Here is a 57671-nt window from a genome sequence, read left to right on the forward strand (position 1 = left end):
GCGAGTTCTCCTGTTGGTCTCAACGATCACGATGAGACGGACCTCTCCCGACGCCGTCTGCACCAGACGGCAAGGTGCGTGTCTGTACACCTGTGATGATCCCTCCTGTGACGAAGCACCGAAAGAGACCCGTCAACGAAGACGCGGAATCCCGAACGCGAGACAGAGTCCTCACGTACGACGCGTATCCGTTACCATCACAGGTACAGCGAGCAACTGTGCTGCGATGGCCCTTTCAGTGCGGGTGATGACCCCCTGATGGGGCCATCGTGCTTCGTGGGTCACATTCTAGGTCGTTCCACCCGCGAACCAAGTCATCCGATGACCACATCGAGAGGGCGGCAGGGAGCCTCACGCTTGGGTGTGGCACCTCGCGGCTCCTACATCGTCCCAGGTCAACGCCGTGTCAACGAGTGAGGCTGTGAGCCTCGTCACACTGTCCACACAAGTTTCACGGTTGTAGTTATCAACAGGTTCCTGCACAGTCGCGCGACTGGGGCTTGATGTAGAAGTCTGCGTCCTGCTTGTAGCATCCCGGACTCGCGCGCCCTGCCGTTGCGGCCGCGCGGGCCACCATGACAAGCGGCCATGTGGCCGAGGTTGCGGATGGCTAATCCGAGGGCCCTCGGCGCCGAACTATGGATGTGGACTTCGACCACCACCTCTGTCGCCGCGTGATCGCCGTGGACGACGTCAGGGCAGACCTGAGTCGCTGGCGAGAGTGTGATCGACGCAACCGCGGCAGCATCGGAGCGTGGAAGAGATGACCGCGCTGCTCGAGGAGCAGGAATACCGGGAGACCGTGGGCGACCAGTGAACCCGGACGACCGACATGCCGGGGACGTCCCCGCCCCGGCTGGTACACCTGCACCCACGGCACAGCCCGCCACCGACGAAGCCCACACGCCTGGCGTGTGGGAAGCCGCCGCGGCCCTGGCATGGGCCGAGGTCGAGCGCCTGGGTGTGCCCGACAACGGGTCGTTGCACGCGGACTTCCTCGCGGGCCTAAACCGGATCGAGCCGCAGGGCCCTGGCGAACGGCTGATGGCCAACCGGGCCGCGCTGGTCCTGTCCCGCCTACCGGATGGGCCCCTGACAGCGTTCTTGACGGTCGAGGATTTCGACACCGCTATCCGAGCCCCGGGGGCTGACCCGGCCGAGATCGCCGCACGGTTCCACGTGCGCGAGGACATTGCGCGCGCCGCGATCCAGGACCCGCCCCGAGCCTCCTACCCGGACTCGGTGAGCGTGTTCAACGACGGGCGCGTGGTCGCCGCGGTGTACTCCTTCGACCCGGACCGCCTGATCCCTGACCGCGCTCTGGACGCGGCCGCAGAACTCACGGGGCATGTGAACACGTTCGTGGTCGCCCCGTTCACAGACCCTCCCGAGGACTACGCCCCGACCCTGACCGGCCCGGAGGTATGGCCCGTGCTGGTCGGGGTCGACTTCGGCGCCGACACGCACGCGGCGCTGCGCGACGTGCTCGTGCGGGTGTGCGTGCGTCAGGCGCTGAGCCGGGTGCTGCCGCCCGACCAGTACGTCTACGACTCGGAGCAGCAGCGCTACAACCCCCGGTGAGACGACCGCTCGCCTGACCTGGTGAGAAGCGGCCCCACGCCCCCGCCTGGCTGGCGATGTCGATGGCGCGGGTCGCGTTCTGCGCGATGTCCTTGATCGAGGCGCTGATCTGTTCGGTGCCCGCGACCAGGGTCTGCACGTCGCTGGAGTACCCCGAGACGGCAACACGGCATGCTGGGACTGCTCCGCGGGTGGTGTTCGCACAAGTCCGGCGCCGGCGGGCAGGATCGGCGGCAGCGACGTAGGGGACTGGCCGACACGTCGGTCCGGGCGGCGAAGTTAGTATTGTCCGTCGGAGGCTGCCAATGCTGACATCGAGACCTCGAGATGGACCTGCAACTGGAGCCCTGGCCGACCTGGCGGCGTCCCACGGCATCGTCGCCGGCGTCTCGCCCAAGCCAGGAGCGGACCTCACCCTCACCGGTCCAGGCCTGCCTGCCATGGCCGTCCAGGTCAAGGCAGCGACGCGGCCGGTTCGCCCGAGCACGCTGCGCCGCATGGCACGCGACCTGTGCGAACGGTGCCCAGGCACGGAGGTTCGACTCCTGGTGGTCACCCCCGCGGCGTCCCCGGCCGTGCTTGCCGTCGCCGCTGACCTCGAGGTGTCGATCCTGGTCGCCGACTCGGGCGGGGTTACCGGGGTCCTGCGCCCACCGGGCGCCGCCTCGGTGTTCCTGGACCGCCAGCAACCCGCCCTTGCCCGGCCGCGCCCGCCCGGCCGGGTCCCGTGGGGCACCTACGCCCTGGCCTTCGCCCTGCTGGACGCACCGGCGCCTGACCAGGCGATCCTCGCCGCCCGGGCTGGCGTCACCCGCTCACGCGCCACACAGGTCCTGGCCACGCTTGGGGACCTGGTCGCCCACACCAAGCAAGGGTGGGCCCCGGCAGATCACCTCGCCCTGGCCGGCTGGCTCGCCGACCACTACCCGACCACGACACCGCTGAGCACCACGTGGGCCTCCCTGGACCCCCCGGTGCACACGGCCGAGACAGTCAGCGCCTACCTGGGAGCCGCCGACGTCGCCCACGCCGTGTCCGGTCCGGTGGCCGCCGACCTGCTCGCTCCGTGGGCCAGGCCTTCCGACGCCCTCCTGTGGTCGGCCTCCCTGGTCGACCTGCAACCACTCGGCCTGACCCCCGCACCACACACCGAGGCCACCCTGACCCTCGCGGTCAGCCCCGACCCCCACCTCCTGCCAACCGCCCGCACCGCACGCGACCTCCCGGTGCTGCCCGGCTGGCGTCTCTGGGTAGACCTGGTCCACCACGGCCACCGCGATGCCGCCGACAGCCTCGCTACGGCGATCATCCAGGGGCAGGCGACCTGAGAGAGCGACCCGCCCCGCGATGAGGCAGCGGAAGTACGCGGACCGTGGCAGGCAACCTCGCTGGCGACCAGCGCTTCCCCTCCTGGACGACCTGCCGGACTGCTGAGTTACACCCGAAGGCCCGACCAGGGCAGGGCTCGGCAGGCTCGCGGCATTCCGATCGGCGCGTTCGGCTCGACCGACCTCGGGCGGTTCCCCGCGAGGAAGCCAGAGCCCGGAGGGCTCAGAACTCGGGGTCATCGACGGTGGCGACATACCCGCCGTTAGGGTGAGCCGCATGAGACTGACGTCAGGTGCCCAGGCAATCGGGGCCCAGATCAATCGGGACGTTCGTCATCGCCTCGCGGTCGTCGTGCACGCCGGCCCTCCCGGATGGGCGATCGCGGTGATCCGTTGCGACACCGGGGAGATCATCGCTTGGGACGGGTGGTACACCGAGCAACTCTCGGCAGAGCAGAGGCGACCGCTGTCGAACCTGGACTTCGCGCGGTGGGACGACATGCCTAGCAAGTTGCTGGTCGAGGCCAACGGCCCATGGCTGGCAGACCAACTGGCTTCCTGGCTGATGCCCACCTACTCCGTCGCGTACAACGCGGCTGAACTTGTCGGTACCCACTTCGGGTCCACAGACATCAACGCCCGGAGGAACTTCGCTGCCGCGCCCGCGGTCGCCTATCTGCCGGTGACCGACCATGCGGTCTTCCTCGCGCGCCTGTCCGAGATGGGCGAGCGGTACCCCGCGCTCGCCCAGGACGCTCTGGAAGAGATGCGAACACTGTTCGAAGGCGCCTGATTCGACCGGGGCGCGGCCTCCCGGCCCAGGGTCACCACGGCCTTGTCCGCGCGCCGGACTCGGAGCGGCAGTCGCCGGCATCATCGAAGTGCCGGATGCTCAAGGGCCGCCACCGCCGCTCAATGCCGAACACGTCGAGGTTGAGCCACGGACAGAGTCTGTGGTGCGACCGGCGATTCTTCCTGCCATCTCCGCCGCTGTCGCCGGCTGAGCCCTGCGGCCGACGAGCGAGCGCTAGGCCTCGTTGATGACCCAGTCGTGCATGGCGGCGGTGATGTGCTCGCATTCGTACACCGGTCCGCGCTGCGGCTGGCCGCAGGTGCAGGTCAAGTTGGCCGTGGTGCGCTGAAGGCGCCCGTCGGTGTCGCCCCACAGGAACAGGGGCCCGCGGACTGCTGGGCTAGGTCCGGCGGACCAGAGGTTGATGGCCAGCGGGCCCTCGGTGAGGGCGTACTGGATGAGGTCGAAGGGCTGGGCCACCTCGGTGTGGGCGCCGAGCGTCCACCCTTCTCGGCCCCCCGGTGTGGTCGTGACGTGGGGCGAGGACGACCCCCAGAGCAGGGACCCCGCGGCGCCGGGGCACAGGTGGGGGTATCGGGCTGGCTGGTGGCATGTGGCGCACCTGGCGGGGTGGGCCACGGGCGGCGGTGGGGGTGGGGGCCCGTAGGCCGTTGGTGAGACCGCCGAGGCCAGGGCCGGCAGGGCGCCGTGTGCCTCGTGGGCCCAGGGCGCGGACTCATCGACGGGTTCGATCAGCAGTCCGGTGCCCTGGGCTGCGAGGGCTACGCGCCGCGCGGGGTACCCGTGCTCGGCGATGACGACCTCGGCGATCCCGGTGCGCGGGTCGAACCCGAGCCCGACCACGACGGTGGGGTAGTCGGCCGGTGGGGGCAGGACGGCGCGCATGCGGGCGCTGCCGGCGCCGGGGCCACCCAGGGCGGCCATGGTGTCGCGCAGGTCGTCGGCGTCGGAGTGGCGGGCGCGTTCACGTTCCAGCGCACCGGCCAGGGCCGGGTCGCCGGGCACCCACAGCGCCCGGGCCGCGGCCAGGCTTCCCGCGTCGCCGTCCGGACCGGACGCCGCGTCACGGGTGACGCGGTCGGCGATCTCGTTGACGGGTTCTTGGGTGATGGTCGACAGGTCGCAGAACACCCCGATGAGCCAGGTGGCCTGCGCGCGCAGCAGCGGTGCCAGCCGCGCTGCCGTCACCGCGGCCAGCAGCCGCTCGCCGCGGGCCCATTCCACGGTCTTGGCCGCCTGCGCCGCCCACGCCGCGCCCTGGGGGTGCTCGCTTGCGGCCTTGGGCAGTGCGAACGCCCACGAGGCGCGGATCTGCTCGGCGAACCGCCGGGCGGCCGGGGCCTTGGTGCGGGCGTACCGCAGCCGGCGGTCATAGGCGCGCTGCAGGTCCTCGTGGGCCGCGAGCACGGCACGCTCGCTCAGGCCCGGCCCGAGCATCCCGTCCAGGGCCCACTGCGTGGTCAGGTCCACCAACGCCTGTTCGGTACCCCTGGTCACCTCGCACCTCCCACCGAGCCGCCACACCCTTGGGCGCTTGGCAGCGTCCCACCGGGCACCCACACGACCACGGCTGGTCCGGCGGGCCGCGCCCGTGGCCCGGACGGCCACCACCGCGGCCCTTGCCCCCGCCCAGAGGCGGTCATGTGGCGGCGGTCCGGTGGGCGCGGAGGGTCGGTGTCGTGTGCGGGGTGGTCGCCTGGCGCACACTGGTGCTTGTGGCACCTGGCCCCGACCCCGATGCGCACCGACGTCCGCCCGACGACGCCGTGGCTTTCTGGCGTGCGGTGCGCGAGGACCACGCGGCCTTGTCCGACCAGGAGCGGGCCGCCGCCGTTCACGACCCCCTGGTCGGTGAGGACCTGGACGTCGACGACGTGCCGCCCTACGCCGAGGGCGGCGATGGGCAGCCGCCGGCTGCGGGGGTCGCAGCGGTGGTCCCTGGGGACTTGTCGGCTGATCAGATCGAGGCGTTGCGCCGGGTCGGGATCGAGCCGTACCGGCCGAGCACCGGGGCAGCCGAATCTGCGACGAGCCAACGGTATGCGGACCTGGTGGCGCAATCGCTGAGCGTGACCGAGGCCGCGCGGCTGCTCGACGTCGATGAAGGCCAGGTTCGCGCGATGCTGGCAGGCCGCGCCCTGTACGGGTTCACCGACCCGGCCGGGGCGTACCGGCTGCCTCCCTGGCAGTTCCGCGACAGCCACGTCGTGCCCGGCCTCGCCGAGGTCCTGGCCGCGTTTCCCACCAACTGGCCACCCCTCGGGGTCGAGAACCTGTTGACCGATCCCAGCCCCGTCCTGGCCACCGACCGTGGACCCACCTCGCCCCTGGACTGGCTGGTCGACGGCGGAGACCCGGACAGCGTCGTTGCGCTGGTGCGCCGACTCGACGTCCGCGCCTGACGCCCGCCGCACCGTCGCACACGGGAGAGAGACGCCGGACACGTGGAGGGGTCAGGGCTGTCAGTGCGAGCAGGGCCCTCGGGCGCGGTCATCAACCAGACCACGCGCCCCGAACGTAACCACCATCACGACCACGTCCCAAGGCGTGCCCCGCCCCCGCGGCGGCCGGTGGTGAACTCGTTCGTCGTCCTCCCCAGTACCGGCACCCGGCCCCCACGTCAGTGCCGTCAGCCCGAGCCCACGCCAGCCATGAGACACCCCGCCCGCGTCAACCGCAGGCCAGCATCCACTCCCCACACACCAAGTGCGCACAAGGACCGGCTCGCGACGGCGAGGCCCGTGAGAAGCCACCCGCGCGAGGTGCGCACCGGGCCTACGCCCGAGAGCCCCGCCTCGACGGCACAGACAACCGTTCCGGTCACCACCATCGCGCCGCCCGGGCCGCCGACCGTCACGCTGAGGGTCGCCACGCGAACCTCACCCAACCCGATGACGAGGGACAGCGCGGTGGCGACAAGGACGGTGCCGAGGCGACGGTTCTGCTTGAGAACGGACCGGAGGGGAACCCCTCCCCAGAGTGGGACATTGACAGAGGGCCGGGCTGCCCGTCTCCCGCTATTGCGTTCCCGCGTCGTCTCCGGATGGGCTCGTAACTCGCAGATCCCACACAACGCGCACTCCCGAAGCGTCGTCGCTTCCTTCGACTGCAAGCCTCGCCTGGCCGCTGGCAGCGGCAGCAGCAACGGCATCCGCCGCACTGGCGGGGAATGGGTAGCGACGAAGGTTCTCCGCGAGGTTGGCACGATGTGCCTCGGTGAACTCGTGGGTCGAGTACAGGACCACCACCGCCTCGCCCGTTCCGAGGCCGAGTCCCGCGACGGGAACAGCGCGGGCATTGAGGACCCCCTCGTTTGGCTTGACCACCGCAACGTGCATGACGGCGAAGCGTCCCGGTTGGGCTTCGGGTAGCCACGTCACTTCCTCCGGCGCAATCGCGTCGTCCACGTCCGCGAGGTGGCCGTGCAGAGTTCGAATCTCCACTGCACGGGCCCAGCCGCTTGACCCCTCGGGTCGGTCCCACTGGTCCACGAGACGTCGCCTTGACCCCGTGTGCTGCTCCGCCAGGTCATCGCTGAGGAAGGCGAACCGCCACTCTCCGGACTCGTGCAGGCTGAACTTCATCCCGCTACCGAGCCCGCGCGCTGTCATGTAGACATCGCCCTTGCCCTTGCTCGCGATGATTGTCCAGAGGCTCGCACGCTTGCCGGGGCTTCCCACCGCAACGCGGATCTTCCCTCCGGGCCCCGGGAGCACCTCGGTGTGCGAGGTTCCGTCGGGCATGACCAGGACCATGGAGAGCGGCTTCGGTGCTTTGGCAGCGTCGCGCACATCACGATTCTTGACCTCGCTGAGCGCCGGGGAAAGCGACTCGGGCTCTGTTGTCACTCGAAAGGTCTGCGACCAGGCCTGTCATCTGGCGGGATGCGGGATTTCGAACCCACGATCGCTTGCCCCGCGGTCACCGGCCGAGGGGCTGGACTGCGGCTTCGTTCAGCCAGTCAGCGACACCTGGTGGATCTGCTGGCTGTGCTATGTCGGCGTCCCACTCGCTGGCGGCGACCCAATCATCACGCACTCCGAACTGTGGGTTCTGGAGACCGAGCACTGCCCAGGGGCAGGCCAGTACCCGTGAGCACTCAGGCCTGACCCGACCCGCCGCGCGTCAGGTTAGGCAGAGCGCCAAGCGGCAGTGGAGCCAAGCATGCAGGCCGCCGTTTTGCCCGTCGCCGAGCGAGCCACTGGGCCGACAGGTGCACGGCGCGCCTCGGTCGCGGCTCGTCGCAAGGATGGCGACTGTGTTGTGCCCACCTCGTCGCTGTCGTTCCTGTCGGTTCGCAATCCGCAAGCGACGCCGTTCCGCACAGGTACCAGCGCCGTTCCCGTGCGTCGCGCGACCCGTCCCGGGAGGCGCACGAGCCGGAAGTCACGCCGGTGTGCTTCTCCTAGTCGGACTAAAAGGTGGAAGCCCCACGGGGGCGGGCGGCACGGAGCCGAGCTCACCCGGCGTGACGCCGGCGGCCGGACCCGCGCTGTCGGACCAGGCTAGTCGCAGTGACGGCGTCGACGGCGTTCAGGGGCGGCTCCCGGCGCCCCACGCGGCGAGCGTGGGCTCAGGCACGGAACCGTGCGGGGGCGTCCACACTCCGAACGCCGATCCGCGGCCCCGGTGCCGTTCGCCGCGTGGGCCGCCGCTCGGCCACCTCGGTCATCCGCCGAGGCCGCCGGCTGCCGCCCGGTTCGCTGGGTGTGATCAGCGCCGCGGGCTCCGATCAGCGAAGCCGGCGCCGCGACCTCGGCGGACGCGGGGAGGACGGGTACCGCCGGGCCGTCGGCATCGGGGCGTGGCGCAGGGCCTCGAGCCTGACCAGGAGCGCGAAGCGGCGCAGCTCGCGGTCCGTGGCGCCGCCGGCGTCGGCGTCGCGACGGCGCGGCGTGGGGGTCCGGGCGCGGCCGGCCCCCGGCTCCGGGCGGGCGGTCACTGCGGGACCTCGGTGGCAGCCGGTGAGCTCAGCAGGGCGGAGCGAACCAGGTCGATCAGGTCGGGGCCGTCGATGCCCTCGCTGCGGGCGGCGACGACGAGCTGGTGGGCGATCTCCTGCGTGCGTCCTGGCGCGCGGGTGGGCGCCGTGACGACGGTCCCGACGCGCCGACGGGTGGTGACGCGTCCGGCGGCCTCGAGCTCGCGGTAGGCGCGCGCGACGGTGCCCGCGGCGATGCCGAGGTCGGCGGCGAGGATTCGCACGGTCGGCAAGCGGTCGCCCTCGGCGAGCGTCCCGGCGGTGATCAGCGCCACGATCTGGGCGCGGATCTGCTCGTACTGGGGGGTGGCAGAGCTCAGGTCGACGGTGATCGTCACGATGACACCCCGGCGTGGTCGGGCGATGGCGCGTTCCGCTGCCCCCTGGGCAGCGGAACGACCGCCAGCACCAACCCGGCCAGCGACACGCACGCGGCAGCGCCGAGCAGGGCGTAGCCGATCCCGGTCTGCGCGACCGAGCCGTGCACGCGCCCGACGGCGACGTGCCCCCAGGCGGCCGCGACCAGGGTGCCCGCGACCGTGACGGCCAGGACCAGCTGGATCCCGCGCGTGACGTGGCCCGCCGACCGCCGCCGCAGGCGCAGGTCCCACTCGGTCGACACCCCCGGCACGGCCGGGCGCAGCATGATCAGCCGCTGGACCAGCTCGGTCGCGGCCACCAGCACGAGCACCGCGAGGCTCATGGGCACGCCGTAGTACCAGCCCGGGTAGGCGGCGTTGCCCGCGTACCACTGGGTCAACGACCGCGGCCCGTCGGCCACCACGCCGAAGACGACCAGGAGGACGAGGGCCAGCCCGGCCCACCCGAGCACCATGCGCCGCGGCCCCACCGGCGAGACGTCGGCGACCGTGCGGGCGACGAGCTCGGCCTCGCGGTGCGAGCCGGTGGGCCGAGGCCAGGTCAGCTGCCCGACGGCCTGGGCCGCCAGGAGGACGGCCCCGCCCAGTACGGGCAGCACGGCCAGCACCCGACCGTCGCGCGGCCACACGCCGAGCGAGATCCCGGCGACCGTCCAGGTCACAAGCACCACCATGAGGACGACGCCGATCGCGGACGCCAGCGTCGCGTGCCGGTTGGCGCGCGAGGCGGCCTGTGACGGGGTGACGGTGCGCAGGGCGTCCCAGGCGAGCGCTCCCAGCAGCACTGCGAGCAGCCCGACCAGGGACGCCAGGTAGATCGCCGCCCCCTGCCACGGCATGCACGATGTGGCGTGGTTCCCCCCGACGCAGAGGTTGCCCCCTTCGATCCACATGCGGACCCCCAACTATTGTGCATGGACAATGCACAATGGCAGGCGTGCGACACCCCGTCAAGGACCGGCGCCCCGGGATCGCGGGCGTGCGACACCCCGTCAAGGACCGGCACCCCAGGCGCGAGGGTCCTGGGAGGCGCTCAGGCCACCCGGCGGGCGGGCTCGGCCGGCTTGGCGCGCAGGCGCATGCCGTGGCCCGGGCGGGACAGGTCCGGGGTCACCGTGCCGTCGACCACGTCCAGCGTCCCCTCGACCAGCATCGGGTCGAGCCGGACGTGGTCGTGGAACCACTCGATGTGCCGCGCGTTCGGCACGGCCACCGCGACATGCGCGGACAGCTGCGGGGCGCAGTGCGTGGACACGTCCAACGCCGCAGCGTCGGCCAGGGCCGCCACCCGCAGCCAGCCGGTGACGCCCTCGCAGCGGGTCACGTCGGCCTGCAGGCAGTCGACCGCGCCCGCCTCGATCAGCCGTTGCGCGTCCTCCGGGCACCATGCGTACTCCCCGGTGGACACGTCGCACTGCAGCCGGGTGCGCAGCTCGTGCAACCCCTGCAGGTCGTCGGAGGTGACCGGCTCCTCGAACCACGTCACGCCCAGGTTGTCCAGCGCGGCGCCCATCCGGGCGGCCTGCCCGCGGGAGTAGCCGCCGTTGGCGTCGACGAAGACCTCGATCCCCGGCCCGGCGGTGCGGGTGGCCAGAGCCGTGCGGTGCAGGTCCCGCGCCACGTTCGCGCCGGCGTCCTCGCCGATCTTGATCTTCACGGCGCGCATCCCGGCCTCGGTCCACCCGCCGATCTCCTCGCGCAGCCGGGCGTCGTCCCAGGTGGTGAAGCCGCCGCTGCCGTAGGCCGGGATCGAGTCCCGCACCTTGCCGAGGAGCACCGCGAGCGGGACGTCCAGCAGCCGGGCCTTGAGGTCCCACAGCGCGATGTCCACCGCGGAGATCGCGGTCGAGGCGATCCCACGGCGGCCCATGTTGCGCACCGCGCGGACCATCGCCAGGTTCGCGGCGGGGACGTCGGCGGCCTCCCTGCCGACCACCAGGTCGCCGAGCTTGTCGTTGACCAGGTGCGCCGCCGAGGCGTGCCCGTACGTCCAGCCCAGCCCGGTCTGCCCGGCGGCCTTGACCTCGACGAGGACGACAGTCGTGGAGTCCCAGGTGAGGGTGCCGTCGGCCTCGGGCTCGTCCGTCGGGACCACCCAGGCCTGCGCCACGACCTCCTCGATCGTCGCGCCCCTCAGACCGGCCACGGTGACCCCTCCTGCGGACGGTGCCGGTCGAGGTGGCGGACCTGCTGCGGGCGGCCCGGGCGCGATCGCGGGTCGGTGGGCTGCCCGCGCTGGGCGCGCAGAGCCGCGGCGAGCACCTCGGCCAGGTGCTCGGGCTGACGCCCACCGTCGGTCTGCTCGACCTGGGTGCGGCAGCTGAACCCGTCGGCCAGTACCAGGGCGTCGTCACCGGCCTCGCGCAGTGCGGGCAGCAGCTCGTGCTCGGCGCACGCCACCGACACGTCCAGGTGCCCGGACTCGTACCCGAAGTTGCCCGCGAGGCCGCAGCACCCGCTCACCGTCGTCGGCTCGATGCCGGCGCGCTTCATCAGCTCGGTGTCCGGGTCCTCGCCGAGCACTGCGTGCTGGTGGCAGTGCGGCTGGACCACCGCGTCGCGGTCGACCTTGGGCGGTTCCCAGCCGTCGGTGTCGACCAGGAGCTCGGCCAGGGTGCGGGTCTGGTCCCGTAGCCGGGCGATGTCGTGGTCGTGCGGGAACAGCTCAGGCGCGTCGGCCCGGAAGACCGCGGTGCAGCTCGGTTCCAGGCCCACGACCAGCCCGCCACGACGCAGGTGCGGCGCCAGATGGCGCAGCGTACGGCGCAGCACGCGCTCGGCCACGTCCAGCTGGCCGGTGGAGATCCACGTCAGACCGCAGCACAGCGTCGAGTCCGGGATCGTCACGCGGTACCCGGCGTCCTCGAGCACCTCCACGGCGGCCTTGGCCACGTGCGGGTGCAGGTTGTTGGTGAAGGTGTCCGGCCAGAGCATGACCTCGCCGCGCTCGCCCGACCCACGGGGCCCGCGCCGCCGGTAGGAGTCGGTGAACCGGTGGTCGGCGAAGTACGGCACGGGCCGGTCCGGCTCGACACCGCCCAGGCGCTGGCCCAGCCGCGTCAGCGGTCCGGCGTGCGAGAGCGCGTTGACCAGCCGCGGCGCGAAGGACGCGAGACGTGCCCACAGCGGCAGCCAGCCCATCGTGTAGTGCGCGGCGGGCCGCACCCGGCCCTCGTAGTGGTGGGACAGGAACTCCGCCTTGTAGGTGGCCATGTCCACGTCCACCGGGCAGTCCGTCTTGCAGCCCTTGCAGGCGAGGCACAGGTCCAGCGCGTCGCGGACCTCCGTCGAGCGCCAGCCGTCCGTGATGGGGGAGTCCGGGTGGCCGGACATCATCTCGAACAGCAGCCTGGAGCGGCCGCGCGTGGAGTGCTGCTCCTCACCGGTGGCCCGGTACGACGGGCACATGACCCCGCCCTCGTGGCTGCGGCACTGACCGACGCCGACGCAGCGCAGTACGGCGCGGTCCCAGCTGCCGTCGTCCTGGGGGAAGCGGAAGTGCTTGTCGCGCGGTTCGCTCGGGGCGTAGTCGGGTCCGAGCCGCAGGTTCTCGTCGGGGGCGTAGGCGTGCACGACCTTGCCGGGGTTCATCCGGTTGCCCGGGTCGACCAGTGCCTTGACCTTCTCCATCGCCTCGACGCAGCGGTCGCCCAGCATCACCGGCAGGAGCGCTCCCCGCTGCTGACCGTCGCCGTGCTCGCCGGACAGCGAGCCACCGAACTCCGCGACCAGGTGGGCCGCGCGGTCCAGGAAGCTGACGTAGTCCTGGACGCCCTCAGCGGTGGTCAGGTCGAACGGGATACGGATGTGCAGGCAGCCGTGCCCGAAGTGGCCGTAGCGGGACGCCTTGCCGTAGCCGTACTCGTCCAGCAGGTCACCGAACCGGCGCAGGTACTCCCCGAGCCGCTCGGGCGGAACCGCGGAGTCCTCCCAGCCGGGCCAGGCGTCGGCCATGTCCGCGACCCACGCCGTGGCGCCCAACCCGGACTCGCGGATGCTCCACAGGTCCTCGCGGTCCTCGGCGTCCTCGTACTCCTGCACGTGGGCGCCGGCCTGCTCGGCGTCGGCGGCGAGCGACTCGACCTCGCGGCGCAGCTCGTCCTCGTCGTCCGCGCCGACCTCGACCATCAGCCAGCCGAGGCCCCCGGGGAGCAGGTCGAGCGACCCCTGGTTGAGGCGCTTCTCCCGCTCGAAGTGGATGAGCCGCTCGTCGATTCCCTCGACCACCAGCGGCTCGTGCCCGTTCACCATGGGTACGGCGTCCGCGGCCTCCTCGATGCTCGGGAAGCCGAGCACGAGCATCGCCCGGTGCTCGACGACGGGCACCAGGGCGACCTCGGCGCGCAGCAGGGTCACCAGGGTGCCCTCGGAGCCGCTGAGGGCCTTGGCCAGGTCGAACCCGCCCTCGGGCAGCAGCGAGTCCAGGTTGTACCCGGACACCCGGCGGGGGATGTCCGGGTAGCTGCTGCGCACGTCGTCGCCGTACTCCTCGGCGATCTCGTGCAGCCCGCGGTAGATCTCCGCGCGCCGTCCACCCTCGGCCAGGATCTGCTGGTACTCCTCGTCGCTGGTGGGGCCGACCCACATCCGCACGCCGTCATAGGTGAGCACCTCGGCCCGTACCAGGTTGTCCACGGTCTTGCCGTACGCCTGGGCGGTGGACCCGCACGAGTTGTTGCCGATCATCCCGCCGAGCGTGCAGCGGCTGTGCGTCGAGGGGCGTGGGCCGAACTGAAGACCGTGCGGCGCCACCGCCTTGTTCAGCTCGTCCAGCACGATGCCCGGTTCGACCACGGCGGTCCGCGCGTCGGGGTCCACGGAGACGACGTTCTTGCAGTACTTCGACCAGTCGAGGACGACCGCGACGTTGCACGCCTCGCCGGCCAGGCTCGTCCCTCCGCCGCGGGAGACGATGGGAGCCCCGAGCTGCGCGCAGACCTCGACGGCGGCGGCCCCCGCCTCGACGGTGCGCGGGATGACGACGCCGAGCGGCACCTGGCGGAAGTTGGAGGCGTCCGTCGCATAGGTGCCCCGCGAGCCCGCGTCGAAGCGGACCTCGCCGTCGACGCGTTCGGTCAGGCGGCGCTCGAGCTCGCGCAGGTCGAGATCGGCCAGGTCGTCACGGCGGGTCGGGGCTGGTAGGTCGACCGTCATCCCAGCCCTCCCGCGTTCCGTGCACGGTTCTGGTCCCGCGGACGTCCCCCGCGCTTGTGGTCGGGCGCCGTTCGCGCAGGCGCCGGGACGGGTCCCACCTCGGCTGCGATCATGTCCTCGACGGTAGGTCGGGGCCGCCGGGGCCGCATCTGGGCCTTCCGCCGTACGTCGACCGGCGCGGCGTTTTGTCCCAGGTCCGCCCCACGGAAGGATGATGACCGTGGATGCCGCGACCCGCCCGACCTCCGGCTGGGGAACGGTCGCCGATACCTTCGCCGACCGGGACCCCGGTCGCCCGGTCGCCAAGGCATCCCTCCTCGACGCCGTCACGGACCTGCGCGCGGCCGTCGCCGAGACCCGGTTCCCGCTGCCCCTGGACGGGGTGGCTCGCGCGCGCCGGCAGCGAGCCGAGCTGCTCGATCAGCTGGACGACCATCTGCTGCCCCGGCTGCGCGAGCTGAGCGCTCCCGGCCTCGTCGTGGTGGCCGGGTCGACAGGGGCGGGCAAGTCGACGCTGGTGAACTCGCTCGTGCGCGAGGAGGTCAGCCAGGCGGGGGTGCTGCGGCCCACCACGCGGCGGCCGATGCTCGTGCACCACCCCGCCGACGCCGAGCTGCTCGCCGGGCATCCGCTGCTCGCCCACATGGACGCCGTGGCGCGAGACGCGGTGCCGCGCGGGGTGGCCCTCGTCGACGCGCCGGACCTGGACTCGCTGCTCGAGGAGAACCGGGAGACGGCGCGACGGCTGCTGGACGCCGCCGACCTGTGGCTGTTCTGCACGACCGCGGCCCGGTACGGCGACGCCCTGCCCTGGCAGGTGCTCGACCTGGCGGCCGAACGCGGGGCCGCGATGGCGATGGTGCTCAACCGCGTCCCGCGGGACGCCGTGATCGCGGTCCGCTCGGACCTGCTCGCGCGGCTGGGCGAGCACGGCCTGTCGACGGTTCCGCTGTTCCTGGTCCCGGACGTGGGACCGCACGAGGGCCTGCTGCCCGAGTCCTCGATCGCCCCGGTGCGCCGCTGGCTGACCGTACTGGCCGGGGCGGACCGCGCCCAGGGGGTCATCGCCCGGACCCAACGTGGTGCCCTGGCGGCGTTGCGTCCCCGGGTGGACGGGCTGGCCGACGCCGTGCAGGCCCAGGTCGACGCGCGCGAGGCGCTGGAGGCCGAGGTCGGGGTGCTGCTCGCCGGCCCTGCTGAGCGTGCCGCGGCGGAGGTCGCCCAGGGGGCGGTCGCGCGGGGCCCGGTGCGCGGCGCGTGGGCGGCGCACGCGGGCCGCGGCGGTGCCCTCGGCACGGCGTGGACGTCACGTCGGGCCGGCGAGGCGCGGGCGAGCGCGCTGCGTGCCGTGGGCGAGGAGGTGCTGGGTGCGGCGCGGGTCGCCCTGGCCGCGGCCCGCCGGGCGGGTGAGACGGCTGTTGCCGCGGGGGTCGGAGACCGGCTGGCGGCCGTGGAGCTCCCGGACCTCGCGCCGGGCGTCGCGGAGCCCGACGCCGACGCGCAGGCGTGGCTCGACGGCGCCGCGAGCCGGCTGCGCGGCGCGGATCACCGCGGCGTGGCGCGCCTGCTGCGCCAGGCCGGCGAGACCGGAGCCGCTGTGGTGCTGGCCGCGGCGGCGCTCGGTCTGGGTGCCTCCCGCGTGCTGCTGGAGCGCGCGATCGGGGGCGAGGCGGCCCGTGCGCTGGCCGACGCCACGGCGGCCGACCTGTCCGAGCGGATGCGGGCCGAGGTGCTCGCCGCCGGAGCGCGGGTGCGGGCCGGCCTGGACCAGCCCGACCTGGCTCCGGACGCAGCGTCGCGGCTCCGGCTGCGCCGCGCCGTGCTCAAGGAGTGGACATGACCGACGGCGCGCGCATCCCGCCCGACATGGCCGCTGGCCGCGGCGGGGCCCGGACGGCGGCGCTGATCGAACGCGTGGCGCGCATGGAGGCCGCCCTCGAGCGTGCCGGTGACCGGGTGCCGGCCGACGCGCGTGAGCGTGTGGCGGCCCTGCTCGAGGGCGTGCGCGAGCGGCTGTCCCTCGGGGTGGACCACACGGTGGTCGCGCTGGTCGGGGGCACGGGTTCGGGCAAGTCGAGCCTGTTCAACGCGCTGTCCGGCCTCGACTTCGCGAAGGTCGGTGTGCGGCGCCCCACCTCCTCGGCGGTGACCGCGTGTGTCTGGGCGCACGACGCCTCGGCCCTCCTGGACTGGCTCGGCGTGGACCGGGAGAGGCGCATCGAGCGCGAGTCCGAGCTGGACGGCGACACCCAGGCCGACCTCCGCGGGTTGGTGCTGCTGGACGTTCCCGACCACGACTCGGTCGAGGCCGCGCACCGTGGCGTGGTCGACAGGCTCCTGCCGCAGGCCGACCTGTTGTGCTGGGTGGTGGACCCGCAGAAGTACGCCGACGACGCCCTGCACTCCGGCTACCTGCGCCACCTCGCGGGGCATGAGGGAACCATGCTGGTGGTGCTCAACCAGGTCGACACGGTGCCCGAGCACGCGCGGGCTGAGCTGCTGGCCGACGTCGGTCGCCTGGTGCGCGCGGACGGGCTCACCGACGTGCGCACGGTCGCGGTGTCCGCGGCGACCGGTGAGGGCCTGGCGGCGGTGCGGGAGCTGCTGGCGACGGTCGTCGCCGAGCACGGCCTCGCGGAGCTGCGGGCCACAGCCGAGCTGCACGACGCCGCCACCCAGCTGGCCGCGACGGTGGGCCCCGGGGAGATCGCGCCTCCCGTGGCCCGCGCCGTCGACGCTCTGCTCGAGGCGGCCGGCGTCCCTGGGGAGGTTGAGGCCGTGTCGCGCGGTGTGCCCGGCGGCCTGGAGCCCTCCACTCGAGCCGCGGTGCTGGGGCCGGTCCAGGCGGACCGCGTGGCACTCGTGCGCGACGCGTGGCTCGAGGAGGTCGGCGGCTCGCTCGCCCCGGCCTGGCGCGGCACGCTGGCCGAGGCCATCGACGACGAGGCCGCGGTGGTGCGGGCGGTGGACCGGGCGCTCGGCGCGGTGGTGGTTCCGGATCCGCCGCCGCTCGGCGTGGGGCGGTTCGTGGGCTGGGCGCTCGGGGCGGTGGCGGTGGCTGCCGGTGCGCTCGCGGTGCTGCTCGCGCCGTGGTGGTGGGCGCTTGCCACGGCGTGCGCCGTCGTCGCCGGTCTGGCCCCGTGGCTCTCGGCGCGGCGTCGGCGGGCGGTGGCCCGTTCGGCCGGGACACGGCTGCTGTCCCAGGCGAGGTCGGCGGTGACCGCGGTGGTCGAGGAGTCGCTCGCCCGGCCGACCCGGCAGGTGCTGGACGATCACCGCGCCGTCCGGGAGGCGTCCACAGCCCCGGGGCCGGAAGCACTGTCCACCGACTGAGGGGCCCGTTGCCGCGCGCAGCGCGGCGGCCGGACACAGTGGTGCCGAGGTCGGACGGTCCGGCCGGGAGGCAGGCGACGATGCGCAAGGCGGCGACGATCACGGTGACCGGGTGGGCCGGCAGCACCCCGAGGGAGGTGTCCGGCGGCGGCGTCCCGTTCACGTCGTTCCGGATCCCGGTGACCGAGCGGCGCTTCGACCAGCGCACCCAGGCGTGGGGTGACGGACCCACCGAGTGGTACACGGTCAAGGCGTTCCGAGACCTGGCGCTCAACGTGGCGGAGTCGATCCGCAAGGGCGACCCGGTGGTCGTGACGGGGCGGTTGCGCACGGAGGTGTGGCAGTCGGACAAGGGACCGCAGCCGGGATTCGTCATCGACGCCGACGCGGTGGGACACGACCTCGCGTGGGGAGCGAGCTCCTTCCGGCGGCGCGTCCATCGCTCCGACGCGTCCGAAGACCCTCAGGAGAACGCCGGGCAGGCGGGGCCGCCGGCGCGCGACGACGGGATGCAGGACGCGGCGGGCCCGACCGCCGACCCGTGGGCGACCCCGGCAGCCGACCCCGACGAGGCCGGTGTCCCGTGCACGCCGTAGGCTGTCGGGTCGGAACGACCCCGCGACGACTGGAGCGAGCCCCGAGTGGCCGAGTTCATCTACACCATGCAGAAGGCGCGCAAGGCGCACGGCGACAAGCTGATCCTCGACGACGTCACGATGGCCTTCTACCCCGGAGCCAAGATCGGCATGGTCGGGCCCAACGGCGCCGGCAAGTCGACCATCCTGAAGATCATGGCCGGCCTGGACCAGCCGTCGAACGGTGAGGCGCGGCTGTCCCCGGGCTACACCGTCGGCATCCTCCAGCAGGAACCACCGCTCGACGAGTCCAAGACGGTGCTCGGCAACGTCGAGGACGGGGTCCGGGGGATCAAGACCAAGCTGGACCGGTTCAACCAGATCAGCGAGGAGATGGCCGACCCGGACGCGGACTACGACGCGCTGCTGGCGGAGATGGGCGAGCTCCAGGAGGCGCTCGACCACGCGAACGCCTGGGACCTGGACGCCCAGCTCGAGCAGGCGATGGACGCCCTCCAGCTGCCGCCGGGCGACGCGGACGTCACCGTGCTCTCGGGCGGGGAGCGACGCCGCGTCGCGCTGTGCAAGCTGCTGCTGGAGAAGCCCGACCTCCTGCTGCTGGACGAGCCGACCAACCACCTCGACGCCGAGTCCGTGCAGTGGCTCGAGCAGCACCTCGCCCAGTACGAGGGTGCCGTCATCGCGGTCACCCACGACCGGTACTTCCTGGACCACGTCGCGCAGTGGATCGCCGAGGTCGACCGCGGCCGGCTCTACCCCTACGAGGGCAACTACTCCACGTACCTGGAGAAGAAGCGAGCGCGGCTCGAGGTGCAGGGCCGCAAGGACGCCAAGCTCGCCAAGCGGCTGGCCGACGAGCTCGACTGGGTGCGGCAGTCCGCCAAGGGCCGCCAGGCCAAGTCCAAGGCGCGCCTGCAGCGCTACGAGGAGATGGCGGCCGAGGCGGAGCGCACCAGGAAGCTCGACTTCGAGGAGATCCAGATCCCGCCGGGCCCGCGCCTGGGCACCACGGTCATCGAGGCGAAGGACCTGAAGAAGGGCTTCGGGGACCGGACCCTGATCGACGGGCTGTCGTTCTCGCTGCCCCGCAACGGGATCGTCGGTGTCATCGGGCCGAACGGCGTCGGCAAGACGACGCTGTTCAAGACGATCGTGGGGCTCGAGCCGCTGGACGGCGGGGACCTGAAGATCGGTGAGACGGTCGACATCTCCTACGTCGACCAGTCCCGCGGCGGCCTGGACGCCAAGAAGACGCTCTGGGAGGTCGTCTCCGGCGGCCACGACTACATCCGGGTCGGGAACGTCGAGATGCCGTCGCGTGCCTACGTCGCGGCGTTCGGCTTCAAGGGTCCCGACCAGCAGAAGCCCGCGGGCGTGCTGTCCGGCGGGGAGCGCAACCGGCTGAACCTCGCGCTGACCCTCAAGGAGGGCGGCAACGTCCTGCTCCTCGACGAGCCCACGAACGACCTCGACGTCGAGACGCTGGGGTCGCTCGAGAACGCGCTGCTCGAGTTCCCGGGATGCGCGGTCGTGGTCTCCCACGACCGGTGGTTCCTGGACCGCGTCGCGACGCACATCCTGGCCTACGAGGGCACCGACGAGGACCCGGCGGCCTGGTACTGGTTCGAGGGGAACTTCGCGTCGTACGAGGAGAACAAGATCCAGCGGCTGGGTATCGAGGCCGCCCGCCCGCACCGCGTGACGTACCGCAAGCTCACGCGCGACTGAGCGACCCGCACGTGGCCGGAAGATCCGTCACGGGAAGCGTGACGGATCTTCCGGTGGCGGTCAGGGGGCCTGGCAGCCGACCTGCAGCCCGGTGACCCCGGCGGCCGGGACCGAGACGGGGCCGTCAGCCCGGCAGGCGTAGGCGCCGTCGCCGTACAGCGGGCTGGCCCCGGTGACGGTGTACGAGCCGGCCGGCACCGTCAGGCGGAACGAGCCGTCCGAAGCGGCCGCCGCCCGGTAGGTCCGACCGGTGGCGGTGTCGACGAGGCGGACCGCGCCGAACAGTCCGCGCGGGGGCCCCGGCGCCGGCCCGCCGACCAGCTCGAGCACACCTGCGACGCGGGCGCCGCCGCCCACGGCAGTGACCTGCACGGTCCCGTCCGCGGTCACGGCGAACGGCGCGAGCAGCGACCACCGCACCGTCAGTGGCCCGGACCGGGCGCCGGTCGGCACGGCGAGCCGCATCTCGAACCGCACGGTCGCCCCGGCGGGGACGCTCGAGCCGGCTGCGTCGCAGGCCAGCCCGTTGGAGGTGGAGACGTCGGCGGCCCCGGTCGCCTGCTCGACGTAGCCGGGGCACCGGGTCAGCGGGATGGCGTGGTCCGTCGGGTTGGTGACGGCAGCGACGTAGACCAGGGTCGAGCCGGCGAGCGCGTGCTCGGGCAGCTCGAGCGCGACGGTCAGCGCGCTGAGGGGGTCGGTGGCCGAGGCTCCCCCGGGGGACTCGACGTAGAACGGCGTGAGCTTCACGCCGCAGGTCACGTCGATCCCGCCGGGCACCGCCACGGTGACGTCCCCGCCGCCCGGCAGGGTCGCGGTCAGGTGGTGGTAGAGGTCCGGCGACGCGGTGCCGCCGGGGTTCGCGTCGCACATGGCGTCCGTCTCCACCCCGAGCAGGGTCTGGTCACCCGGCTGCATCACGGCGCTCCCGGCCGTGGGGAACCAGCTGCCGTCGGTGGCGAGCACGTCGGGACGTCCCTGCTCCGTCGCGGTGACGGCGGGGTAGCCGGACAGCACGCACGGTGTCGAGCCGGTGTTGGTGAACCTCAGCGTGGTCAGGAGGTGGCCACCGGCACCGTCCGTGCCACCCACGGCGGCCGCGACCTCGGACGCCGTGCAGGCACGGGCGTCGCCCCCGGCGTCCGGCGGACGGTAGGCGGGCGCGGTGGCGCCCGTCCACGGGATGGCGCCGGTGAGGTCGACACCGTCCGGCGCGGCCGGACCTGACGGCGCGGGGCTTGTCGGGTCAGTGGCCGTCGCGGGCGGTTGCGCGCGCCACGGTGCGTCAAGAGCCACGAAGGCGCCCGCCATGGCCGTGCCGACCACGAGCACGCTCGCGGTCGCGATCACGGAGGCGCGCGAGGCCCGGCGTCGCCGGACCAGCTCGGCGACGTCCGCCAGCTCCACGCCGGTGGTTCGCGGCGCCGAGGCGTGCAACGCCTCGGCGACCCGGTCCTCAGTGCCCGTCATGGCTGACCTCCTCGTCCCAGATCCCGTGCAGTCGAGCGCTGGCCCGCAGGCTGGCCAGCGCCTTGGCGGACTGGCTCTTCACCGTGCCGACCGAGCACCCCAGCGCCTGGGCGGTCTGCGCCTCGGTGAGATCGTCCAGGTAGCGCAGCACCACCACGGCCCGCTGACGGCGCGGCAGGGTCCGCAGCGCGTCGAGCATCGAGGCCCGCAGGTCCACCGCGGCGAACATGTCGGGTGAGGTGGCTCCGTGCGGCGGCCGGTCCGGGAGCTCGGCGGCCGGCAGCTCACCGTGCCAGCGTCGCCGTCGCCAGGTCAGGAAGGTGGACATCATCACCCGGCGGACGTAGGCCTCCGGTGCGTCCTTGCGTGTCACCCGGTCCCAGCGCTCCCAGGTCTTGGCGAGCGCGACCTGGACCAGGTCCTGGGCGCTCGCCTCGTTGCCGGTCAGCAACCACGCGCTGCGCACGAGCGCAGGGGAGCGCTCGGCGACGAAGTCCGCGAACCCGTCCGGTGCCTGCATGGTCCCCTTCCCGTTCCGTCGCTGCCCGCCCGTGCGGGCGCTGACCACTATGACGACCTGGACGGTGTGAAGGGTTGCCTCGCCCGCGGCGCGCCGCCGGTGGGCGGCGCCGTTGCCAGCACTCCGGGGTCGGAACCGGCATGATCGGGGGATATGTCGCACGCGTCGTACGACCCCCGAGCGGGCTCCGGTGCGCCCGGCGGCGATCCGACGCCCCCCGGGGACCGGACGGCGGCCCGGCCGACGGAGCCCGGCCCGGGCGGTGCCGATCTCGCCGCCGGCCTCGCCGAGGTGCGCACGGCCGTGGCCGCTCTGCGGCTGCCCCTCGAGGTCGCCGGCGCGGCTCAGGCCAGGGCCGAGGCTGCGCGGCTGACCGCTCAGCTGGACGACCACCTGCTGCCGCGGGTGCGCCAGATGGGCGCACCGCTGCTGGCCGTGGTCGGCGGGTCCACCGGGGCCGGGAAGTCCACGTTGGTGAACTCGCTGGTCGGCGCCGTGGTCAGCCCGGCCGGGGTGCTGCGGCCCACCACCCGCTCGCCCGTGCTGGTGCACCACCCCGACGACGCCGCGTGGTTCGCCGGGGACAGGGTCCTGCCCGGTCTGGCGCGGTGGCGCGGGGAGGGGGAGGGCCCGCGCAGCCTGCGCCTGGTCGCCCATGCGGCCGTGCCCCGCGGCCTGGCGCTGCTCGACGCACCCGACATCGACTCCGTGGTGGCGGACAACCGCGAGCTCGGGGCGCAGCTCCTGGGAGCCGCCGACCTGTGGGTGTTCTGCACGACTGCGGCGCGCTACGCAGACGCCGTCCCGTGGGAGCTGCTCGCCCAGGCCGCGGCCCGGCGCGCGGCCGTGGGCGTCGTCCTGGACCGTCTGGAGGCCGCCGAACGCGACGCCGTGTCCGCGGACCTGGGACGGATGATGGCCGAGCACGGTCTGGTCGGGGCCCGGCTGCTCGCGGTGCCCGAGGCGCGGCTGGCCGGCGGCCTGCTGCCCGACGCCGCGGCCGCGCCGGTGCGGGACTGGCTCCAGGGCCTGGTGGCCGACGCGGACGCCCGCGACCTGCTGGTGCGCACCACGGTGCACGGCGCGGTGGCCGACCTGGTGGCCCGAGTGCCTGCGCTGGCCGACGCGGCCGACGCGCAGGTCGCCCACGCCGGGTGGTTGGCGCAGGTCGCGGTCGACGCCTACGCCGAGGCGACCCGCACGGTCACCGAGGTCGCCTCGGACGGCACCATGCTGCGCGGCGAGGTGCTCGCGCGGTGGCAGGAGTTCATCGGCACGGGCGAGCTGCTGCGCGCGCTCGAGGCCAAGGTGAGCAGCTGGCGGGACCGGATCACCGCCGCGCTGCGTGGCCGGCGTGCGCCCGAGCCCGTCACCGCGGCCATCGGCGCCGGCCTGGTGGACGTGGTGGCAGATGCGGCGGACCGGGCCGCCGAGCGGGTGTGGACGACCTGGCACGCCGACCCGGCAGGACGGGTCCTGCTGGACCGGCTGCGGCTCTCGCGCTCCTCGGCCGACCTGCGCGACCGGGTGGCCGCCGAGGTGCGGGCCTGGCAGGGCGGCGTGCTCGAGCTGGTGGGGACCGAGGGAGCGGACCGCCGGGTCACCGCCCGCGTCCTCTCGTTCGGCGTCAACGGGCTCGGCGCGGCCCTGATGATCCTGATCTTCGCCCAGACGGGCGGCCTGACCGGGGCCGAGGTGGGGGTGGCCGGGGGCGCCGCGGTGCTCGCCCAGCGACTGCTCGAGGCCATCTTCGGCGACGACGCCGTGCGTCGCCTCACCCGGGTCGCCGAGGCCGACCTCGCAGCCCGTGTCGACCGTGTGCTGCGAGACGAGGCCGACCGGACGCGAGCCCCGCTGGACGCCCTGGACGTGCGCACCGACGGCAGCGCTCTGCGGGCCGCGCTGGCCCTGGTCAGGGTGCCGGACGTCCCCACGCCGCCGGCGCCGCCCTCCCGCCGTGAACGCCGGGAGGCTCGTCCCGAGCGCGGCCTTCGAGCGTGGTGGAGGCGACTGTGGTCCTGATCGCGGACCGGTTCGCCGCCCTCGACGATGCCGTGCAGCAGGCCGTGGCGGCGGGACCGGAGGTGCTCCCCGGCCCGCTCGTGGAGCAGGTGCGGGCGCTCGAGCACCGCGCCGGGGAGCGGCTGCGCCTGTCCGAACGCCACACCGTGGTCGCGGTGGCCGGCGCCACCGGCTCGGGGAAGTCCTCGCTGGTCAACGCCCTGGTGGGGGAGGAGGTCGCCACCGTCGACGTGCTGCGCCCCACGACGGCCCACGCCATGGCCGTCGTGCACGGGGTGGCCGACGCGGGTCCACTGCTCGACTGGCTGGAGATCGACGAGCGCGTGGGTCGCCCCGACGCGCGTCCGGGCGGCCTGGTGCTCGTCGACATGCCCGACCACGACTCGGTACGCACGTCCCACCGACTCGAGGCGGAGCGGCTGATCGGACTGGTCGACCTCATGGTGTGGGTGCTGGACCCGCAGAAGTACGCCGACGCCGCCGTGCACGAGCGCTACCTGCGCACTCTCGCCGCGTACCGTGACGTGCTGCTCGTGGTCCTCAACCAGGTCGACCGGCTCGAGCCGGACCAGGCCGAGGTGACCCTGGGCGACGTGCGCCGGCTGCTCGCCGAGGACGGCCTGGACGGGGTCCGGGTGCTGCCCGTCTCCGCCCGTACGGGGGCCGGGGTGGCCGACCTGCGCAACACGCTCGCGGACGTCGCATTCCGGCACGAGGCGCACCGCGCCCGCCTCGAGGCGGACGTCATGTCCCTGGCGGACCGGGTCGTGGCCTGCTGCGGAACCGACGACGTGGCGGTTCCGCGGGCGGACCGCGCGCTCGTCGACGCCCTCGCGCTCGCCGCCAAGGTTCCCACCGTCGTCGAGGCGGCGGCCGGGTCCTACCGGCTCTCGGCCCGGCTGGCCACGGGCTGGCCGCCGACCCGCTGGCTCGCGCGGCTGCGCGCCGACCCGCTGCATGCCATGCACCTCGCGCCCGCCCGGCACCCCCGCGGCACTGAACAGGGCACCGGCCGCGGCGTCGATCGGGAGACCGATGAAGCGGTGGCGCGCACCTCGCTGCCGCCTGCCGGCCCGGCCGAGCGCGCGCACGCGGCCGGTGCGGTCCGCGACTGGCGCGACCGCGCCGTCGCGGCGCTGCCCGACTCGTGGGCCCTGGCGGCGCGGGGCGCGGACCTCGACCTGGCAGACGAGCTGGACCACGCGGTCGCGTCGACCCCCGTGGTGGCCGGCCGGACCCCGCTGTGGTGGCGGGCCGTGGGCGCCCTCCAGTGGCTCGTCCTGGTGCTCGCGATCGTCGGCGTGGGCTGGCTCGCCGCGCTGGCGGGGATGGGCGCGTTACGGCTGCCCGTCCCGGACCCGCCCCGGTGGGGTGCGCTGCCGGTGCCCACGGCACTCGCGCTGGGCGGGGCGCTCCTGGGACTGCTGCTCGCGGGCGTGGCGCGGCTCGCCGCCGGGGTCGGCGCGCGGCGCGCGGGCGGCCGGGCGGCAGCGCGCCTGCACGACGCGGTGGCACGGGTCGCCGACGCGCGGGTGGTGGCACCGGTCGCCGACGTCGTCGCCCGGCACCAGGCTTGCCGCGCAGCCGCCACGCGGGCCGCTGCACGGGCACGACGACGGGAGGGCCGATGAGACTGCGGCTACCGGTACCCCTGCGCTGGGCGGATCTCGACGCCTACGGGCACGTCAACAACGTGGAGATGCTCCGGGTCCTGGAGGAGGCGCGCATCGCAGCGTTCTGGCGACACGAGGCCGACGCGCCCACCTGGCCCACGGCGGTGCTCGACGCCGGCCCGACCGCTGCGACGCACACGTTCGTCGCTGCCATGGAGATCGAGTACCTCGCGCCGCTCGGGTACCACCGCGACCCGGTGACCGTCGAGATGTGGATCGGGAACCTCGGCGGCGCGAGCATCGACGTCTGCTACGAGGTCACCCGCGGCGACGCCGCCGCCCGCACCGTGTTCGCACGCGCGCGCACCACCATCGTCCTGGTCGACGCCGCAACCGGACGCCCCCGCCGGATCACCGCGCAGGAGCGAGCAGCCTGGGAGCCGTATCTGGGCGAACCCGTCGCGCTGCGTCGGCGGCGGTGAACGGCACGTCCGGCGCGAGGGCCCTGCGGGTCGGCGTGATGGGCGCCGGCTCTATCGGGTGCTACGTCGGCGGACGGCTCGCCGCGGCCGGTCAGGCGGACGTGACCCTGGTCGGTCGTGACCGGGTGGTCGAGGAGCTGGGGCGGCACGGCCTGACGATCAGCGACCGTACGGACCGCAGGACGGTGCCCGCGCGGGACCTGACCCTGAGCACCGACGTCGCGTCGCTCGCGGACGCCGACGTCGTCCTGGTGTGCGTCAAGAGCGGCCAGACCGCCGACGTCGGCGCCGCGCTGGACCCCGTGCTGCGTCCGGACGCGGTGGTGCTCAGCCTCCAGAACGGGGTGCACAACGTCGACCGGCTGCACGCCGCCCTCGGGACCAGGCAGGTGCTCGGCGCGGTGGTCGACTTCAACGTGGTGTCCCGGCCCGCCGGTGCCGTGCACTGCGGGTTGCCCGGCCCGCTGACGGTCGCGCGGTCCGGGACCACGACGGGGGCAGCCGTGGTGGCCGCCCTCGCCGCCGCCGGTCTCGAGGTGACCACGACCGCCGACATCGCCGCCGTCCAGTGGGCGAAGCTGCTGGTCAACCTGAACAACGCGATCAGCGCGCTGTCCGACGTCCCGACGGTCGAGCTCATGACGCGGGAAGGCTACCGACGCGTCGTCGCCGGCCTGCTGGCCGAGGGGGTGGCCGTGCTGCGGGCGGCCGGGATCCGACCCGGACGGGTGCGCCGGGTGCCGGCCCGACTCATGCTGCGCGTGCTTCGCCTGCCCGATCCCCTGGCCCGGCGGCTGCTCGCCGCGCGGTTGCCGACGGACGCGCAGGCCCGGTCCTCGATGTGGGAGGACCTCGTGCGCGGCCGGCCCACTGAGGTCGACGACCTCAACGGGGAGATCGTCCGGCTGGCCGAGCGCACCGGCACACCGGCGCCGCTCAACCGCCGGATCGTGGACCTGGTGCACGCCGCCGAGGCCGCAGGGCCCGGCTCGCCGGGGATGGCGCCCGGTGCCCTGTGGTCGGCGTTGCACTGACCGCGCGGCGCTCCGCCTCGGCCGCCATGCCGCGGTGCATCGGGCCGAACACGACGCCGTGGAACGGGGCGACCGACCACCAGTACAGGTGCCCGGGCAGCCCGTGCGGGTGGTAGATCGCCGCCTGGCGCAGCCGGGAGCCGTCGCCCTCGGACGTCACCTCGAGCTCGAGCCACGCCAGCCCCGGCAGCCGCATCTCCGCCCGCAGGCGCAGCAGGTGACCGGTCTCGACCTCCTCCACCCGCCAGAAGTCCACCGGGTCGTCGACCCACAGCGTGGTCGGGTCGCGGCGCCCCCGCCGCAGCCCGGGGCCGCCCACCACCCGGTCGATGAGGCCCCGCAGCCGCCACGCGAGCGGCCACGAGTACCAGCCGTGCTCGCCGCCGATCTCCTGGACCACGCCCCAGGTCACCTCGGCCGGGGCGTGCACGTACCTCTCCCGGTCGTCCCGGTACAGCGAGCCGCCCGCCCATCCGGGGTCGGACGGCAGGGGATCGCTCGGCGCCCCGGGCACCGCGGCCGACGACCACCGGGTCGCCACGTCCGCCCCGGCGATCCTGTTCAGCGCGAGCCGCACGGCCCGGTCGAAACCGGCGAGCCCGTCCGCGGGGTCGGGCACCCACTGCGCGATGTCGTGCTCGGTGCACACCACCTCGTGGATGAGGGAGTCCACCAGGGGGCGGGCTATCGCGGCCGGCACCGGCGTGACCAGGGAGACCCACAGGCTGGACAGCCGCGGCGTCAGCACTCCCACGGGGACGATCACGCGGGGCCGCAGCCCCGCGACCGCGGCGTAGCGCTGCATCATCTGCCGGTAGGTCAGGACGTCCGGGCCGCCGATGTCGAACGACCGGTTCACGTCGGCCGGCATGGTTGCGGACCCGACCAGGTAGTGCAGCACGTCGCGGATCGCGATCGGCTGGACGCGGTTGTCCACCCAGCGCGGCACCGTCATCGCGGGTAGCCGCTCGGTGAGGTAGCGCATCATCTCGAAGGACGCCGACCCTGACCCGAGGATCACCGCGGCGCGCAGCACGGTGGTCGGCACACCGCTGGCCAGGAAGATCTCGCCGACCTCCTTGCGGGACTCCATGTGCGGGGAGAGGTCCTCGACGTCGGGGTGCAGGCCGCCCAGGTACACGATCCGGCGCACACCCGCCTCCCGCGCCGCCTGGGCGAAGGTGCGCGCCACCCGGCGGTCGCGGGCCTCGAAGCGCCGCCCCCCGGCGAGCGAGTGGATGAGGTAGTAGGCGACGTCCACGCCGCTCAGCGCGGCGCGCATCGCGTCCAGGTCCCCCGCGTCGGCCTCGACGGTCTCCACGCCGTCGTACCACGGCCGGTCACGCAGCCGTCCGGGGAGGCGCGCGACGGCGCGCACCGCGTGACCCGCGGCCAGCAGCTCGGGGACCAGCCGGCCGCCCACGTAGCCGGTCACTCCCGTGACGGCGCACACCAGAGGCCGGCTACCGCCCAGGGGTCCGTCCGCCATCGCGCCAGTGTGCGGGCAACCGCCCCGCTACGCGCGCCGAGGACCTCAGGGCAGCCGGACCATGCCCTCTTGCGCGATGGTTGCCACCAGGGCGCCCCCGCGATCGAACACCTGCGCGGTGCCCAGGCCGCGCCCACCCTGCGCGCTGGGCGAGGCCTGGGCGTACAGCAGCCACTCGTCCGCGCGTGCCTTCCGGTGCCACCACATGGCGTGGTCCAGGCTCGCCACCGACAGGCCAGGCGTCGCCCAGCCGGTGCCGTGGCGGCGCAGCACCGGCTCGAGCACCACCTGGTCGCACGCGTACGCGAGCAGCGCGCGGTGCAGCACCTCGTCGTCCGGCAGCGGGCCGCGCGCCTTCATCCACACGTGCTGGACGTCGGTGCGCCGCGTGGCCGGCCGCAGGTAGATCTGGGGTTCGACGTGCCGGATGTCGAAGGCGCCGTAGCGGCCCCAGAACGTGCCGAGCGGATGGTCGAGCGCGGTGAGCACGTCGCCGGAGACGGCGATCTCCTCCGGATCGGGCACGTCCGGTGGCGCGTCCTGGTGGTCCAGCCCGGGCTGCTCGAGCTGGAACGAGCTGATCATCGACAGGATCGGCTGACCGCCCTGCAGCGCGTGGGTGCGGCGGGCCGTGAACGAACGGCCGTCACGCATCCGCTCCACGGCGAACGTGATGGGCACGTCGATGTCTCCGGGCCGCAGGAAGTAGCCGTGCACGGAGTGCGGCAGGCGTGGGCCGGGCCGGTCGTCGGGCACGGTGGCGGCGGCGGCGAGGAGTGCCTGGGCGAGCACCTGGCCGCCGTACACCCGGCCGTGCGGCATCGGGAGGCTCGACCCCTGGAACTCGTCGCGCCCGACCTGCTCGATGCTCAGGGTGTCGAGCACACGCTGGACCCGGCTGCTCACCGACCCTCCTCGAACGTGTTGACCATCGAGTGGGCGGCCCGCTCCAGGTAGTCCCACAGCGTGGCCTGGTGCATGGGCGCGAGCCCCAGGGAGTCGACCGCCGCCCGCATGTGCAGGAGCCACCGGTCCCGGGCCTGGGGCCCCACGGGGAACGGCGCGTGCCGCATCCGCAGCCGTGGGTGCCCACGCGTCCGGGAGTACGTCGTGGGGCCGCCCCAGTACTGCTCGAGGAACAGGCGCAAGCGCTCGGCGGCGGGCCCGAGGTCCTCCTCGGGGTACATCGGGCGCAGCAGCTCGTCGTCCGCGACGCCGGCGTAGAACCGCTCGACGAGTCGGGCGAACGTCTCCGAGCCGCCGACGGCCTGGTAGAAGGTCGGCGAGGTGTCCGTCACGCCCGCCATCCTCCCAGGTCCGGCGGCGGCGCAACGCGAGGGTGACGATGGTCGTGCCGGCGCGCCCGCCCCGGCGGTCCAGGGCTACGCTGGTCCCGCGCCGGCGGACAAGGAGGACCGATGAGCAAGGCCGAGGAGATCCTCGCGGCACTGGGCGGCTCGGGGAACGTCGTGGACCTCGAGCCGTGCATCACCCGCCTGCGGGTCGAGCTGACCGACCCGGGTCTGGTCGACGAGGACGCGCTGCGCACCAGCGGTGCCTTCGGGGTGGTCCGCTCCGGTTCCGTGGTCCAGGTGGTGGTCGGCCCCGAGGCGGACACCCTCGCGTCCGAGATCGACGACCTGCGCGCATGAGCGAACGGCTCACCGTCGCCGCTCCCATCGCGGGGTCGCTCGTCGAGCTTGCCGACGTCCCGGACGACGTGTTCGCCCAGGAGATGCTCGGCCCCGGCATCGCCGTGCAACCCGACTCCACGGGGGTGGTGGAGGTGGTCGCCCCGGTCGACGGTGTGCTCTCCGCCCTGCACCCGCACGCGTTCGTCATCCAGGTGCCCGACGGGCGCGCCGTGCTGGTGCACCTGGGTCTGGACACCGTGCGCCTGCTCGGTCAGACCTTCACGCTGGACTGCGGCCAGGGCGACACCGTCCGGGCCGGCCAGGTACTGGTCACGTGGGACGTCGCGGCAGCCGTCGCGCACGGCAAGCCCGCGCTGTGCCCCGTGGTGGCGCTGCAGACCGAGCGGTCCGCCCTGCACGCCGCCGGGCCGGCCGGGACCGCGGTGCACCAGCTGGACCCCCTGTTCACCTGGGACGCCTGACCGCACCGGACCCGACCACACCCCGACCGCGGACCCATGGCCGCCTGGCACCCCGTCACGGGCACCCGATCTCGGCGCTGGGACGGTGGGCGTCGGTATCGTGCGCTGGAGGAGTGGGCGTGAGGGGGTCGGGTGAGCACGCAGCGACGGGTCCTGGAGCTGGTGGCGCCGTTCGCCGGGACGGTCGTGGCGCTCGAGGACCTGCCCGACCCGGTGTACGCGGCGGGTGTGGTGGGCCCGGGCCTCGCGGTCCGGCCGGATCCGGACGCGCGCCGCGTCACGGTGTGCGCGCCGTGCGACGGCCTGGTGCACGCGACCCTGCCCCACGCGGTGATGCTGATCGCCGGGCACGGCCGTCAGGTGCTGGTGCACCTCGGCGTCCAGGTCGTGGACCACGAGGTGAGCGAGCTGGGCCGCGTCGGCGAACGGGTCCGGGCCGGTGAGCGGCTGCTGGTCTGGGACGTGCGGGGGTCGGGTTCGGCCCTGGCCAGCCCCGTGGTGGCGCTCCAGGCCCCGCGGGCCCAGGTGCTGGCGGTCGTAGAACCCGGGGACCGGGTCGCGGTGGGTCAGCCCTTGCTGTTCTGGTCCTGAGTCCGGGACGTCGCAGACTCCGCCGAGCCGGCGTCGGCGCCCGCCGAGGCCGGCGTGAGCGCCGCAAGCCCGGGCCGGACGTGCACCTCGCGGTGCGGCAGCGCGAGCATGACGCCCGAGCCCGCGAACGCGTCGCGGATCTTGCCCCGCAGCACCCGCTGCACCGCCCACTGCTGGCCCGGCACCGTCTTGACCATGGTGCGCAACCTGACCGACTCCGCGCTGAGGTCCTCGTAGGCCGTGACCGCGGGCTCATCCAGCAGCTGCGGCGCGACGTCGGGGTCATCGGCGAGCGAGGCCGCCGCGGTCCGCAGCGCCTCCGTGGCCGCCTCGATGTCCTGGTCCGGGGTGACGAGCACCTCGACGAAGGCCCGCGACCAGCCCTGGGTGAGGTTGCCGACCCGCATCACCTCGCCGTTGCGGACGTACCACAGCGTCCCCTGCAGGTCGCGGATCTGCGTGACGCGCAGACCGATCGCCTCGACGACCCCGGTCGCGTCGCCCAGGTCGACCACGTCGCCCACCCCGTACTGGTCCTCGACCAGCATGAACAGCCCTGACAGGAAGTCCTTGACCAGGGTCTGGGCCCCGAAGCCGAGCGCGACGCCCGCCACGCCCGCCGACGCGAGCAGCGGGCCCAGGTCCCAGCCCCAGATGTTCGCGAGCACCGTGATCGCCACGATTCCCACCAGCAGCGCCGCGGACGACCGCAGCACCGACCCCATCGTCTCCGCGCGCTGCACGCGGCGGGCGATCACCAGCGGGTCGTCCGCGGGGGCGTCGATCCCCGAGCGCAGCAGCAGTCGGCGGGCCTGCTTGCGGACGTGGGTGCTGCCCTCGACCACGGAGCGCACCGCGCGGCGGATGATCCACCGCAGCAGCACCAGGACCAGGCCGGCGACCGCCAGCGTGATGAGGGTCTGCAGGGGAGCGCCGATCAGCCAGTCGTACCAGCGCGAGGCTTCGTCCCCCACGACGGTGGACACCCCTGCGGCGGGGACGAGCGGGCCGAGGGCGGCAGCAGGCAGAGCGGTGGTCGCGACGGGCATGCGGAGCAGGCTAGCGGCGCAGCCGCCTCAGCTGCGCCAGGGCCGCGCGCGCTTCCTGCAACCGCGACACCGTGAGCAACGTGACACCGATCGCGGCCTGCACCAGGCACAGCAGGCAGTAGGTGTGCAGCACGAACGCCTGCACCAGCGTCAGGGCGATCCCGGCCGTGGCGGTCGCGAGCAGGGCCGCCTCGAAAGCGAGCACGACCCACGGGTGCGTGCGCCAGCGGTCGGCGCCGCCGATCGAGCCCAGGACCACCTCCGAGAGGTAGATCAGAGCACCCAGCAGCGCGTCCGGCACCGGGAACAGCTCGGAGACCCAGGAGTGCAGGACGTCCTCGGTGGTGCCGAAGACCGGATCCCACGACCCGATCACCCGGAGCTGGACGAGGGTGAGGAACGTCGCGACCGCCAGGCCGGCGCAGGCCAGACCGACCAGCCAGCGCCTGAGCTGCAGCGAGGAGGGGTTGTGCGTGAAGCCGGGCGGCAGCAGCGGGCTCATCGGCGCCACGTCACCGCCTTGGCGAACGCGGCCCGGTCACCCCACACCATCTTCGAGCCGGCCACCGCGAGGGCAGCGAGGTTGACGACGCCGGCGACCAGCCACGGCGACGACGTGAAGCGCGCCTGCCAGGAGGTCGGCTGCGCCTGGGAGTCGAACTCACCGTGCGCGCCGACATCGTGGTCGTCGTCGACCGGCTCGAACAGGTTGGCGGGCCGGTCCGGGGAGGTGCGCTCGCCGGTCTGCTGCGAGTCGAAGCCGGTCAACGCGAGGTAGCGGTCGAGCAGGCCCCCGGCCAGCTTTCCGCCCATCACCGTCGCGACCGTCGAGGAGCCGACGTAGTACTCGCGGCGCCGCGGGTCGTTCGCCGCGGTGACGATCGCACGCGCCGCCACCTCGGGCTGGTAGATCGGCGGCACCGGCTGGGGGTGGCGGGGCAGCTTGGACAGCACCCAGCTGAACTGCGGGGTGTTGACCCCGGGCAGGTGGACCATGGTCACGTGCACGTTGCTGCCGTCGTGCATGAGCTCGGTGCGCAGCGACTCGGTGAACCCGACCATCGCGTGCTTGGCGCCGCAGTACGCGCTCTGCAGCGGGATCCCCCGGTAGGCCAGCGCGGAGCCGACCTGCACGATGGTGCCCCGGTCTCGAGGCACCATGCGGTCCAGCGCGGCCTTGGTCCCGTGCACGAAGCCCAGGTAGGTCACCGACGTGGCCCGGGCGAACTCCTCGGCCGTCACCTGTGTGAACGGCGCGAACACGCTGGAGAACGCGACGTTGATCCACGTGTCGATCGGCCCCAGCTCGTCCTCGACGCGTGCGGCCGCCGAGTCGACCTGCGCGGCGTCGGCGACATCGGTGGGCAGCACCAGAGCGGTGCCGCCGGCGGACTCGACCTCCACAGCCGCCGCCTCGAGGCCGGCGCGACCGCGGGCGAGGAGCCCGATCGCCACGCCGGGCCCAGCGATCTCGCGCACGACGGCACGGCCGACGCCGCCGCTCGCTCCGGTCACCACGACCACTCTCGACATGTCTGCTCCTTCGGTCTGACGTTCTTGTCTCGGCGGGCGCCCTGTGGGCGTCGCACACGCTCGCAGGGCGCGTGCCGTGCACAGCGCGGAGCCGCCACGGATGGACCCGGCGCTCGCCGTGCGAAATTCGAAGGCCTGATCTTGACTGTAGGCAGGCAATCGCTGAGGGGCATCTGGAGAACCGCTCCGGACGCCGGGAGAGGACTGATGGTGGCGTCGCGCATCGAGGACTACGGACTGATCGGGGACCTGCAGACCGCGGCCATGGTCGGCTTGGACGGATCGATCGACTGGCTGTGCCTGCCCCGGTTCGACTCTCCGGCCTGCTTCGCCGCGCTCGTGGGTGAGCACGACAACGGGCACTGGCGGGTGGCCCCGGTCGGGTCCGGCGACTGCACCAGGCGCCGCTACCGCGACGACACCTTGATCCTGGAGACCGAGTGGGAGACCGACGACGGTGCGGTGCGCGTGATCGACTTCATGCCCCCGCGGGGCGAGGCCGCCGACGTCGTCCGCATCGTCGAGGGGCTGCAGGGGACCGTCCGCATGCGCACGCACCTGCGGCTGCGCTTCGACTACGGCCACGTCGTGCCCTGGCTGGAGGTCGGTGATCGGCGGTCCACGGCGGTCGCCGGGCCGGACGCGGTCGCGGTGGCAAGCCCCGTGGCGCTGCACCGGGAGGACGGTGACCTGGTCGCCGAGTTCGAGATCCGTCAGGGCCAGCGGATCCCGATGGTCCTGACCCATTACCCGGCATGGAGCGAGGTCCCGTCAGCGGTGGACGCCGAGGACGCCCTCATCGAGACGGAGGAGTTCTGGACCGGCTGGATCGGTCAGTTGAGCTACGAGGGTCGCTGGGAGCATGCCGTGCGCCGCTCGCTGATCGTGCTCAAGGCGCTCACCGACGCCGTCACCGGCGGGATCGTGGCCGCGGCCACCAGCTCCCTTCCCGAGCGCCTGGGCGGTGAGCGCAACTGGGACTACCGGTACTGCTGGCTGCGCGACGCGTCCTTCACGCTCCAGGCCCTGCTGGGGACGGGATACGTCGAGGAGGCCAAGGCGTGGCGTGCGTGGCTGCTGCGTGCGGTCGCGGGTGACCCCGCGGACCTGCAGATCATGTACGCGCTCGACGGCTCGCGCCGGATCCCGGAGTCCGAGCTGGGCTGGCTGGACGGGTACGAGGACTCCCGACCCGTGCGGGTGGGCAACGCGGCCTCCGAGCAGCACCAGCTCGACGTGTACGGCGAGGTGCTCGAGACGCTGCACATGGCCCGCACGCACGGCATCGCGACCACCGACGAGGGCTGGGCCGTGCAGGTGGCCCTCCTGGACCACGTGCGCCAGACCTGGCAGGAGCCGGACAACGGGCTGTGGGAGATGCGTGGGCCGCAGCAGCAGTTCGTGCACTCCAAGGTGCTCAGCTGGGCGGGTGTCGACCGGATGATCAAGGGCGCCGAGGACAACGGCATGGACGTCCCGCTGGACGAGTGGAAGAAGCTGCGCCAGCAGATCCACGACGAGGTGTGCGAGAAGGGCTTCGATGCCGATCGCAACACGTTCACGCAGTACTACGGCTCGTCGGCCCTGGATGCGGCGCTGCTGCTGATCCCGCAGGTCGGCTTCCTGCCGTGGGACGACCCACGGGTGGTCGGCACGGTGGAGGCCATCGGGCGTGAGCTGATGATGGACGGCCTCCTGGTCCGCTACCGCACCGACTCCTCCGGCAATGCTGCGGGGGACGGGCTCGAGGGCCAGGAGGGTGCCTTCGTGGCGTGCAACTTCTGGTACGCCGACGCGTTGTGGGAGATCGGCAGGACCGACGAGGCGACCGAGTTCTTCGAGCGGTCGCTCGACCTGGCCAACGACCTGGGGCTGCTGTCCGAGGAGTACGCCCCCGGTCTGGACCGTCAGCTGGGCAACGTGCCCCAGGCGTTCAGCCACGTCGGCCTGATCACCACGGCCCGTCGGCTGTCCGGCGAGCCCACCGCCAAGCGCGAGAGCAACTGACGAGGCGGGGTTTTCGCCCGCGCGTCCGGGCCCCCCGCACGGCCAGGCGACCCACGCTCTGGCAGGATCGGAGGGTGTTCGACGACGCGCGCCCCGAGGGACTGACCGACGCGCTGCTCGCCCTGGCACAGCGGTACGGCGTCGTGCCGGACTTCTGGGGCTTCGACGGCAGCCATCAGTGGGTGAGCCCCGGGACCATGGTCGACGTGCTCGCCGCGCTCGGGGTCGACGCGTCGACCCCGGAGCGGGTCGCCGTGGAGCTCGAGAACGCCGAGGACGAGGTGTGGCGGCGGATGCTGCCTCCCGTGGTCGTGCTGCGCCAGGGGGCCACCCCGCACGTGGCGGTGCACGTCGACGACGGCGCCCCCGTGGCCACCTGGATCGAGCTCGAGGACGACGGTGGCCGCCGTGAGGTCGGGCAGGTGGACCACTGGGTGGCGCCCCGAGTGGTCGACGGCCGGACCGTGGGTCGGGCGACCGTCGAGATCCCCGCCGACCTCCCGCTCGGCTGGCACACCCTGGTCGCGCAGTCCGGCCCGACGGTCACGCGCAGCCCGCTGGTCGTCACGCCGGCGCGGATGGAGCTCCCGGCGGGCCTGGGGGAGCGGCGCGGGTGGGGTTTCATGGCGCAGCTGTACTCCGTGCGCTCGACGCGCTCCTGGGGCGTGGGCGACCTCGCGGACCTCGCGGACCTGGGTTGGGGGTCGGGTCGGCTGGGCGCCGACTTCCTCCTGATCAACCCGCTGCACGCCGCCGAGCCCGTACCACCGCTGACCCCGTCGCCCTACCTGCCGACCACGCGACGCTTCGTGCACCCGCTGTACGTCCGGCCCGAAGAGATCCCGGAGACCGCGTACCTGCCGATCGCCGAGCGCTCCCTGGTCGAGTGGCAGGCGGAGGTGGCGCGGCCGATGTCCGACGACCCCGGCCCGATCGACCGCGACGCGGCGTGGGCGGCCAAGCGGGTGGCCCTCGAGGTGGTCTTCGCCGCGCCGCGGTCCGCCGCTCGCCAGGCCCGTTTCGAGGAGTTCCGGCAGGAGCAGGGACGTGGCCTGGAGGACTTCGCCACCTGGTGCGCGCTGTACGAGCACTACGCGCCCGACGCGTGGCCCGAGGAGGCACAGGACCGGAACAGCCCGCTCGTGCGGCGGCTGCGCGCGGAGCTGGCCGACCGCATCGACTTCTACTGCTGGCTGCAGTGGGTGGCCGACGAGCAGCTGGCCACCGCCCAGGCCGCCGCACGCGAGGCGGGCATGCGACTGGGCATCGTCCACGACCTCGCCGTGGGCGTGCACCCCGAAGGCGCCGACGCGTGGGCGCTGCGTGACGTGCTGGCGAGCCGGGTCGCGGTCGGGGCGCCGCCGGACATGTACAACCAGCAGGGCCAGGACTGGTCGCAGCCACCGTGGCGGCCGGACGCCCTGGCCAGGGATGCCTACCGACCGTTCCGCGACCTGCTGCGCACGATCCTGCGCCACGCGGGGGCGATCCGGGTCGACCACGTGATCGGGCTGTTCCGGCTGTGGTGGATCCCTCAGGGCCGGTCCCCGCACGAGGGTGCCTACGTGCGCTACGACCACGAGGCGCTCGTCGGGATCCTGTGCCTGGAGGCGCAGCGGGCCGGTGCCGTGGTGATCGGTGAGGACCTCGGGACCTTCGAGCCGTGGGTGCGCGACTACCTGTCCGAGCGCGGGGTGCTGGGTACGTCGGTGCTCTGGTTCGAGTACGAGGACGGCGGGGTCATGCCGCCCGAGCACTACCGTCGGCTGGCGTTGGCGACCGTCACCACGCACGACCTGCCGCCCACGGCCGGGTATCTCGCCGGCGAGCACGTCGACCTGCGCCACCAGCTGGGTCTGCTCACCGACTCCCTGGACAAGACGCGCGCCGACGCCCGCGCCGAGCGCGAGCGCATGGTCGAGGTGCTCCGGTCCCGGGGGCTCGTGGGCCCGGCCCCGAGCGAGCGGGAGCTCGTCGAGGCGCTGCACCGCCTGGTCCTCGCGTCGCCGTCGGTCCTCGTCGGGGTCTCGCTGGCCGACGCCGTGGGGGAGCGACGCACCCAGAACCAGCCAGGCACGGACCAGGAGTACCCGAACTGGCGCGTACCCCTGGCCGACTCCGCGCAGAACCTGGTCACGGTCGACGCAGTGTTCGAGCACCAGCGCCTGCGGTCCCTGGTCAGCGTCCTGGGCCGGTGAGCGGCCCGGTCGGCTAGCGGGCGGGGACGACCGCCTGGGCGGTCAGCGCGCGGCGCACGCCGTCGCGACTCTCCGCGACGAGTCGACGCAGCGCCGGAGGGGCGTCCGGGTGGTCGGCGAGCCAGGCGTCGGCCGGTCCGAGCACGTCCACGCCCGTCCCGGCCAGCGTGGTCGGGAACAGGCCGGTCACGACGTTCTGCGCGGTCTCGTTGGTGCGGGTGGCCCACACGTCCACCAGGGATGCGAAGTACGGCTCCACGAGCGGTTCGAGGAGCTCGCGCCGGCGGTCCGGGTCGGGTACCCGCGTCAGCCCTGCGATGGTCGCGGTCTGCAGGGCGTTGGCGAGCGAGGTGTCGTGCACGGCTGCCTCGAACGCCGCGGCCTTGGCCTGCGCCGTCGGCAGCGCGGCCCGAGCGGCGGCCGCCGCTCGCTCGCCGGTGGCCGTCGCGTCGGTGGCGAGCTGGGCGGCGATCTCCGCCTCGCCCGCCCGGCCGCCGGCGACCAGACCGGTGAGGAGCTCCCAGCGCAGGTCGGTGTCCACGGTCAGGCCCGGAAGCGGGCCGCTGCCATCGAGCAGCGCGGCCAGTGCGTCCAGCTGGGTGGGATCGACTGCGCGCGCCGCGAACGCCTTGACCAGCTGGAGCTGGGTGTCGCTGCCGGGCCGGGCCGAGCGCGCCAGCGCGAGGAGCTGGTCGGCCGTGGCCCGGGCGACCTCCGCGCGGCGGTCGGGCGCAAGGTACAGGTCGACGGTGGTCGCGAGCTGCCGGAGCAGCACGAGCACGACCGTGGAGTCCGACTCGTCCCCGACGTTGCGCAGCACGAGCTCGGCGAAGGTCTCGCCCGGGACCTCGGCGTCGCGCGTCATGTCCCACGCCGCGGCCCAGACCAGGGCTCGTGGCAGGGTGTCGCCGAACTCGCTCAGGTGCTCGGTCGCCGCGGCGAACGACGCGCGGTCCAGGCGGACCTTGGCGTACGCCAGGTCCTCGTCGTTGACCAGCACGAGGTCCGGGTGCGCCCGGCCGACGAGGTCCGGCACCGGCGTGCGCGGTCCCCGCACGTCCAGCTCGGCGCGCAACGTCCGCGTGAAGCGGCTGCCGTCACCGTCCGGGAGCAGGTCGTAGCCGGCCACCACGAGTCGGTGCGGGCGCTGCACGGGGTGCTCGGTGGGCACCTCCTGGGCCACCTCCGCATGGGTGACCACGCCGTGCGCGTCGACCTCGACCAAGGGGCGCAGCAGCGTGACGCCGGCCTGCTCGAGCCACAGCCGGGACCAGGAAGCCAGGTCGCGCCCGCTGGTCACCTCGAGCTCGGCGAGCAGGTCGCGCAGCTCGGTGTTGCCCCAGGCGTGCTTGGCGAAGTACGCCCGGACGCCGGCGAAGAACTGTTCCTCGCCGACCCAGGCCACGAGCTGCTTGAGGACGGAGGCGCCCTTGGCGTACGTGATGCCGTCGAAGTTGACCTCGACGTCCTCCAGGTCGCGGATGTCGGCGACGATCGGGTGCGTCGACGGCAGCTGGTCCTGGCGGTACGCCCAGGACTTCTCCAGGGAGGAGAACGTCGTCCAGGCCGTGGTCCACCGGGTCGCCTCCGCCGCGGCCAAGGTCGACGCGTACTCGGCGAACGACTCGTTCAGCCAGAGGTCGTCCCACCAGCGCATGGTGACCAGGTCGCCGAACCACATGTGCGCGAGCTCGTGCAGGATGGTGATCGCGCGACGCTCGACGGTCGCGTCCGGGACCTTGGAGCGGAAGACGTAGGACTCGAGGAACGTCACGGCGCCGGCGTTCTCCATCGCACCCGCGTTGAACTCGGGCACGAAGACCTGGTCGTACTTGGCGAACGGGTACGGCCGGCCGAACCGCTCCTCGTAGAACCCGAAGCCCGCCTGCGTGATCGCCAGGATCTCCTCGGCGTCCAGGTGCTCGGCGAGCGAGGCGCGGCACAGCACCGCGGCGGGCAGCGTGCGGCCGTCCACCGAGGAGATCGTGCCCGCGTGGCGGTGGTACGGCCCGGCGATGATCGCGGTGACGTAGGACGACAGCGGCGGCGTGGGGTCGAAGGACCACCGCGCCGCGCCCTCGCCCAGCGGCTCCGGCTCGGGCGTCGGGGAGTTGGACACCACGGTCCAGTGGTCCGGTGCGGTCACCGTGAACGTGAACGACGCCTTGAGGTCCGGCTGCTCGAACACCGCGAAGACCCGGCGCGAGTCCGCGACCTCGAACTGGGAGTACAGGTAGACCTCGCCGTCGACCGGGTCGACGAACCGGTGCAGGCCCTCGCCGGTGTTCATGTACGCGCAGTCCGCCACGACGCGCAGCTCGTTGTCCGCGGCCAGGGACTCCAGGGCGATGCGTGAGTCCGCGAACACCTCCGCCACCTCCAGCGCCCGGCCGTTGAGCACGACCTCGTGCACCGTCGGGGCGATGAGGTCCACGAAGGTCGACATGCCTGCCGGGGCGGAGAACCGGACCACGGTGGTGGACCGGAACGTCGTGGGGCCGGTGGTGAGGTCGAGCGCGACGTCGTAGCTCGCGACCGTCATGACGGCACGGGTGCGCGCCTCGTCACGCGTGAGGTTCTGACCGGGCACAGCGGTGCTCCTTCGCAGCGGGTGGGCGCATCTTTTCACGTCCGCACCGCCTCGGGGGTGCCTGCGCCCACGTCGCGGGCGCGGCGTGCGCCGGCCCGCCGCCGGCGGCACAGTGGTACCGCGTCCGCACGGTGCGGCGCGGAGAGGAGTCCTCGTGAGCACCGACGCGCAGACCGTCGGCACGACCGCCGACATGTGGTTCGACCCCGCCTGCCCGTGGGCCTGGATGACCAGCCGCTGGTTGGGCGACGTCGAGGCGGTTCGACCGGTCCGGGTGCGCTGGCACGTGATGAGCCTGGCAGTGCTGAACGAGGGGCGGGAGCTCTCCCCGCGATACGCGGACCTCATGGCGCGGGCCTGGGGCCCGGTGCGGGTGGTCACGGCGGCGCGGGCGGCGCACGGCGACGCGGTGGTCAAGCCGCTGTATGACGCGATGGGTACGCGCATCCACCCGGGAGGGCGCCAGGACTTCGCGCAGGTGTGCGTCGAGGCGCTCGACGAGGTCGGGCTGCCGACGGACCTCGCGGCGGCCGTCGACACCGACGAGCACGACGAGGCCCTGCGTGCCTCCCACGCCGAGGCGATCGCGCTCGTCGGCGAGGATGTCGGCACGCCGGTGGTCGCGATCGACGGGGTGGGCTACTTCGGCCCCGTGGTGACCCCCGCCCCGCGAGGCGAGGCTGCCGGCCGGCTCTGGGACGGGCTCGCGCTCATGACGTCCGTGCCCGGGTTCTACGAGCTCAAGCGCACCCGGACCGACGGTCCGATCTTCGACTGAGTCGCGGACGAGGGCACCTCCCCCTCGCGGATCGGGCAGGATGCCTCGCGGTGGTCGAGACCGCGTGCGATCCTGCCGCGGACGAGGAGGGTGGATGGACCAGCGAGGGCGGTGGGGGCTGACCCCGGGCATGGCGACGTTCGTCGTCGTCGACGTGATCCTGGTGGTCACGTTCGTCATCCTGGCGGCGCTGCTCCAGCCGTTCGGCCCGCGCGGTCCCGTGCAGGTGGCCGGCTCGACGAGCGGCACGGTCGCTCCGGAGACCACGCCCGACGTGAGCGTCCCGGCGGACCCGACCAACCCGAACACCTTCACGGCGTTCGAGCTGCCGAGCCACAACATCTGGTGCGAGATGACCGAGACGTCCGCGACGTGCACCATCCTGCGCTTCACCTTCACGCCCCCGGACCCGCCCACCGGGTGCTCCGGCACCGTCGGCAACGTGCTGCGGATCGTGGCCGGCCACGACCCCCAGATGGAGTGCGTGGTGGGTGCGCCGCCGCCCGTCCCGGCCGGCGCCCCGACGCTCGAGTACGGCCAGGCGAGCACGGTCGGGCAGATGACCTGCCACTCGTCGACCAACGGCGTGACGTGCCGGCACAACCCGACCGGTCAGGGCTTCTCGGTGGCGCGGGCCGGTTACCGCTTCTTCTGACGGGTCGCGCCGCGGACCGGTGCGGCGCGGGCGCCTGCCAGGAGGAGGCCCGGGCGCCTACCAGATGGAGACCCGGGCGCCTGGGTCCAGCCACAGGCCGTCACCCGGGACGGTGCCGAACGCTTCGTGGAACGCGTCGATGTTGCGTACGACGCCGTTGCAGCGGAACTCGGCAGGGGAGTGCGGGTCGGTCGCGAGCCGCTGGCGCACGGCCTCATCGCGCCCCTTCTCGCGCCAGGCGCGCGCCCAGCCCAGGAACACGCGCTGGGTCCCCGTGAGGCCGTCCAGCACCGGTGCCTCGGCGCCGGCCAGGGCGATCGTGTAGGCCTCGAGCGCGATGGCGAGCCCACCCAGGTCGCCGATGTTCTCCCCGATGGTGAAGGCGCCGTTGACCCGCGTGGTCGGATCGTCGAGTTGGGCCGGCGAGAAGGTCGAGTACTGGTCGATCAGCGCGCGGGTGCGGCTCTCGAACTCCGAACGGTCGGCCGTGGTCCACCAGTCGTGCAGCGCGCCCGTGCCGTCGTACTTCGAGCCCTGGTCGTCGAAGCCGTGGCCGATCTCGTGCCCGATGACGGCGCCGATCCCGCCGTAGTTGACGGCGTCGTCCGCGTCCACGTCGAAGAACGGCGGCTGCAGGATCGCCGCGGGGAAGACGATCTCGTTCATACCGGGGTTGTAGTAGGCGTTCACGGTCTGCGGAGTCATGAACCACTCGCCCCGGTCGAGCGGTCGGCCGATCTTGCCGAGCTCACGATCCTGCTCGTAGGCGTTCGAGCGACGCACGTTGCCCATGAGGTCCGCGGGCTCCATCTCGAGGCCCTCGTAGCTCTTCCAGGTCTCCGGGTAGCCGAGCTTGGGGGTGAAGGCGTCGAGCTTCTCCAGGGCGCGGGCCTTGGTCGCCTCGCCCATCCAGTCCAGGTCCGTGATGGATCGGCGGTAGGCCTCCACCAGGGTGGCGACCAGCTCGACCATCCGCTCCTTGTGGCTGGGCGGGAAGTGCCGGGCGACGTAGACCTGGCCGACGGCCTCCCCGAGCGCACCCTCCACCAGGCTGACGGCGCGCTTCCAGCGCTCCCGCACCTGCTGCGCGCCGGTCAGCGTGCGTCCGTAGAAGTCGAAGTTCGCCTCGACCACGTCGTCGGTGAGGTACGGGGCGCGGCGCGTGAGCAGGTGGTAACGCAGCCAGGAGCGGATCACGGCCGGGTCGGTGTCGGTCCACACCTGGCCCAGGCCCACCGCGAACTCGGGCTCCCGCACCACGACGCGGTCCAGGGAGCCCGCCGGTACGCCGAGGGCGGCCGCCCAGCCGCGCCAGTCGAACCCCGGCGCGCGGGCGACGAGGTCCTCGAACGACATCGGGTTGTACGTGCGTTCCGCGTCCCGGTCGGCGACCACGTCCCAGTGGTGCGTGGCCAGCGCCGTCTCGAACGCGACGACCTGCTCGGCGTCCTCGGTCGCTCGGGGCACGCCGGACAGGGTCAGCATGCGCGCCACGTGGGGGGTGTACGCCGCACGGATCTCCGCGTAGCCCTCGTCGCGGTAGTACGCCTCGTCCGGGAGGCCGAGACCAGCCTGGTACAGGTACACCGCGTACTGCTCCGGGTCGTGCGCATCGTTGTCGACGTACAGGCCGACCGCCTGCGCTCCACCGGTGCGCTGCAGGGCGCCGAGCACGCCGGCCAGCGCCTCGCGATCCGTGGCGGCGTCGATCGCGGCCAGCTCCTCGTCGAGCGGGGTCAGGCCGAGCCGCTCCACGGTCTCGGTGTCCATGAAGCTCGTGTACAGGGCACCGATGCGCGCCGCATTCGGGTCCGCCGGCGAGTCGCCGTCCCGTGCCGTGTGCTCGCCGAGCTCGGTGATGATCTGCCGGACGTGCTCCTCGGCCTGGTCGTGCAGGGCGCGGAACGAACCGTCGAACGCGCGATCCGCGGGGATCTCGTGCTCGGTCAGCCACGTGCCGTTGACGTGCCGGAACAGGTCGTCCTGCGGGCGGACGGCGGGGTCGAGGTCAGAGCGGTCGATGCCGGAGATCATGGCCCCAGGCTAGGTGACGTCCCGTCCTGCTCCGCGCACCCCCGCGGGCGGGGCCGTCGAGGTGTCCTGGCGGTCGCTCAGCTCGCACAGGAGCGGTCGCGGGCCGCCGGGTGCGGCAGGATGGTGGCATGCGCATCCACATCGCCGCCGACCATGCCGGGTTCGAGCTCAAGTCCGCCCTCGTCGAGCACCTGGAGGCCGCTGGCCACGAGGTGGTCGACCACGGTGCCGCCAGCTACGACGCGCAGGACGACTACCCGCCGGTGTGCTTCGCGGCCGGGGAGGCCGTGGTCGCCGACCCGGGGAGCCTGGGCGTCGTGATCGGAGGCTCCGGCAACGGCGAGCAGATCGCCGCGAACAAGGTGGCCGGGGTGCGTGCGGCGCTGGCCTGGAGCCTGGACACGGCGACCTTGGCCAGGGCGCACAACGACGCCAACGTCGTGGCGATCGGCGCGCGGCAGCACTCGCTGGACGAGGCGACCGCCCTCGTGGACGCGTTCCTCGCCGAGCCGTTCAGCGGCGACCCCCGGCACCAGCGCCGGATCGACCTGCTGGCCGGCTACGAAGCGGCGCGCTGAACGGCACGACTGCCCACACGCTCACCAGACGAAGCTGGCCACCGGCGCCACCGGCCACCCGAACGCGGCCGCTGCCGGGAGCAGCGCACCGGCCCTGCGCTCGGTGACCAGGCCGGCGCTCGCCAGTGCGGCCAGCGAGACCCCGCCCAGGTAGGCGGCGCCCAGCTCCCGGACGTCCAGGGCGAGATCGGCCCGGGCCCGGGTGGCGGTGACCTCGGCGCCGTCCGGGCCGCCGGCCAGCCGCCACCGTCCCCCGTTCGCGGGCACCAGGGTGTCGCTGAGCTCGAGGACCACGTCGATGTCGCGTGCGTAGCGCCGGGCACCCAGCGCCGCCGGCACGTCCAGCACGCGAGCCCACACGTTGTCCTGCCAGTCCGGCTGGGCGGCGCGTACGTCCACGAGCAGGTGCACGACGGCGTCGTCGACCGCAAGGCAGCCGGCCTCGACGCTGGACGTCAGGTCCAGGTCCACCAGGACACCCCACAGCGCGCGCGCCACCGCCGGCTCCGGTGCGCAGATCTCCCGCACCCGGACCACGCCGCGCGGCCCGCCTCGCTGCCAGTCGATCTTCCTGCGCAGCAGGGCGTAGCCCACCGGGACGCCGTCACGCTCCGCCAGCGCGATCCGCATCGGCTCCGCGCCGCCCCGCAGCTGGTGCGGGTCGTGCAGGAAGGCCACTGCCTGGGGGGCCGACTCGCGTGCGGTCCACCCCGGCCGGTCCACGGAGCCGTGCACGGCGGCGACGGCCGCGCCGTGGCGCTCAGGGTCGACGGTCTCCAGTCGGATCCGGACGTCGTCTGCCCCCGGGACGTCGCGCAGCGCGGCTCCCCGCGGGATGGTCAGGCGCAGCTGGTGGGCCGCGAGCCCGTAGCCGAACCGGCCGTAGATCGCGGGCTCCGCCGCGAACAGCAGGGAGAGCACCTCGCCGCGGTCGAGGCTGCGTCGCACGTGATCGGTGATCATCGCGCGGAGCAGGCCTCGCCGTCTGTGGCCCGGGTGCACCCCGACCCACGTCAGGCCCGCCGCGGCGACCCGGCCGCCGGGCACCGGGAGCGCGTGGTAGGCGAACGAGGCGTGCGTGCCGACCAGCTCGCCGTCGTCCGCGCGTACGCCACGGGTGCGGGTCCAGTCCAGCGCGGACGGCCACTCCAGGGCGGTGTCGGGGTCGATGTCTCCGGGGAAGGCCCACGCGTCGGCCACCAGCCACTCACGGGCGGACTCGGCGGGCACGTCGACGATGCGATAGCCAGGGGGCAGGGTCATGGGCCCATCGTGGTGGTCGTCCGGGCCCGTGCCCAAGGAATTGCCGCGCCGGGCGGTGTCGCGGACCCGTGCCGCCCCCCGGGTAGCCTCGGTGCATGACCGCGCCCGCGACACGGCCCAGGGCGAGGCGCGCTGGGAGAACCTTGGCGGCGCGGGTCCGGCTGGCGTCCGGGCGGACACCTCGGGTGCTGACCGGACAGCCCGTGCTCGGCACCCTGCTGGTGGCCTTGTCCGTGCTGGTCGCCGCCGGGATCGCGGCGATCCCGGACTGGGTTCCGCCCGCGACCATGCTGCTGGTGCTCCTCGGTGCGGTCGTCGTGCTGCGGCGGGTCGCGATGGCCACGCTCGCGGTCGCCATCGGGGTCGAGATCGCGGTGATCGGGTTGCCCGGCTGGACGCCGGAGCTGACGCCGGGGACCATCGTCGTCCTGGGTGTCGCGACCGTGGCGAGTCTCCTCTTCGTGCGCAGCCGTGAGCGGCTCGGGCTCCAAGGTGCGCCGAGCCAGCTCATGCTGGTCGACCTGCGGGACCGCATCGCCGAGCACGGCCGCATCCCCGAGCTCCCGGAGGGCTGGCGGGTCGAGTCCCTGGTCCGGTCGGCCTACGGGGAGGGCTTCTCCGGGGACTTCGTGGTCGCCGCACGCGGCGCGGACGGTCCGCTCCTGGAGATCGTGCTCGTCGACGTGTCCGGCAAGGGGCAGCGGGCCGGGGTGCGCTCGCTCCTGCTGTCGGGCGCGTTCGGCGGCCTGCTGGGGGCCATGCCGCCCGCGTCGTTCCTGCCGGCTGCGAACGCCTACCTCCTGGACCAGCACTGGGACGAGGGCTTCGCGACAGCCGTGCACCTCGCCGTCGAGCTGCGCACGGGGGAGTACTGGGTGACCTACGCCGGTCATCCTCCTGCCCTGCACCTGCACCGGAGCACCGGTCGCCTGGAGGTGGTGCGCGGAACCGGCGGTCCCGTCCTGGGGGTGGTGGCCGCACCGTCCTTCGCGGCCCGGCACGGGGCGCTGGAGCACGGTGACACGCTGCTGCTGTACACCGACGGGTTGGTGGAGAGCCCCAAGCGGGACCTGGAGCTGGGTATCGACCGTCTGATGGGCACGGTGGAGCAGCTCATCACCACCGGCCGGGGCGGTGCGGCAGACCTGCTGGCAGCCCTCGACACGGGGGAGGGGGACGACCGTGGCCTCGTCCTGGTCCAGCGCACCTGAGGTCACCCCGGAGGACTACCTCGAGGCGGTCCTGGATCTGGTCGCCCGGGTGCCGCCCGGTCGCGCGGTGACCTACGGCTCGGTGGCCGAGGTGCTGCGCGACCGGCTGGGCGTCGGCGGGCCCCGCCAGGTGGGGTCGGTCCTCGCACGCGCGGGGGCCGGGGTGCCGTGGTGGCGCGTGGTCAACGCCGCAGGGTGCCCGCCCCGGGCGTGGCGTCGGGAGGCGCTGGAGGGGCTGCGCCGCGAAGGCTGCCCACTCACGGCGCCCCCCGACCCCGATGATGCCCGCGTGGTGCTCGGGCGCGCACTGTGGTGGCCGGACGACTGAGAGGACTCAGATCCAGATCGCCGGGTCGACGTCCAGGGCGGGGTCGCGGATGTGGTCCGGCGAGGTCACGTCGAGCTGCCGGGTCTGCCCGTTTCCGGAGTGCTCCCGCCTGCGGATGACGGCGGGTACGCCCACCGCTGTCGCGCCGGCGGGCACGTCCTTGACCACGACCGCGTTGGCGCCGATCTTCGCGCCGTCGCCGACCCAGACCGGACCCAGCACGCGCGCACCGGCCCCGACGACGACGCCGTCACCGAGCGTCGGGTGCCGCTTGCCGTGCTTCATGGAGACACCACCGAGGGTCGCGCCGTGGAACATCACGACGTCGTCCCCGACCACGGCCGTCTCCCCGACGACGATGCCCATCCCGTGGTCCATGAAGAGCCGGCGGCCGAGCTGGGCGGCCGGGTGGATCTCGATTCCGGTCGCCGAGCGCACCAGCTGGGACAGCAACCGAGCCGGCAGCCGCAGTGCCGGCTCGCGCCACATCCGGTGTGCGATCCGGTAACCCCAGATCGCATGGACGCCCGGGTAGCCGAGGGCGATCTCGAGCATGGAGCGCGCGGCCGGGTCCCGGTCGCGCGCCGCCTGGAGGTCCTCGCGCAGGACCCCCAGGAAGCGACGCAGTGCGGCCACGGTCAGTCCATCAGGTCGGAGTAGAGGACCGAGGACAGGTAGCGCTCACCGAAGGACGGCACGATCACGACGATCAGCTTGCCGGCGTTCTCGGGTCGCTGGGCCAGCCGGTGGGCGGCCTCGATCGCTGCGCCGGAGCTGAACCCGACGAGCAGACCCTCCTCGCGGGCGGTGCGGCGGGCGACCGCAGCGGCCGTCTCACCATCCACGTCGATGATCTCGTCGTAGATCGAGGTGTCCAGGATCTCCGGCACGAAGTTCGCGCCGATGCCCTGGATCTTGTGCGGCCCCGGTGCGCCGCCGTTGAGGATCGGCGACTCGGCGGGCTCGACGCCCACGATCTGGATCCCGGGCTTGCGCTCCTTGAGCACCTGGCCGACACCCGTGATGGTCCCACCGGTGCCGATGCCGGCGACCACGACGTCCACCTCGCCGTCGGTGTCGGACCAGATCTCCTCCGCCGTGGTCCGGCGGTGGATCGCGGGGTTGGCCTCGTTCGCGAACTGGCGGGCCAGCACGGCGCCCGGTCGCTCGGCGGCGATCTGCTCGGCCCGGTCGACGGCGCCCTGCATGCCCTCGCCCGCAGCGGTCAGGACGAGCTCCGCGCCGAAGGCCCGCAGCAGCGCGCGCCGCTCCTTGGACATCGACTCGGGCATGGTGAGCACCACCTGGTACCCCCGGGCGGCCCCGACCATGGCCAGCGCGATCCCGGTGTTGCCGCTCGTCGCCTCGACGACGGTGCCGCCGGGCGGCAGGGCGCCGGACGCCTCGGCGGCGTCGATGATCGAGACGCCGATCCGGTCCTTGACCGAGTTGGCGGGGTTGTAGAACTCGAGCTTGGCCACCACCGTGGCGCCGTTGTTCTCGAGCCGGTTGAGGCGGACCAGGGGGGTGTTGCCGATCAGTGCGGTGACGTCGTCGAAGATGCGAGCCATGAGAGTCCTTCGGTATGCGGGGCGCGGCTGCGCCATGAGGGGTAACGGCGAGCGGGGCCGTTGACTTCCCGGGGCCGGGGCGCGAGCGCTGGACGCCGCGACGCGAGGTCGCGGAAGTGTGCCCAGCGCTCTACAGACAGCTGCGGCGGCAGGGGCGCACCGAGGAGGGGCGACCGAACGGGGCGTACGCCACGGTCGTGCTCCTCTCGTCGGGTCGGCCCCGACGGTAGCGGGACCGACGCGACCAGGCAATCCGGACGCCGGTAGGGTCACGCGCGTGAGCACGCGGCCGCACCTGCACCCGGGCCTGGTCCTGGCGGTCGCGGCCGGTGGGGCGGTGGGGAGTGTCGCCCGCGGCCTGCTCGGCTCGGCAGTGGGGGCCGTCGACGGATGGCCGCTGGGCACCATGACGGCGAACCTCGTGGGATCCTTCCTGCTCGGCCTGCTCCTCGAGGCGCTCCTCCGGCGCGGTCCGGAGACCCCGCGGGCGCGGCTGGTCCGGCTGGCGCTGGGCACCGGGACGATGGGTGGGTTCACAACCTTCTCGAGCCTGGCGCTCGAGATCGAGCGCCTGCTCGCGGACGGCTCGACCGGAGTGGCCGTGGGATATGCGGCGGCCACCGTGGTGCTCGGCCTGGCGTCGTGCGCCGCCGGGGTCGTGGTCGGCGCGCGGCTGCGGCCGCGGCGTGCGCTGCGGGGGCCGGCGTCATGACCGGGGTGACCCTGGCGCTCGTCGCGCTGCTCGGGGGGGTGGGAGCCGCGACCCGGTTCGTCGTCGACGGCTTGGTGCGTGACCGGGTCGCGCAGGGCCTGCCGATCGCGACCGCGGTGGTCAACGTCACGGGGTCGTTGGTGATCGGCCTGCTCGCCGGTGCCCAGCTCTACCACGCGGTCGCCGGGCCCTGGCTCACCGCGGCGATGACCGGCTTCTGCGGCGGCTACACCACCTTCTCCACCGCGATGGTGGAGACCGTCCGGCTGCTCCAGGCCGGTGAGCTGCGACGCGCAGCCCTGACGGCGCTCGGCTCGGTGGTCCTCACGGTCGCAGCCGCCGCCCTGGGGGTCGGCGTCATGGCCTACGCCGCCTGACGGCTGCGCGGCCGGTCACGCCGCCGAGGCGCCGCGCCCCAACCTTGTGATCTGTGTCACAGGGGATTGCCGGGCGCTCCAGCGCGTCCGGCGAGAACATGTGCACATGAGTCCCGTTATCGGGTGGGTGGCGCTGGCCGTCCTCGGCGCGGGTCTGGAGTACATCGCGGCCTGGGCGCGTCGGATCTTCTGAACGGCTCACGTCGTGCGCAGGGCCAGCAGCTGATCGCCCGTCGCCAGGAGCAGGGTCCGGCCCGGGAACAAGCGTCCGCTCGGTGCGTCGACGACGTGCTCCCGCCAGACCACCGCGCCGGACCCGGGTCGCCGGGCGACGAGGTCGAGCCCGTGGAGCGCGCGCTCGAGGTGCGCCACGACGAGCCCGTCGGTGGCGGCAGCATGCGCACCCGGCACTCCGATCACCGCGCGCCACAGCGTGCGCCCGTCGGCGGCGTCGACAGCCAGGAGGGTGTCGCCCACGGCGACCACGAGGGTTCCGTCCACCGCCAGGACCGGGGCGGGGGCGACGCTCGTCCAGGCCGGGGTCAGCAGGCGCCAGCGGGCCCGAGCGTCCGGCCCCAACCTGGCGAGTGTCCCGTCGGAGGCGACCAGCGGCAGGTCGAGCCCGGTGGAGTCGGTCGCCGGGACCGCGACGAGACGCCCTGGGACCTCGGCGCCGGCGAGGGACCGGGCCACGTCCGCACCGTCCGGTGCCACGGCCGGGACCCAGCCGCCCACCACCCGGGCCGCCGGGGGGAGTGCCTCGCCGGGCGCGTCCGGCGAGACCGCTTCACCGGTCGCGAGCGAGACGGCCGCGCGGCCCCGGCTCGTGACCCGGGCCCACCCGGTGCCGTGGTCCCACACCGTCGGAACCGGGCCGACGACGTCCGCGCGGCTCCGGAACGACCAGACCGTGCGCCCGTCCCCGGGCGACCACCGCCGGGCGATCATCGCTCCCTGGTCGTCGCTGCCGACCAGGACGAGGTCATCGCCCACCCAGGTGCTGATCGCGGCAGTGCCCGGCCACCGCAGCGTGCGCAGCTGCTTGCCGGTGGCCGTCGCCAGGACCACGACCTCGGTGCCGCGACCCTGGCCGGTCGCGGCTCCGCTGCACACCACCAGGGCGGGGGAACCGATGAGGTCGCAGGACGCCCGCGGCATGGGGAGCGGGTCGTCCCACCGCACCGCACCGTCTGCCGCGGTCAGAGCCCTGAGCCGCGTGCGCCCGGGGTCGGTGAGCACCACGAGGTCCCCGCTCGTGCCGAGCACGGCACCGGCCGCCGCCCGCCACGCCACCGCCGGTGCAGTGGCCAGGGAGCCGTTCAGCCCGACGGCGCCAGCGGTCCGGGCCGCGAGGTCCGCAGCCCGGTGGCCGTCGACCAGGAGGACGCCGACGAGCAGCAGGACCACCAGAGCGCCTACCGCTCGGTGCCCGCGCCGGGGGCGTCCCTCGCGCGTCCTGTCGCCGTCCTCGACCAGCGCCACCTCGACGAGGTCGCCCCGTCCCATCGCGCCAGGCTACGTCGGGGTCAGCGCGCCGGCTCGGCCAGTCGGCCGTCGTGGATCCCGAGCACCCGGTCGGCGTTGCGCAGCAGCAGCGGGTCGTGCGTGGCCACCAGGGCGGCCATGCCGTGGGTGTGCGCGAGGTCCTGGAGCAGCGACATGATCTCCGACCCGGTGGCCGAGTCGAGCTGGCCGGTCGGCTCGTCCGCGAGCAGCACCGCCGGGCGAGCCACCACCGCCCGGGCCAGCCCCACGCGCTGGCGCTGGCCGCCGGACAGCTGAGGCGGGGTCTGGCGCGCGTGCCGGGTCAGACCGACCGCCTCGAGGGCCTCGGCCACACGGTCGTCGCGTTCCGGGCCCGGCACTCGCAACAGGCGCAACGGGACCTCGACGTTCTCCCGCGCGGTCAGCTCGGGCAGCAGGCCGAAGGACTGGAAGACGAAGGCGATCCGCTCGCGGCGCAGCGCGAGGCGTGCCGCCGGGTTCAGGGTCGCCAGGTCCACGCCGTCGACCAGCACCCTGCCGGCGGTCGGCGTGTCCAGACCGCCCATGAGGTTGAGCAGCGTGGTCTTGCCTGACCCGGAGCGCCCACGCACCGCCACGAGCTCACCGGCGGCGACCGCCAGGCTGGCCTGCGCGACCGCGTGCACCGGCCCCGCCGGTGAGGTGAAGGTCCGGGAGACCTCGATCGCCTCGAGCGTCGCGGTCATCGTCGGTGCCTCCCGTCCGACCGGGGTCTGCTTCCGGGGCCGTCGTCCGCCGTGTCGTCGTCCGCCCGATCGGAGTCGCCCCGGTGCACCTGGACGTGGTCGGGCTCCAGCGTGAGGCGGACCCGGTCGGCGAGCCCGAGCCGCTCGACGTAGTCCTGGGGGAGCTGGAGGCGGCCCACCTTGTCGAGCACCGTGAACTCCTCGGCGAGGTGGTGCTCGGTGCCGTGCCGGACGACCTCGCCGGACACCCGGCCGTCACGGATCTGCACGGTGCGTGAGACATGGTCGCTGACCGCTCGGTCGTGGGTGACCACGAGCGCGGTGACCCCCAGCTCGGTGTTGACGGTGCGGATGGCCTCGAGCACCTCGGCCGAGGTGCCCTCGTCGAGCTGCCCGGTGGGCTCGTCCGCGAGCAGCACCCGTGGGGCGTTCGCCAGCGCGATCGCCAGCGCTACGCGCTGCTGCTGCCCCCCCGACATCTCCTGCGGTCGGCGGTCGGCCAGGTCGGCGACCTCGAGCAGGTCGAGCAGCTCCAGGGCGCGTCGCCGACGTTCCCGGCGACCCCGGCCCCCGGCGAGCAGCATCGGCAGCTCGACGTTCGCCGCGGCGGACAGGTAGTCGACGAGGTTCTCGCCGGTCTGCTGCCACACGAAGCCGACGTCGTTGCGGCGGTAGGCCTGGCGCCCGCGCCGGTCCAGGGCCGCCAGGTCCCGCCCGGCGACGCGGGCGTGACCCGCGCTCGGCAGGTCCTGGGCGCCCAGGATGGCCAGGAGCGTGGACTTGCCGGACCCGGACGCCCCGACCACGGCGACCAGCTCGCCCTCGTCGACCCGCAGCGTCAGACCCTGCAGGGCCTGTACCTCGACCCCGTCCCCCCGGTAGATCCGCACGAGGTCCTCGCAGACGATCATCGGTCCTCCCCGGCCCGTAGGACGACGGCGGCGCTGCGGCGGGCTGCAGCGAACGCCGAGACGGCCACCGCCACGCAGGCGACCGCGACGACGGCGACCACGGCACCGGTCAGGGCGACCGGGTCCACCACCAGACCGGGCTGCGCGGCGCCCCCCGTGAAGGGTCGCACGTCGGTGCTCGCCAGGAGCAGCCCGGTCAGGGCGAAGCCGAGCCCGACGCCTGCGAGAACCGACACCGCGACCACGGGCGCGACCTCCCACAGCACGAGGCGGACCTCGGCTCGTGACGGCAGCCCCATCGTCCGCAGCACCGCGACCACCCGGGTGCGGCGCGCGGAGCGGTCCGCGAGCGCCAGGGCCACCGCGAGCATGGCAGCGAGCAGGCCGGCGGCGACCACGACGCCGATCCCGACGCTCATGGCCGTGGCTGTGGCGGCGCTGCGCAGCTGCTCGAGGCGGGTGTGGGCGGCGTCCACGGTGGCCGCCGGGCCGGCCACGTCGCGGACGGCGGCGGCGACGGCCTCCGGGTCGGCCGACGGCTCCAGCGCCAGGAACGCCCTGGTGACGTCCAGGTGGGTGGTGACGTCGACCAGGGAGGCCCGGTTCACCACGATCCAGCGCTGGGACCCGGTGAGCCCGGGTGCCGCGGTCGCCGTCGCGGTGACGGTGAGCGGCACGTGCGGCGCGGTCTCCAGCACCACGGCGTCACCGGAGTGCCGCCGCGTCTCGGACGAGGCGATCAGGCCGCCGACGGGAGGTACGGGCACGGCCCCCGGGACGTCGCGCTGCACGACCGCGAGCTCCGGCCCGACGGCGTACAGCGGTACCAGCAGGTGCGAGTCCCCGGACTGCACCGCCACCGACGTGGACGTCTCGACGGGAGCGACCGCCGCCACGCCGGGCAGGGTGCGCAATGCCTCCACCTGGTCCCCGTCGAGGTACCCGGTCACCCGCACGTCGGCCCCGACGTCGGCCCGGGCGGCGTCCGTGCGGGCAGCGTCGATCGTCGACGTGACCAGCACGCCGAGCAGCGCGACGGCCGTGCCGGCGACGGTGGCGACCGTCGCGGTCAGCGGTGCGGTGCGCCGGGCGGCGAGCGCGGCGCCGAGCGGGTCCACGAGGTCGTCGCGGTCCCGCAGCCGCCGGGCGAGGGGGGCGAGCAACCGGGGGACCAGCCGGACGCACGCCAGGGCGACGAGCACCGCGAGCAGCAGCGGGGCCAGCACAGCGAGGGGGTTTGCCCCGGCCGCACCGGGCCCGGTGACCACGAGCTCGATGACCGCGGCCGCCGCCAGCAGCGTGAGGCCGACCTCGACCGCGACCCGGGGGGCCGCCGCCGACCGGGGTGTGGGTGACCCGGTCCCCAGAGCCGCGACCGGCGCGAGGCCCAGGAGCCCAGGGGCCAGCCACCACCACGGCGAGACGTCCACCGGGATCAGCGCCTGCGCGGCCAGCCCTCCCAGGGCCGCCGCGGGTAGGCTCACGAGTGCCGCCTCCGTCCCGAGCAGCGCGCGGTGCTGAGCCACGGTGCCACCGCGCAGAGCCACGAGCCGCTGGGCGGTGCGCCGGGGTGCGACCACGACCTGGGCGGCCAGCGCCAGCAGTGCGAGCAGCACCCCGGCCGGTGCGGCCACAGCGATGCCGAGCACGGTCGTCGCGGTCCGTGCCCGTGCGAGCACGGTGTCGATGTGCTCGGGTGCGTTGCTCGTGAAGGTGACCGTTCCGCCGCCGTCGGAGACCCCGCGGAGCTCGGTCCGTAGCTGATGGGCGACCGTCGCGGCCTCGCGCGCCTCGAGGTGGTCGGTGCGCAGCGGGAACCACAACCGGGTCGAGTCCGGAGCGATCGCAGGGAGCAGCGCCGACATCGTCCGGAGGCCTGCCCCGGGGGAGATCAGGCCCCGCACGCCCACGATGAGGCCGGTGTCGTTGGTGCCGGAGAAGGTCGGGTGCAGCAGGGTGGCGGCGTTCTGCCAGTAGCTCGAGTGCGGGTCGTCGGGGGTGAACGTCCCCACCAGGACCACGTCGACGGGGAGTCCCTCGGCGTCCTCGAGCTGGGCCCCGCGCACGTCTCCCACCTTCCAGCGCATCTGGTCGGCGGACTCCACCGACATCGCCACCTCGAGCCGGTCGACGCCGTCCACCGCGGGTGGCTCCTGGGCCGGGGCGCGCCCCTCCACGATCCGGACGTGCTCGAGCAGCTGGGGCGCGTTCGCCGGCTGGACGTACATCAGGCCGCGATCGGGAACGCTCGCGTCTCGGGCCGAGAGGCCCTGCCACGTCAGCTGGTACTGCGGGGCGCCCAGCAGCCCCCGCAGCGGTTCGGGCAGCGACGCCCGGTCGCGCGTCAGTGCGGCGTCCACGACCCGCCACGCATCCTGCGAGGTCCACCGACCTGCGGCACCGTCGGGAGGCGGCAGGAGGATCACGGCGCGCGGCGCCGCGGCCGGGTCGACGAAGATCCGCGACGCCGATCCCAGGTCGCTGCGCAGCTCGTGCGTGGTCGTGGTGTCCAGCCACCGTGGCCACAGCATCGTCAGCGCCGAGGCCAGCGCAACCACGCCCGCGAGCACCCCCCAGCGCGTGCCGGAGAGCCGGAGGTGCCGCAGCAGCAGTCGTGCCCAGGTCACGGCGCCACCAGACCCACGGTGACCAGGGCCGTCAGCGTGCCCGTCCCCGCGGCGACCACCAGGGCCGCCCCCTGCGCGACCCGGCGAGCCGCGCGGACGGGACGTCGCACGGTCAGCCGGTCCAGGTCGACGTCCTCGGCGCGGCGCGACTCCCGCTCCGCCGCAGCGTGACACCCGGACGCCAGGACTGCGACGAGCGTCGCGCCGAGGGCGGCGGTTGCCCAGCCCGTCGCGACGCCGGTACGGGGAGTCGATGCGGCGTACGTGACGGCGCCCCCGACGAGGGCGGCGAGGAGGGGGAGGGGTCCGAAGGACCGGGCGACGCTGCGCGCGGTCAGGACGGGGACCAGACCGCGTCCGCGGCGAGCCACCGGGGCCGCCGCCCCTGCCAGCATCGGCGCGGCCAGGCCCCCGACCAGGCCTGCACAGATCAGCAGGAGCGCTGGGGCGGCGACGCCGATTCCCTCTCCGGACCGGGTCGCGTCCCAGGTCGTCAGGCCCGTCGCGACGGCCAGCACCGCGGTCGTGGCTGCCGCGCCCGGTCTCATCCGGCCACGGTCGACGGGCAGGCGTCGCGCCACGGGGCCGAGCGTCGCTGCGGCACCCCCGAGCGCCGCCGCAGCCGCCCACCACGCCGGCCAGCCGGCTGCCACGGTGCTGGGCCAGCCGACCACGCCCCCCAGGGTCGCGGCGGCGAGCACGCCGGGAGCCTCCCGGTCGAGCAGCGCCACCGGTCGGGCGCCTCGTGCCAGCAGGAGCGTGCGCTCGCGGCGGGTCGCTGCGGCGAGCGCGGCTGCCGCAGCCCACACCCCGGCCACTCCTGCGGCGGCCCCCGCTCCGACCGCGGAGCGCGCCGTGCGTCGGGAGCTGGTCGCAGCGTCGGTGATCTCGGCCAGGTTCGCGCCGCCGCGCGCGTCGATGGTGGCGCCCTGCACCAGGAGCCCGGCGTCGTCGAGGGCCCCGGGCACCGTGTCGAGCGCGGTCGCCAGGTGCGCGAGCTGTGCGACTGACAGGCCCTGGAGCGACGGCACCACGGTCCAGCGGACCAGCGGGCGTCGAGCGGCCCGGTCCACGGCCGCCTCGTCGGCGGTGAGCAGGGGGCCCACGGCATCCTTGAGACCGGTCATCGTTCCGCGACCCAGGCCCGGGTCGGCGAACCACACGGCGTCGTGCGGGTCGACCGGTCGCCACGTTCCCACGACGCGCACGGGTACCTCGGCGCTGCCCACCAGGAGCTCGGTGCCAGCGGCCAGCCCGGAGACCTGGGGGGCGAGCACCTCGAGGGGATCGCCGGGCCGCGGCGCGCGACCTGTGACGACCACCTGCTGCGCCCAGTCGGGCAGGTGGGCCAGGACGACGCTGCGGTCCGGGTCGGCCTCCGGGGCGGTGCGGGCGTCGAGCGGATACGTCAGCCGTGCGGTGAGGACCGGCACGTCGCCCAGGAGCCGGTGCAGGACGGCGTCGCCGCCGACGAGCTGTGCCGCGGCGTCGTCCGCCGAGCTCGTGGTGACGCGGACACCCCGCTCCGCGGCGTCCAGGGTCGCCGCCGCCCGACGGGCCAGCGCATCGGTGCGCTGTGCGGTCGTCATGGCCACCGCCGGTGGGATCGTCACGGCGAGCGCCACGGCGACCGCGAGCACCGCGAGCGCGCCGCGCCGGCGCCTCGCCAGGGCTCGGCGTCGGCCGGCGACAGTCACGCGGCGATCTTGTCAGGGAACGGCGATCGCCATCGACTGTTCTCATCATCGCCTCATGCACCGTCATGCACGCTGGCGTGCATGACGGAGCGGGCGGAGAAGCCGATCGA

50 protein-coding genes (1 of these 50 only partly in view) are annotated in these 57671 nt (G+C 73.8%); 25 read left to right on the top strand and 25 right to left on the bottom strand.

The features are described from left to right. Positions 1-912 precede the first annotated feature (912 nt). From Q6348_RS08410 to Q6348_RS08420, 3 genes are all read left to right on the top strand, one after another. The gene (locus Q6348_RS08410; RefSeq protein WP_304600848.1) at positions 913-1581 is read left to right on the top strand and encodes a hypothetical protein; all 669 of its coding nucleotides are present in this window, start codon (positions 913-915) and stop codon (positions 1579-1581) included. A gap of 497 nt (positions 1582-2078) precedes the next feature. Continuing rightward, the gene (locus Q6348_RS08415; RefSeq protein WP_304600849.1) at positions 2079-2909 is read left to right on the top strand and encodes a hypothetical protein; all 831 of its coding nucleotides are present in this window, start codon (positions 2079-2081) and stop codon (positions 2907-2909) included. Positions 2910-3186: 277 nt separating this feature from the next. Continuing rightward, positions 3187-3702, top strand: a complete 516-nt coding sequence (locus Q6348_RS08420) for a hypothetical protein (protein ID WP_304600850.1) — start codon at positions 3187-3189, stop codon at positions 3700-3702. Positions 3703-3936: 234 nt separating this feature from the next. On the opposite strand, the gene Q6348_RS08425 is transcribed toward Q6348_RS08420, so the two are convergent. Beyond that, complete coding sequence (locus Q6348_RS08425) at positions 3937-5220, bottom strand: hypothetical protein (RefSeq protein ID WP_304600851.1); 1284 nt, start codon at positions 5218-5220, stop codon at positions 3937-3939. Positions 5221-5438: 218 nt separating this feature from the next. On the opposite strand from Q6348_RS08425, the gene Q6348_RS08430 reads away from it, so the two are divergent. Further along, a complete protein-coding gene (locus Q6348_RS08430) occupies positions 5439-6125 on the top strand; it encodes a hypothetical protein (RefSeq protein ID WP_304600852.1) in 687 nt (228 codons plus the stop codon). Positions 6126-6740: 615 nt separating this feature from the next. Here Q6348_RS08430 and Q6348_RS08435 read toward each other — a convergent pair. The 6 genes from Q6348_RS08435 to Q6348_RS08460 all read right to left on the bottom strand — a co-directional run bounded on the left by Q6348_RS08435 (position 6741) and on the right by Q6348_RS08460 (position 14238). Continuing rightward, positions 6741-7571 carry a hypothetical protein gene (locus Q6348_RS08435; protein ID WP_304600853.1) on the bottom strand — a complete coding sequence of 277 codons (831 nt, stop codon included), beginning with the start codon at positions 7569-7571 and terminating at the stop codon, positions 6741-6743. Positions 7572-8455: 884 nt separating this feature from the next. Next, positions 8456-8665 (bottom strand): hypothetical protein, encoded by a 210-nt coding sequence (locus tag Q6348_RS08440; protein WP_304600854.1) that lies wholly within the window; start codon positions 8663-8665, stop codon positions 8456-8458. Beyond that, positions 8662-9042: a GntR family transcriptional regulator gene (locus Q6348_RS08445; protein WP_350339654.1), complete on the bottom strand. Its 381-nt coding sequence runs from the start codon at positions 9040-9042 to the stop codon at positions 8662-8664. The genes Q6348_RS08440 and Q6348_RS08445 overlap by 4 nt, the downstream gene beginning before the upstream one ends. After that, positions 9039-9923: a hypothetical protein gene (locus Q6348_RS08450; protein ID WP_304600855.1), complete on the bottom strand. Its 885-nt coding sequence runs from the start codon at positions 9921-9923 to the stop codon at positions 9039-9041. Before Q6348_RS08450 ends, Q6348_RS08445 begins: the two co-directional genes overlap by 4 nt. Positions 9924-10117: 194 nt before the next feature. Then, positions 10118-11230, bottom strand: coding sequence for an enolase C-terminal domain-like protein (locus Q6348_RS08455; RefSeq protein WP_304600856.1), 1113 nt, complete (start codon positions 11228-11230; stop codon positions 10118-10120). Beyond that, the gene (locus tag Q6348_RS08460; protein ID WP_304600857.1) at positions 11218-14238 is read right to left on the bottom strand and encodes an FAD-binding and (Fe-S)-binding domain-containing protein; all 3021 of its coding nucleotides are present in this window, start codon (positions 14236-14238) and stop codon (positions 11218-11220) included. The genes Q6348_RS08455 and Q6348_RS08460 overlap by 13 nt, the downstream gene beginning before the upstream one ends. Before the next feature lie 220 nt (positions 14239-14458). Between Q6348_RS08460 and Q6348_RS08465 the strand changes: the two genes are divergently transcribed. The 4 genes from Q6348_RS08465 (at position 14459) to ettA (ending at position 19895) form a co-directional block, all read left to right on the top strand. After that, complete coding sequence (locus Q6348_RS08465) at positions 14459-16078, top strand: GTPase (protein WP_304600858.1); 1620 nt, start codon at positions 14459-14461, stop codon at positions 16076-16078. After that, entirely contained in the window at positions 16075-17571 is a 1497-nt protein-coding gene (locus tag Q6348_RS08470; protein WP_304600859.1) for a GTPase, read from the top strand. Before Q6348_RS08465 ends, Q6348_RS08470 begins: the two co-directional genes overlap by 4 nt. A gap of 80 nt (positions 17572-17651) precedes the next feature. Further along, on the top strand, positions 17652-18167 hold the full coding sequence (locus Q6348_RS08475; RefSeq protein ID WP_304600860.1) for a single-stranded DNA-binding protein: 516 nt from the start codon (positions 17652-17654) through the stop codon (positions 18165-18167). A gap of 45 nt (positions 18168-18212) precedes the next feature. After that, positions 18213-19895: an energy-dependent translational throttle protein EttA gene (ettA, locus tag Q6348_RS08480; RefSeq protein ID WP_304600861.1), complete on the top strand. Its 1683-nt coding sequence runs from the start codon at positions 18213-18215 to the stop codon at positions 19893-19895. Between the two features lie 60 nt (positions 19896-19955). Here ettA and Q6348_RS08485 read toward each other — a convergent pair whose 3' ends face one another. Both Q6348_RS08485 and Q6348_RS08490 read right to left on the bottom strand, forming a co-directional pair. Next, positions 19956-21365, bottom strand: coding sequence for a DUF4232 domain-containing protein (locus Q6348_RS08485; protein ID WP_304600862.1), 1410 nt, complete (start codon positions 21363-21365; stop codon positions 19956-19958). Beyond that, complete coding sequence (locus Q6348_RS08490; protein WP_304600863.1) at positions 21352-21885, bottom strand: SigE family RNA polymerase sigma factor; 534 nt, start codon at positions 21883-21885, stop codon at positions 21352-21354. The genes Q6348_RS08485 and Q6348_RS08490 overlap by 14 nt, the downstream gene beginning before the upstream one ends. Positions 21886-22038: 153 nt before the next feature. Between Q6348_RS08490 and Q6348_RS08495 the strand changes: the two genes are divergently transcribed. The 4 genes from Q6348_RS08495 to Q6348_RS08510 are packed head-to-tail and all read left to right on the top strand — an operon-like array spanning position 22039 to position 27036. Further along, positions 22039-23907 (top strand): P-loop NTPase family protein, encoded by a 1869-nt coding sequence (locus tag Q6348_RS08495; RefSeq protein ID WP_304600864.1) that lies wholly within the window; start codon positions 22039-22041, stop codon positions 23905-23907. Further along, positions 23883-25538 (top strand): GTPase family protein, encoded by a 1656-nt coding sequence (locus Q6348_RS08500; RefSeq protein WP_304600865.1) that lies wholly within the window; start codon positions 23883-23885, stop codon positions 25536-25538. Before Q6348_RS08495 ends, Q6348_RS08500 begins: the two co-directional genes overlap by 25 nt. Continuing rightward, the gene (locus Q6348_RS08505) at positions 25535-26002 is read left to right on the top strand and encodes an acyl-CoA thioesterase (protein ID WP_304600866.1); all 468 of its coding nucleotides are present in this window, start codon (positions 25535-25537) and stop codon (positions 26000-26002) included. The genes Q6348_RS08500 and Q6348_RS08505 overlap by 4 nt, the downstream gene beginning before the upstream one ends. Beyond that, entirely contained in the window at positions 25999-27036 is a 1038-nt protein-coding gene (locus Q6348_RS08510) for a 2-dehydropantoate 2-reductase (protein ID WP_304600867.1), read from the top strand. The genes Q6348_RS08505 and Q6348_RS08510 overlap by 4 nt, the downstream gene beginning before the upstream one ends. On the opposite strand, the gene Q6348_RS08515 is transcribed toward Q6348_RS08510, so the two are convergent. From Q6348_RS08515 to Q6348_RS08525, 3 genes are read right to left on the bottom strand one after another with little or no spacing between them, the layout of a single operon-like run. Then, positions 26939-28525 carry an SDR family oxidoreductase gene (locus tag Q6348_RS08515; RefSeq protein ID WP_304600868.1) on the bottom strand — a complete coding sequence of 529 codons (1587 nt, stop codon included), beginning with the start codon at positions 28523-28525 and terminating at the stop codon, positions 26939-26941. The two genes, Q6348_RS08510 and Q6348_RS08515, sit on opposite strands and share 98 nt — an antisense overlap. Before the next feature lie 45 nt (positions 28526-28570). Further along, complete coding sequence (locus Q6348_RS08520) at positions 28571-29431, bottom strand: acyl-CoA thioesterase (RefSeq protein WP_304600869.1); 861 nt, start codon at positions 29429-29431, stop codon at positions 28571-28573. Further along, the gene (locus tag Q6348_RS08525) at positions 29428-29832 is read right to left on the bottom strand and encodes a globin (RefSeq protein ID WP_304600870.1); all 405 of its coding nucleotides are present in this window, start codon (positions 29830-29832) and stop codon (positions 29428-29430) included. Before Q6348_RS08525 ends, Q6348_RS08520 begins: the two co-directional genes overlap by 4 nt. 111 nt (positions 29833-29943) lie before the next feature. Here Q6348_RS08525 and Q6348_RS08530 point away from each other — a divergent pair, with 111 nt between their 5' ends. From Q6348_RS08530 to Q6348_RS08540, 3 genes are all read left to right on the top strand, one after another. Continuing rightward, positions 29944-30177, top strand: coding sequence for a PTS sugar transporter subunit IIB (locus Q6348_RS08530; protein WP_304600871.1), 234 nt, complete (start codon positions 29944-29946; stop codon positions 30175-30177). Then, entirely contained in the window at positions 30174-30641 is a 468-nt protein-coding gene (locus Q6348_RS08535; RefSeq protein ID WP_304600872.1) for a PTS sugar transporter subunit IIA, read from the top strand. Before Q6348_RS08530 ends, Q6348_RS08535 begins: the two co-directional genes overlap by 4 nt. Positions 30642-30773: 132 nt before the next feature. Beyond that, positions 30774-31232 (top strand): PTS sugar transporter subunit IIA, encoded by a 459-nt coding sequence (locus tag Q6348_RS08540; RefSeq protein WP_304600873.1) that lies wholly within the window; start codon positions 30774-30776, stop codon positions 31230-31232. Here Q6348_RS08540 and Q6348_RS08545 read toward each other — a convergent pair. From Q6348_RS08545 to Q6348_RS08555, 3 genes are read right to left on the bottom strand one after another with little or no spacing between them, the layout of a single operon-like run. Further along, positions 31208-32281, bottom strand: coding sequence for a mechanosensitive ion channel family protein (locus tag Q6348_RS08545; protein ID WP_304600874.1), 1074 nt, complete (start codon positions 32279-32281; stop codon positions 31208-31210). The two genes, Q6348_RS08540 and Q6348_RS08545, sit on opposite strands and share 25 nt — an antisense overlap. A 10-nt stretch (positions 32282-32291) precedes the next feature. Beyond that, the gene (locus Q6348_RS08550) at positions 32292-32783 is read right to left on the bottom strand and encodes a vitamin K epoxide reductase family protein (protein ID WP_304600875.1); all 492 of its coding nucleotides are present in this window, start codon (positions 32781-32783) and stop codon (positions 32292-32294) included. Continuing rightward, positions 32780-33814, bottom strand: coding sequence for an SDR family oxidoreductase (locus Q6348_RS08555; protein WP_304600876.1), 1035 nt, complete (start codon positions 33812-33814; stop codon positions 32780-32782). Before Q6348_RS08555 ends, Q6348_RS08550 begins: the two co-directional genes overlap by 4 nt. 207 nt (positions 33815-34021) lie before the next feature. Between Q6348_RS08555 and Q6348_RS08560 the strand changes: the two genes are divergently transcribed. Further along, a complete protein-coding gene (locus Q6348_RS08560; RefSeq protein WP_304600877.1) occupies positions 34022-35821 on the top strand; it encodes a glycoside hydrolase family 15 protein in 1800 nt (599 codons plus the stop codon). Between the two features lie 74 nt (positions 35822-35895). Further along, the gene (gene malQ / locus Q6348_RS08565; RefSeq protein WP_304600878.1) at positions 35896-38019 is read left to right on the top strand and encodes a 4-alpha-glucanotransferase; all 2124 of its coding nucleotides are present in this window, start codon (positions 35896-35898) and stop codon (positions 38017-38019) included. A 13-nt stretch (positions 38020-38032) separates the two neighbouring features. On the opposite strand, the gene pepN is transcribed toward malQ, so the two are convergent. After that, positions 38033-40609: an aminopeptidase N gene (gene pepN / locus Q6348_RS08570; protein WP_304600879.1), complete on the bottom strand. Its 2577-nt coding sequence runs from the start codon at positions 40607-40609 to the stop codon at positions 38033-38035. Positions 40610-40802: 193 nt separating this feature from the next. Between pepN and Q6348_RS08575 the strand changes: the two genes are divergently transcribed. Together Q6348_RS08575 and Q6348_RS08580 are read left to right on the top strand one after the other, a co-directional pair. Then, complete coding sequence (locus Q6348_RS08575; protein WP_304601944.1) at positions 40803-41387, top strand: mycothiol-dependent nitroreductase Rv2466c family protein; 585 nt, start codon at positions 40803-40805, stop codon at positions 41385-41387. A 94-nt stretch (positions 41388-41481) separates the two neighbouring features. Continuing rightward, complete coding sequence (locus tag Q6348_RS08580) at positions 41482-42042, top strand: hypothetical protein (protein ID WP_304600880.1); 561 nt, start codon at positions 41482-41484, stop codon at positions 42040-42042. Positions 42043-42099: 57 nt separating this feature from the next. Here the strand turns inward: Q6348_RS08580 and Q6348_RS08585 are convergent, their stop codons facing one another. Beyond that, positions 42100-44076, bottom strand: coding sequence for a M13 family metallopeptidase (locus tag Q6348_RS08585; RefSeq protein ID WP_304600881.1), 1977 nt, complete (start codon positions 44074-44076; stop codon positions 42100-42102). A gap of 128 nt (positions 44077-44204) precedes the next feature. On the opposite strand from Q6348_RS08585, the gene Q6348_RS08590 reads away from it, so the two are divergent. Then, complete coding sequence (locus Q6348_RS08590) at positions 44205-44654, top strand: ribose-5-phosphate isomerase (RefSeq protein WP_304600882.1); 450 nt, start codon at positions 44205-44207, stop codon at positions 44652-44654. A 21-nt stretch (positions 44655-44675) separates the two neighbouring features. Here the strand turns inward: Q6348_RS08590 and Q6348_RS08595 are convergent, their stop codons facing one another. Next, positions 44676-45917 (bottom strand): GNAT family N-acetyltransferase, encoded by a 1242-nt coding sequence (locus Q6348_RS08595; RefSeq protein WP_304600883.1) that lies wholly within the window; start codon positions 45915-45917, stop codon positions 44676-44678. A gap of 95 nt (positions 45918-46012) precedes the next feature. Here Q6348_RS08595 and Q6348_RS08600 point away from each other — a divergent pair, with 95 nt between their 5' ends. Then, positions 46013-47128, top strand: a complete 1116-nt coding sequence (locus Q6348_RS08600) for a PP2C family protein-serine/threonine phosphatase (protein WP_304600884.1) — start codon at positions 46013-46015, stop codon at positions 47126-47128. Continuing rightward, positions 47100-47456 carry an MGMT family protein gene (locus Q6348_RS08605; protein ID WP_304600885.1) on the top strand — a complete coding sequence of 119 codons (357 nt, stop codon included), beginning with the start codon at positions 47100-47102 and terminating at the stop codon, positions 47454-47456. Before Q6348_RS08600 ends, Q6348_RS08605 begins: the two co-directional genes overlap by 29 nt. Positions 47457-47462: 6 nt before the next feature. Here Q6348_RS08605 and cysE read toward each other — a convergent pair whose 3' ends face one another. Further along, positions 47463-48092 carry a serine O-acetyltransferase gene (cysE, locus tag Q6348_RS08610; RefSeq protein ID WP_304600886.1) on the bottom strand — a complete coding sequence of 210 codons (630 nt, stop codon included), beginning with the start codon at positions 48090-48092 and terminating at the stop codon, positions 47463-47465. Between the two features lie 2 nt (positions 48093-48094). Then, positions 48095-49027 (bottom strand): cysteine synthase A, encoded by a 933-nt coding sequence (cysK, locus tag Q6348_RS08615; protein ID WP_304600887.1) that lies wholly within the window; start codon positions 49025-49027, stop codon positions 48095-48097. A gap of 277 nt (positions 49028-49304) precedes the next feature. Here cysK and Q6348_RS08620 point away from each other — a divergent pair, with 277 nt between their 5' ends. Further along, entirely contained in the window at positions 49305-49739 is a 435-nt protein-coding gene (locus Q6348_RS08620) for a fluoride efflux transporter FluC (protein WP_304600888.1), read from the top strand. After that, positions 49736-50116, top strand: a complete 381-nt coding sequence (locus Q6348_RS08625) for a fluoride efflux transporter FluC (RefSeq protein ID WP_304600889.1) — start codon at positions 49736-49738, stop codon at positions 50114-50116. Before Q6348_RS08620 ends, Q6348_RS08625 begins: the two co-directional genes overlap by 4 nt. A 198-nt stretch (positions 50117-50314) precedes the next feature. Here the strand turns inward: Q6348_RS08625 and Q6348_RS08630 are convergent, their stop codons facing one another. Genes Q6348_RS08630 through Q6348_RS08650 form a run of 5 tightly spaced genes read right to left on the bottom strand, consistent with a single transcriptional unit; the run spans position 50315 to position 57561 of the window. Continuing rightward, on the bottom strand, positions 50315-51622 hold the full coding sequence (locus tag Q6348_RS08630) for an outer membrane protein assembly factor BamB family protein (protein ID WP_304600890.1): 1308 nt from the start codon (positions 51620-51622) through the stop codon (positions 50315-50317). Between the two features lie 20 nt (positions 51623-51642). Next, a complete protein-coding gene (locus Q6348_RS08635) occupies positions 51643-52326 on the bottom strand; it encodes an ABC transporter ATP-binding protein (RefSeq protein ID WP_304600891.1) in 684 nt (227 codons plus the stop codon). Beyond that, positions 52323-53237, bottom strand: coding sequence for an ABC transporter ATP-binding protein (locus tag Q6348_RS08640; RefSeq protein ID WP_304600892.1), 915 nt, complete (start codon positions 53235-53237; stop codon positions 52323-52325). Before Q6348_RS08640 ends, Q6348_RS08635 begins: the two co-directional genes overlap by 4 nt. Then, a complete protein-coding gene (locus Q6348_RS08645; protein ID WP_304600893.1) occupies positions 53234-55864 on the bottom strand; it encodes an ABC transporter permease in 2631 nt (876 codons plus the stop codon). Before Q6348_RS08645 ends, Q6348_RS08640 begins: the two co-directional genes overlap by 4 nt. Next, a complete protein-coding gene (locus Q6348_RS08650) occupies positions 55861-57561 on the bottom strand; it encodes a hypothetical protein (protein ID WP_304600894.1) in 1701 nt (566 codons plus the stop codon). Before Q6348_RS08650 ends, Q6348_RS08645 begins: the two co-directional genes overlap by 4 nt. 81 nt (positions 57562-57642) lie before the next feature. Between Q6348_RS08650 and Q6348_RS08655 the strand changes: the two genes are divergently transcribed. Beyond that, a protein-coding gene (locus tag Q6348_RS08655; RefSeq protein ID WP_304600895.1) for a hypothetical protein crosses the window boundary here: on the top strand, positions 57643-57671 show its 5' end (the start). Its footprint extends 100 nt past the window's final position; only the first 29 of its 129 coding nucleotides appear in the window; its start codon is at positions 57643-57645; its stop codon lies off the right edge, out of view.

The organism is Actinotalea lenta (genome assembly GCF_030586465.1).
Taxonomy (GTDB): domain Bacteria; phylum Actinomycetota; class Actinomycetes; order Actinomycetales; family Cellulomonadaceae; genus Actinotalea; species Actinotalea lenta.

Coding starts and splice junctions, on each gene's coding strand:
- Q6348_RS08415 (WP_304600849.1), top strand. CDS start 2,079: ATGGCACGCGACCTGTGCGAACGGTGCCCAGGCACGGAGGTTCGACTC.
- Q6348_RS08420 (WP_304600850.1), top strand. CDS start 3,187: ATGAGACTGACGTCAGGTGCCCAGGCAATCGGGGCCCAGATCAATCGG.
- Q6348_RS08450 (WP_304600855.1), bottom strand. CDS start 9,923: ATGCCGTGGCAGGGGGCGGCGATCTACCTGGCGTCCCTGGTCGGGCTG.
- Q6348_RS08460 (WP_304600857.1), bottom strand. CDS start 14,238: ATGACGGTCGACCTACCAGCCCCGACCCGCCGTGACGACCTGGCCGAT.
- Q6348_RS08470 (WP_304600859.1), top strand. CDS start 16,075: ATGACCGACGGCGCGCGCATCCCGCCCGACATGGCCGCTGGCCGCGGC.
- Q6348_RS08475 (WP_304600860.1), top strand. CDS start 17,652: ATGCGCAAGGCGGCGACGATCACGGTGACCGGGTGGGCCGGCAGCACC.
- Q6348_RS08485 (WP_304600862.1), bottom strand. CDS start 21,365: ATGACGGGCACTGAGGACCGGGTCGCCGAGGCGTTGCACGCCTCGGCG.
- Q6348_RS08490 (WP_304600863.1), bottom strand. CDS start 21,885: ATGCAGGCACCGGACGGGTTCGCGGACTTCGTCGCCGAGCGCTCCCCT.
- Q6348_RS08495 (WP_304600864.1), top strand. CDS start 22,039: ATGTCGCACGCGTCGTACGACCCCCGAGCGGGCTCCGGTGCGCCCGGC.
- Q6348_RS08505 (WP_304600866.1), top strand. CDS start 25,535: ATGAGACTGCGGCTACCGGTACCCCTGCGCTGGGCGGATCTCGACGCC.
- Q6348_RS08515 (WP_304600868.1), bottom strand. CDS start 28,525: ATGGCGGACGGACCCCTGGGCGGTAGCCGGCCTCTGGTGTGCGCCGTC.
- Q6348_RS08525 (WP_304600870.1), bottom strand. CDS start 29,832: ATGGCGGGCGTGACGGACACCTCGCCGACCTTCTACCAGGCCGTCGGC.
- Q6348_RS08530 (WP_304600871.1), top strand. CDS start 29,944: ATGAGCAAGGCCGAGGAGATCCTCGCGGCACTGGGCGGCTCGGGGAAC.
- Q6348_RS08535 (WP_304600872.1), top strand. CDS start 30,174: ATGAGCGAACGGCTCACCGTCGCCGCTCCCATCGCGGGGTCGCTCGTC.
- Q6348_RS08545 (WP_304600874.1), bottom strand. CDS start 32,281: ATGCCCGTCGCGACCACCGCTCTGCCTGCTGCCGCCCTCGGCCCGCTC.
- Q6348_RS08550 (WP_304600875.1), bottom strand. CDS start 32,783: ATGAGCCCGCTGCTGCCGCCCGGCTTCACGCACAACCCCTCCTCGCTG.
- Q6348_RS08555 (WP_304600876.1), bottom strand. CDS start 33,814: ATGTCGAGAGTGGTCGTGGTGACCGGAGCGAGCGGCGGCGTCGGCCGT.
- Q6348_RS08560 (WP_304600877.1), top strand. CDS start 34,022: ATGGTGGCGTCGCGCATCGAGGACTACGGACTGATCGGGGACCTGCAG.
- Q6348_RS08575 (WP_304601944.1), top strand. CDS start 40,803: ATGTGGTTCGACCCCGCCTGCCCGTGGGCCTGGATGACCAGCCGCTGG.
- Q6348_RS08580 (WP_304600880.1), top strand. CDS start 41,482: ATGGACCAGCGAGGGCGGTGGGGGCTGACCCCGGGCATGGCGACGTTC.
- Q6348_RS08585 (WP_304600881.1), bottom strand. CDS start 44,076: ATGATCTCCGGCATCGACCGCTCTGACCTCGACCCCGCCGTCCGCCCG.
- Q6348_RS08590 (WP_304600882.1), top strand. CDS start 44,205: ATGCGCATCCACATCGCCGCCGACCATGCCGGGTTCGAGCTCAAGTCC.
- Q6348_RS08595 (WP_304600883.1), bottom strand. CDS start 45,917: ATGACCCTGCCCCCTGGCTATCGCATCGTCGACGTGCCCGCCGAGTCC.
- Q6348_RS08600 (WP_304600884.1), top strand. CDS start 46,013: ATGACCGCGCCCGCGACACGGCCCAGGGCGAGGCGCGCTGGGAGAACC.
- cysK (WP_304600887.1), bottom strand. CDS start 49,027: ATGGCTCGCATCTTCGACGACGTCACCGCACTGATCGGCAACACCCCC.
- Q6348_RS08625 (WP_304600889.1), top strand. CDS start 49,736: ATGACCGGGGTGACCCTGGCGCTCGTCGCGCTGCTCGGGGGGGTGGGA.
- Q6348_RS08630 (WP_304600890.1), bottom strand. CDS start 51,622: ATGGGACGGGGCGACCTCGTCGAGGTGGCGCTGGTCGAGGACGGCGAC.
- Q6348_RS08635 (WP_304600891.1), bottom strand. CDS start 52,326: ATGACCGCGACGCTCGAGGCGATCGAGGTCTCCCGGACCTTCACCTCA.
- Q6348_RS08640 (WP_304600892.1), bottom strand. CDS start 53,237: ATGATCGTCTGCGAGGACCTCGTGCGGATCTACCGGGGGGACGGGGTC.